The organism is Nocardioides bruguierae, assembly GCF_023554635.1.
Classification (GTDB): Bacteria; Actinomycetota; Actinomycetes; order Propionibacteriales; family Nocardioidaceae; genus Nocardioides; species Nocardioides bruguierae.
Genome location: NZ_JAMJPH010000003.1, coordinates 56466 through 113931 on the forward strand (window position 1 = coordinate 56466; position 57466 = coordinate 113931).

The 57466-nt window shown below is 74.1% G+C and carries 49 protein-coding genes and 1 riboswitch (2 of these 50 only partly in view); of the genes, 32 read left to right on the plus strand and 17 right to left on the minus strand.

The window, feature by feature from the left end; genetic code table 11:
* From def to ribH, 13 genes are all read left to right on the plus strand, one after another.
* Positions 1-257: the final stretch of a peptide deformylase gene (def, locus tag M8316_RS02635; RefSeq protein WP_250051768.1), read on the plus strand. It extends 289 nt beyond the left edge of the window; 257 of the gene's 546 nt are visible here — the last part of the coding sequence; its start codon lies beyond the left edge, outside the window; its stop codon occupies positions 255-257.
* Positions 257-1180 (plus strand): methionyl-tRNA formyltransferase, encoded by a 924-nt coding sequence (gene fmt / locus M8316_RS02640; protein WP_250051770.1) that lies wholly within the window; start codon positions 257-259, stop codon positions 1178-1180. Before def ends, fmt begins: the two co-directional genes overlap by 1 nt.
* A 1-nt stretch (position 1181) precedes the next feature.
* Positions 1182-1619, plus strand: a complete 438-nt coding sequence (locus M8316_RS02645; protein ID WP_250051772.1) for an MmcQ/YjbR family DNA-binding protein — start codon at positions 1182-1184, stop codon at positions 1617-1619.
* Positions 1612-3048: an RsmB/NOP family class I SAM-dependent RNA methyltransferase gene (locus tag M8316_RS02650; RefSeq protein ID WP_250051774.1), complete on the plus strand. Its 1437-nt coding sequence runs from the start codon at positions 1612-1614 to the stop codon at positions 3046-3048. The genes M8316_RS02645 and M8316_RS02650 overlap by 8 nt, the downstream gene beginning before the upstream one ends.
* Before the next feature lie 16 nt (positions 3049-3064).
* Entirely contained in the window at positions 3065-4021 is a 957-nt protein-coding gene (gene ligD / locus M8316_RS02655) for a non-homologous end-joining DNA ligase (protein ID WP_250051777.1), read from the plus strand.
* 341 nt (positions 4022-4362) lie between these two features.
* The gene (locus M8316_RS02660) at positions 4363-5382 is read left to right on the plus strand and encodes a YegS/Rv2252/BmrU family lipid kinase (RefSeq protein ID WP_250051779.1); all 1020 of its coding nucleotides are present in this window, start codon (positions 4363-4365) and stop codon (positions 5380-5382) included.
* A 19-nt stretch (positions 5383-5401) separates the two neighbouring features.
* On the plus strand, positions 5402-6070 hold the full coding sequence (gene rpe / locus M8316_RS02665) for a ribulose-phosphate 3-epimerase (RefSeq protein ID WP_250052348.1): 669 nt from the start codon (positions 5402-5404) through the stop codon (positions 6068-6070).
* Positions 6067-6546 carry a maleylpyruvate isomerase N-terminal domain-containing protein gene (locus M8316_RS02670; protein ID WP_250051781.1) on the plus strand — a complete coding sequence of 160 codons (480 nt, stop codon included), beginning with the start codon at positions 6067-6069 and terminating at the stop codon, positions 6544-6546. Before rpe ends, M8316_RS02670 begins: the two co-directional genes overlap by 4 nt.
* A gap of 87 nt (positions 6547-6633) precedes the next feature.
* Positions 6634-6763: riboswitch (FMN riboswitch) on the plus strand.
* A gap of 122 nt (positions 6764-6885) precedes the next feature.
* Positions 6886-7968, plus strand: a complete 1083-nt coding sequence (gene ribD / locus M8316_RS02675; RefSeq protein ID WP_250051783.1) for a bifunctional diaminohydroxyphosphoribosylaminopyrimidine deaminase/5-amino-6-(5-phosphoribosylamino)uracil reductase RibD — start codon at positions 6886-6888, stop codon at positions 7966-7968.
* A 3-nt stretch (positions 7969-7971) separates the two neighbouring features.
* Positions 7972-8595, plus strand: a complete 624-nt coding sequence (locus M8316_RS02680) for a riboflavin synthase (RefSeq protein WP_250051785.1) — start codon at positions 7972-7974, stop codon at positions 8593-8595.
* The gene (gene pnuC / locus M8316_RS02685) at positions 8592-9326 is read left to right on the plus strand and encodes a nicotinamide riboside transporter PnuC (protein ID WP_372490543.1); all 735 of its coding nucleotides are present in this window, start codon (positions 8592-8594) and stop codon (positions 9324-9326) included. The genes M8316_RS02680 and pnuC overlap by 4 nt, the downstream gene beginning before the upstream one ends.
* A complete protein-coding gene (locus M8316_RS02690; protein WP_372490544.1) occupies positions 9323-10720 on the plus strand; it encodes a bifunctional 3,4-dihydroxy-2-butanone-4-phosphate synthase/GTP cyclohydrolase II in 1398 nt (465 codons plus the stop codon). The genes pnuC and M8316_RS02690 overlap by 4 nt, the downstream gene beginning before the upstream one ends.
* Complete coding sequence (gene ribH, locus M8316_RS02695) at positions 10717-11208, plus strand: 6,7-dimethyl-8-ribityllumazine synthase (RefSeq protein WP_250051788.1); 492 nt, start codon at positions 10717-10719, stop codon at positions 11206-11208. The genes M8316_RS02690 and ribH overlap by 4 nt, the downstream gene beginning before the upstream one ends.
* Here the strand turns inward: ribH and M8316_RS02700 are convergent.
* Positions 11174-12307: an ABC-2 transporter permease gene (locus tag M8316_RS02700; protein WP_250051790.1), complete on the minus strand. Its 1134-nt coding sequence runs from the start codon at positions 12305-12307 to the stop codon at positions 11174-11176. The two genes, ribH and M8316_RS02700, sit on opposite strands and share 35 nt — an antisense overlap.
* Positions 12308-12390: 83 nt before the next feature.
* On the opposite strand from M8316_RS02700, the gene M8316_RS02705 reads away from it, so the two are divergent.
* The 3 genes from M8316_RS02705 to M8316_RS02715 all read left to right on the plus strand — a co-directional run bounded on the left by M8316_RS02705 (position 12391) and on the right by M8316_RS02715 (position 15129).
* Positions 12391-12993: a TetR/AcrR family transcriptional regulator gene (locus M8316_RS02705; protein ID WP_250051792.1), complete on the plus strand. Its 603-nt coding sequence runs from the start codon at positions 12391-12393 to the stop codon at positions 12991-12993.
* Between the two features lie 79 nt (positions 12994-13072).
* The gene (gene coaE / locus M8316_RS02710; protein WP_250051795.1) at positions 13073-13678 is read left to right on the plus strand and encodes a dephospho-CoA kinase; all 606 of its coding nucleotides are present in this window, start codon (positions 13073-13075) and stop codon (positions 13676-13678) included.
* Positions 13675-15129 carry a glycoside hydrolase family 3 N-terminal domain-containing protein gene (locus M8316_RS02715; RefSeq protein ID WP_250051797.1) on the plus strand — a complete coding sequence of 485 codons (1455 nt, stop codon included), beginning with the start codon at positions 13675-13677 and terminating at the stop codon, positions 15127-15129. Before coaE ends, M8316_RS02715 begins: the two co-directional genes overlap by 4 nt.
* Before the next feature lie 19 nt (positions 15130-15148).
* On the opposite strand, the gene M8316_RS02720 is transcribed toward M8316_RS02715, so the two are convergent.
* Together M8316_RS02720 and M8316_RS02725 are read right to left on the minus strand one after the other, a co-directional pair.
* Positions 15149-16117 (minus strand): sigma-70 family RNA polymerase sigma factor, encoded by a 969-nt coding sequence (locus M8316_RS02720; RefSeq protein WP_250051799.1) that lies wholly within the window; start codon positions 16115-16117, stop codon positions 15149-15151.
* A gap of 225 nt (positions 16118-16342) precedes the next feature.
* Complete coding sequence (locus M8316_RS02725; protein ID WP_250051801.1) at positions 16343-18553, minus strand: S9 family peptidase; 2211 nt, start codon at positions 18551-18553, stop codon at positions 16343-16345.
* Between the two features lie 57 nt (positions 18554-18610).
* On the opposite strand from M8316_RS02725, the gene M8316_RS02730 reads away from it, so the two are divergent.
* The 3 genes from M8316_RS02730 to M8316_RS02740 are packed head-to-tail and all read left to right on the plus strand — an operon-like array spanning position 18611 to position 20882.
* On the plus strand, positions 18611-19351 hold the full coding sequence (locus M8316_RS02730) for a LamB/YcsF family protein (protein WP_250051803.1): 741 nt from the start codon (positions 18611-18613) through the stop codon (positions 19349-19351).
* Complete coding sequence (locus tag M8316_RS02735) at positions 19348-20040, plus strand: 5-oxoprolinase subunit B family protein (protein ID WP_250051805.1); 693 nt, start codon at positions 19348-19350, stop codon at positions 20038-20040. Before M8316_RS02730 ends, M8316_RS02735 begins: the two co-directional genes overlap by 4 nt.
* Positions 20037-20882, plus strand: a complete 846-nt coding sequence (locus M8316_RS02740; protein ID WP_250051807.1) for a 5-oxoprolinase subunit C family protein — start codon at positions 20037-20039, stop codon at positions 20880-20882. Before M8316_RS02735 ends, M8316_RS02740 begins: the two co-directional genes overlap by 4 nt.
* 18 nt (positions 20883-20900) lie before the next feature.
* Here the strand turns inward: M8316_RS02740 and M8316_RS02745 are convergent, their stop codons facing one another.
* The gene (locus tag M8316_RS02745; RefSeq protein ID WP_250051809.1) at positions 20901-22259 is read right to left on the minus strand and encodes a DNA polymerase IV; all 1359 of its coding nucleotides are present in this window, start codon (positions 22257-22259) and stop codon (positions 20901-20903) included.
* Positions 22260-22415: 156 nt separating this feature from the next.
* Between M8316_RS02745 and M8316_RS02750 the strand changes: the two genes are divergently transcribed.
* Together M8316_RS02750 and M8316_RS02755 are read left to right on the plus strand one after the other, a co-directional pair.
* Positions 22416-23417 carry a DUF4192 domain-containing protein gene (locus tag M8316_RS02750; protein ID WP_250051811.1) on the plus strand — a complete coding sequence of 334 codons (1002 nt, stop codon included), beginning with the start codon at positions 22416-22418 and terminating at the stop codon, positions 23415-23417.
* Positions 23418-23465: 48 nt separating this feature from the next.
* Positions 23466-24935, plus strand: a complete 1470-nt coding sequence (locus M8316_RS02755) for a glutamate-cysteine ligase family protein (RefSeq protein ID WP_250051813.1) — start codon at positions 23466-23468, stop codon at positions 24933-24935.
* A gap of 26 nt (positions 24936-24961) precedes the next feature.
* Here the strand turns inward: M8316_RS02755 and M8316_RS02760 are convergent, their stop codons facing one another.
* On the minus strand, positions 24962-25438 hold the full coding sequence (locus M8316_RS02760) for a hypothetical protein (RefSeq protein ID WP_250051814.1): 477 nt from the start codon (positions 25436-25438) through the stop codon (positions 24962-24964).
* Positions 25439-25506: 68 nt separating this feature from the next.
* The gene (locus M8316_RS02765) at positions 25507-27078 is read right to left on the minus strand and encodes a cation:proton antiporter domain-containing protein (RefSeq protein WP_250051816.1); all 1572 of its coding nucleotides are present in this window, start codon (positions 27076-27078) and stop codon (positions 25507-25509) included.
* 250 nt (positions 27079-27328) lie between these two features.
* Here M8316_RS02765 and M8316_RS02770 point away from each other — a divergent pair, with 250 nt between their 5' ends.
* Positions 27329-27730, plus strand: coding sequence for a universal stress protein (locus M8316_RS02770; protein WP_250051818.1), 402 nt, complete (start codon positions 27329-27331; stop codon positions 27728-27730).
* 317 nt (positions 27731-28047) lie between these two features.
* On the opposite strand, the gene M8316_RS02775 is transcribed toward M8316_RS02770, so the two are convergent.
* Positions 28048-28881 carry a helix-turn-helix domain-containing GNAT family N-acetyltransferase gene (locus M8316_RS02775; protein WP_250051820.1) on the minus strand — a complete coding sequence of 278 codons (834 nt, stop codon included), beginning with the start codon at positions 28879-28881 and terminating at the stop codon, positions 28048-28050.
* Positions 28882-29009: 128 nt separating this feature from the next.
* On the opposite strand from M8316_RS02775, the gene M8316_RS02780 reads away from it, so the two are divergent.
* The gene (locus tag M8316_RS02780; RefSeq protein ID WP_250051822.1) at positions 29010-30359 is read left to right on the plus strand and encodes an NAD(P)-binding domain-containing protein; all 1350 of its coding nucleotides are present in this window, start codon (positions 29010-29012) and stop codon (positions 30357-30359) included.
* On the opposite strand, the gene M8316_RS02785 is transcribed toward M8316_RS02780, so the two are convergent.
* The 3 genes from M8316_RS02785 to M8316_RS02795 form a co-directional block, all read right to left on the minus strand.
* Positions 30346-31581: an AI-2E family transporter gene (locus M8316_RS02785; protein WP_250051824.1), complete on the minus strand. Its 1236-nt coding sequence runs from the start codon at positions 31579-31581 to the stop codon at positions 30346-30348. The two genes, M8316_RS02780 and M8316_RS02785, sit on opposite strands and share 14 nt — an antisense overlap.
* Before the next feature lie 128 nt (positions 31582-31709).
* Positions 31710-32765 (minus strand): helix-turn-helix domain-containing protein, encoded by a 1056-nt coding sequence (locus M8316_RS02790; RefSeq protein WP_250051825.1) that lies wholly within the window; start codon positions 32763-32765, stop codon positions 31710-31712.
* Positions 32766-32826: 61 nt separating this feature from the next.
* A complete protein-coding gene (locus tag M8316_RS02795) occupies positions 32827-33789 on the minus strand; it encodes an alpha/beta hydrolase (RefSeq protein ID WP_250051826.1) in 963 nt (320 codons plus the stop codon).
* Between the two features lie 186 nt (positions 33790-33975).
* On the opposite strand from M8316_RS02795, the gene M8316_RS02800 reads away from it, so the two are divergent.
* The 6 genes from M8316_RS02800 (at position 33976) to M8316_RS02825 (ending at position 43035) form a co-directional block, all read left to right on the plus strand.
* The gene (locus tag M8316_RS02800; protein ID WP_250051827.1) at positions 33976-35145 is read left to right on the plus strand and encodes a serine hydrolase domain-containing protein; all 1170 of its coding nucleotides are present in this window, start codon (positions 33976-33978) and stop codon (positions 35143-35145) included.
* Between the two features lie 122 nt (positions 35146-35267).
* Positions 35268-37001, plus strand: coding sequence for an AMP-binding protein (locus tag M8316_RS02805; RefSeq protein ID WP_250051828.1), 1734 nt, complete (start codon positions 35268-35270; stop codon positions 36999-37001).
* A 120-nt stretch (positions 37002-37121) separates the two neighbouring features.
* The gene (locus M8316_RS02810; RefSeq protein WP_308195945.1) at positions 37122-38678 is read left to right on the plus strand and encodes an SDR family oxidoreductase; all 1557 of its coding nucleotides are present in this window, start codon (positions 37122-37124) and stop codon (positions 38676-38678) included.
* Positions 38679-38700: 22 nt separating this feature from the next.
* Positions 38701-39291: an HhH-GPD-type base excision DNA repair protein gene (locus tag M8316_RS02815; protein ID WP_250051830.1), complete on the plus strand. Its 591-nt coding sequence runs from the start codon at positions 38701-38703 to the stop codon at positions 39289-39291.
* A gap of 69 nt (positions 39292-39360) precedes the next feature.
* A complete protein-coding gene (locus M8316_RS02820) occupies positions 39361-41379 on the plus strand; it encodes an APC family permease (RefSeq protein ID WP_250051831.1) in 2019 nt (672 codons plus the stop codon).
* A gap of 177 nt (positions 41380-41556) precedes the next feature.
* Positions 41557-43035 carry an RNA polymerase sigma factor gene (locus M8316_RS02825; RefSeq protein ID WP_372490068.1) on the plus strand — a complete coding sequence of 493 codons (1479 nt, stop codon included), beginning with the start codon at positions 41557-41559 and terminating at the stop codon, positions 43033-43035.
* A 107-nt stretch (positions 43036-43142) separates the two neighbouring features.
* Here M8316_RS02825 and M8316_RS02830 read toward each other — a convergent pair whose 3' ends face one another.
* The 3 genes from M8316_RS02830 to M8316_RS02840 form a co-directional block, all read right to left on the minus strand.
* The gene (locus M8316_RS02830; RefSeq protein WP_250051833.1) at positions 43143-43985 is read right to left on the minus strand and encodes an EamA family transporter; all 843 of its coding nucleotides are present in this window, start codon (positions 43983-43985) and stop codon (positions 43143-43145) included.
* Positions 43986-44068: 83 nt separating this feature from the next.
* A complete protein-coding gene (locus M8316_RS02835) occupies positions 44069-44380 on the minus strand; it encodes a hypothetical protein (protein WP_250051835.1) in 312 nt (103 codons plus the stop codon).
* A gap of 103 nt (positions 44381-44483) precedes the next feature.
* Positions 44484-44708: a DUF7455 domain-containing protein gene (locus tag M8316_RS02840; protein ID WP_250051837.1), complete on the minus strand. Its 225-nt coding sequence runs from the start codon at positions 44706-44708 to the stop codon at positions 44484-44486.
* A gap of 450 nt (positions 44709-45158) precedes the next feature.
* On the opposite strand from M8316_RS02840, the gene M8316_RS02845 reads away from it, so the two are divergent.
* Together M8316_RS02845 and M8316_RS02850 are read left to right on the plus strand one after the other, a co-directional pair.
* Positions 45159-47258, plus strand: coding sequence for a DNA gyrase/topoisomerase IV subunit B (locus M8316_RS02845; RefSeq protein ID WP_250051839.1), 2100 nt, complete (start codon positions 45159-45161; stop codon positions 47256-47258).
* 112 nt (positions 47259-47370) lie between these two features.
* Positions 47371-49149 (plus strand): glycoside hydrolase family 3 protein, encoded by a 1779-nt coding sequence (locus M8316_RS02850; protein ID WP_250051841.1) that lies wholly within the window; start codon positions 47371-47373, stop codon positions 49147-49149.
* Between the two features lie 27 nt (positions 49150-49176).
* Here the strand turns inward: M8316_RS02850 and M8316_RS02855 are convergent, their stop codons facing one another.
* From M8316_RS02855 to M8316_RS02870, 4 genes are read right to left on the minus strand one after another with little or no spacing between them, the layout of a single operon-like run.
* The gene (locus M8316_RS02855) at positions 49177-49689 is read right to left on the minus strand and encodes a beta-class carbonic anhydrase (RefSeq protein WP_250051843.1); all 513 of its coding nucleotides are present in this window, start codon (positions 49687-49689) and stop codon (positions 49177-49179) included.
* A 19-nt stretch (positions 49690-49708) separates the two neighbouring features.
* On the minus strand, positions 49709-51520 hold the full coding sequence (locus tag M8316_RS02860) for an MFS transporter (protein ID WP_250051845.1): 1812 nt from the start codon (positions 51518-51520) through the stop codon (positions 49709-49711).
* Positions 51517-52248 carry an LppX_LprAFG lipoprotein gene (locus M8316_RS02865; protein WP_250051846.1) on the minus strand — a complete coding sequence of 244 codons (732 nt, stop codon included), beginning with the start codon at positions 52246-52248 and terminating at the stop codon, positions 51517-51519. Before M8316_RS02865 ends, M8316_RS02860 begins: the two co-directional genes overlap by 4 nt.
* Before the next feature lie 39 nt (positions 52249-52287).
* Complete coding sequence (locus M8316_RS02870; RefSeq protein ID WP_250051848.1) at positions 52288-54825, minus strand: DNA gyrase/topoisomerase IV subunit A; 2538 nt, start codon at positions 54823-54825, stop codon at positions 52288-52290.
* A gap of 103 nt (positions 54826-54928) precedes the next feature.
* On the opposite strand from M8316_RS02870, the gene M8316_RS02875 reads away from it, so the two are divergent.
* On the plus strand, positions 54929-57466 hold the 5' portion of the coding sequence (locus M8316_RS02875; RefSeq protein ID WP_250051850.1) for a bifunctional acetate--CoA ligase family protein/GNAT family N-acetyltransferase. 240 nt of this gene lie beyond the right edge of the window; 2538 of the gene's 2778 nt are visible here — the first part of the coding sequence; its start codon is at positions 54929-54931; its stop codon lies off the right edge, out of view.

Genomic DNA, 57466 nt, shown 5'->3' on the forward strand with positions numbered 1-57466 from the left:
AGTGCCTCCGCGCGCTCTCGGTGGTCGCCCACGGCTTCGACATGCACGGCGAGCCGGTCACCATCCACGGCTCGGACTACCTGGCCCGCGCGATCCAGCACGAGACCGACCACCTCGACGGTGTCCTGTTCGTCGACCGGCTCGACACCGAGACCCGCAAGGCCGCCATGCGGGCCATCCGCGAGGCGGAGTGGTTCGGCCTGGACAAGCCCACCGTCAAGGTCTCGCCCCACCCGATGAACGGGTTCGGCATCTGATGCGGGTCGTCTTCGCCGGCACCCCCGAGGTCGCCCTGCCCGCGCTCGAGGCCGTCGCCGCGTCCGCGCACGACCTGGTCGGGGTCGTCACCCGCCCCGACGCCCCCGCCGGGCGGGGCCGCAAGCTGGTCGCCAGCCCCGTCGCGCAGCGCGCCGAGGAGCTGGGCGTGCCCGTGCTCAAGCCCGAGCACCCCCGCGACCCCGAGTTCCAGGCGCAGCTGGCCGCCCTCGAGCCGGACGCCTGCCCCGTCGTCGCCTACGGGGCGCTGCTGCCGCAGTCGGCGCTCGACGTGCCGCGCCTGGGCTGGATCAACCTCCACTTCTCCTGCCTGCCCGCGTGGCGCGGGGCCGCACCGGTGCAGCACGCCATCTGGGCCGGTGACGAGGTCACCGGCGCGACGACGTTCCGCATCGTCAAGGCGCTCGACGCCGGCCCGACCTTCGGCGTGATGACGGAGCGGGTGCGCCCCGAGGACACCGCCGGCGACCTGCTCGGTCGGCTCGCGGAGGGCGGGGCGCACCTCCTCGTCCGCACCCTCGACGGCCTGGAGTCCGGCGAGCTGGAGGCGCGGGAGCAGCCCGAGGACGGTGTCAGCCTGGCCCCGAAGATCCTCGTCGAGCACGCCGAGGTCGACTGGACGCAGCCCGCGGTGGCGATCGATCGCCAGGTCCGTGCGTGCACGCCGTTCCCCGGCGCCTGGTCGACGCACGAGGGCGAGCGGCTCAAGCTGTTCCCGGTGCAGCACACCGACCAGGTCCTCGAGCCCGGGGTGCTGGAGGTGGGCAAGAACCACGTCCTCGTCGGCACCGGCACCACCGCGGTCCGCCTCGGCGAGGTGAAGGCCTTCGGCAAGAAGCAGATGGACGCGGCCGCCTGGGCGCGCGGGGCGCGGCTCGAGGCCGGCGTCCGGCTGGGTGGCTGAGGTGGCAGCGACGAGCGGCACCGACCGCCCCGCCACGCCCGACGACGTCGACGCGATCTGCGGCGCGCTGCCCGAGGCGACCCTCGGCACCTCGTGGGGCGACGTGCCCACCTGGCTGGTGCGCGGCAAGGGCTTCGTCCTGTACCGGCACCCGCGGCACGACTGCACCGACCCGGTCACGGGGGAGGAGTGGGACGACGTCCTCGTGCTCTCCACCGCCTCCCTCGAGGACGCGGCGGCGCTGGTCGACGACCCGAGCACCCCGTTCTTCACCATCGAGCACTTCGCCCGCACCCGCTCCCGCGCGGTCCTGCTGCGCGCCTCCCGGGTCGGCGAGATGAGCCGCGACGAGCTCGCCGAGCACCTCACCGACGCCTGGCTGGCCAAGGCGCCGAAGACGCTGGCCCGCGGCTGGGTCGACGGAGGTCGACGTGCCTGAGCGTCCGTCCCGTCCCCGCCCCCGCGGCACCCGCCCCGGCCAGCGTCCCGTCGGTGGCCGACCCCCGCGCGTCGACGTCACGCGCCTGGCCGCCCACGAGGTGCTCACCACGGTGCGCACCCAGGACGCCTACACGAACCTGGTGCTGCCGGCGGTGCTGCGCAAGCACGGCCTGGCCGGCCGCGACGCCGGCTTCGTCACCGAGCTGGCCAGCGGCACCATCCGCCGCCGCTCCACCTACGACGCCGTCATCGGTGCCTGCTCCGCGCGCGGCCTGCGCGCGCTGGACCCGCCGGTGCTCGACGCGCTGCGCCTGGGCACCCACCAGCTGCTGTCGATGCGGGTGCCCGCGCACGCGGCGCTCTCGACGACGGTCGACCTCGTGCGGCACGTCGCCAACCAGGGGGCGGCCGGGTTCGCCAACGCCGTGCTGCGCAAGGTCGCCTCGCGCGACCTGGACGACTGGCTGCAGGAGCTCGCCCCGGCCCGCGAGGCCGACCCGGTCGCCCACGACGCCCTCGTGCACGCCCACCCCGCCTGGGTCGTCGCCGAGCTGCGCAAGGCGCTGCACGCCTCCCACCCCGACGACGACGTCAGCGACCTGCTGGCCGCCGACAACGTCGCCCCCGGGGTCACCCTGGTCGCCCGGCCGGGCCTGTCGACCCGGGAGGAGCTGCCCGGTGAGCCGACGCCGTACTCGCCGCACGGCGTGCACCTCGACGGCGGGGACCCGGGCGCGGTCGAGGCCGTGGCACAGCGCCGCGCCGGCGTCCAGGACGAGGGCTCGCAGCTCGTGGCCACGGCCCTGGCCGGCGCCGACCTCGACGGCCGCGACGAGCGCTGGTTGGACCTGTGCTCCGGCCCGGGCGGCAAGAGCGCGCTGCTGGCCGCCCTGGCGGCCGGGTCCGGTGCGGTGCTCACCGCGCACGAGCGCCAGCTGCACCGGGCCGGCCTGGTCCGCCGCAACCTGGCCCTGGCCGACGGCACCGCGGTGCCCGGCGCCGGTGCGGTGGTCGTCGGCGACGGCACCCGCCCGGCCTTCGCGCCCGGCTCCCTGGACCGGGTGCTCGTCGACGCGCCCTGCACCGGCCTCGGCGCGTTGCGGCGTCGTCCGGAGGCCCGCTGGCGCCGCCGCGCGGAGGACCTGCTCGAGCTGGTGATGCTCCAGCGGCGGCTGCTGGCGGCGTCGCTGGACCTCGTCCGCCCCGGTGGCCTGGTGCTCTACGCGACCTGCTCCCCGGTGCTCTCCGAGACCGCCGACGTCGTGGAGAGCGCGCTGGCGCAGCGCCGCGACGTCTCGCTGGTCGACCTGGGCCCGGCGTTCGCCCACGTGCCCGGCAGCCGGGGGCCCCTGGAGGGCACGGTCCAGCTGTGGCCGCACCGGCACGGCACGGACGCGATGTTCCTCGCCCTCCTGCGTCGGGACTGACCGCTAGCCTCGCCCCATGCCCAGCAAGCCGCCGTCGGTGGAGATCGAGGTGGACGACCGCGTCGTCCGCGTGAGCAACCCCGACCGGGTCTACTTCCCGGCCACGGGCGCCACCAAGCTGGACCTGGTCGAGTACTACCTCGCCGTCGGGCCGGGCATCGTCAACGCCCTGTGGGAGCGGCCGTGCATGCTGCACCGCTTTCCCCAGGGCCTCGACGGTCCGAAGGTGCACCAGAAGCGGCTGCCCGCGGGCGCGCCCGACTGGGTCGAGACCGTGCGGCTCCACTTCCCCCGGTGGAACCGGACGGCCGACGAGCTGTGCGTCACGGGGCTGGGCGCGGTGATCTGGGCGGTGCAGATGTCCACGGTGGAGTTCCACCCCTGGAACAGCCGCCGCCCCGACACCGAGAAGCCGGACGAGTGGCGCATCGACCTCGACCCGGGCCCGGAGTGCGACTACGCGACCGTCCAGCGCGTCGCCGGTGTCGTCCAGGAGGTGCTCGACGAGCTGGGCGCCGTCGGCTACCCGAAGACGTCCGGCAGCAAGGGCCTGCACGTCTACGTGCGGGTCCGGCCCGAGCACGGGTTCCCCGACGTCCGCCGTGCCGCCTGGGCGTTCGCCCGCGAGGTCGAGCGCCGGACCCCGGAGGCCACGACGACCTGGTGGACGAAGGACCGCGACCCCTCGGCCGTCTTCGTCGACTACAACCAGAACGCCCGCGACCACACGATCGCCGCCGCCTACTCCGTCCGCGGCCTGCCGGACGCCCGGGTCTCCACCCCGCTGCGCTGGAGCGAGGTGCCCGAGGCCGACCCGCGCGACCTCACCATCGCCACCGTGCCCGCCCGGTTCGCCGAGGTCGGCGACCTCATGGCCGACATCGACGACCACCCCTTCGACCTCGCCCCGCTGCTGGAGTGGGCGGCCCGGGACGAGGCGGAGGAACCCTCGGCCGCGGACACCGACGGCTGAGACCCGGAGCACACAGGTTCTCCTGGGGTGGGCTCTCAGGCTCCGCTCAAGCAGGGTGCCTAGGTTCGTCCACGTGATCGAGGAACCGCTCGGTCCCCGAGGTTCTCGCGGAGGAGCCCGACCACGGTCGGGGCGCGAGCCCGGCGGGCGCCGGCGGTCATGCCCGGACAGCGAGGTCCGGCCCCTCCCACGCCCGACGTCCAGCCCTTCCGGTCCCCGGCCCAGCCTCCGGGGGTCGGGAGGGCTCCGACGTTCCCGGCTCATGTCGCAGCCGACCTTCACAGTCGCCGCTCAGCCGTCGGCCAGCCGGTCTCGCGCACGGGCTGCCTAGGGTCGCAGGCATGAGCACCCAGCCGTCGTCCCCGCCCGCCGCGTCCCGCCGTCGGTTCGGCCACGTCCAGGTGCTGCTCAACGCCGGCGCCCGCCGTGCCCCGGGCGCGGCGGCGAAGATCCGGGCCCAGCTCGCCGCCGCCGGCTGGGGCCACGCGCACCTGCGCGTCCTGGCCGACGGCGCTGCCATGGCGGTCGCCCTCGACCGCGCGGTGGCCGAGCAGCCGGACCTGCTCGTCGTGGGCGGGGGAGACGGCACCGTCACCGCGGCGGCGCACCGCGTCGCCGGTACTGGCACCGTGCTCGGGGTGCTCCCGCTGGGCACCGCCAACGACTTCGCCCGCACCGTGGAGGTCCCCGTCGACCTGCGCGGCGCCGTCCGCACCCTCGTCGAGGGGCACGTGGTGGACGTGGACCTCGGCCGCACCGGCGACCACTCGTTCCTCAACGCCGCCAGCATCGGGCTGTCGGTGGCCGTCACCGAGCGGCTCACCCCGCGGCTGAAGAAGCGCCTCGGCCCGCTGGCCTACCCCGCCGCCACGCTGATGGCCTACCGCGGCACGCCCGGCTTCGCGGCCCGGCTCGAGTTCCCCGCCGGCGACCGGCCGCCCCTGGAGCTGGACGACGTCCTCCAGGTCACCGTCGGCAACGGCGTGCGTCACGGCGGCGGCAACCTCGTCGGGCCCGAGGCATCCATCGACGACCACACCCTCGACGTCTACGCGATCAGCCGCGGACGGCTGGGCGACCACGTCTCGATCGCGAGGTTCCTCAAGGACGGGCGGTTCATCGAGCACGAGCTGGTGCACCACGTCCGCACCCCGGCCGTGCGGGTGCACGCCGAGGCGCCCGACGGCAGCGCGCTGCCGGTCAACGCCGACGGCGAGCTGGTCTCGGCGGCGCCCGCCACGTTCCGGGTCGAGCGCAACGCCCTGCACGTGCTCGTGCCCACCACGAGCGCGGCGGCCCGCTGGGACGGGTCCTCCGACCCGCACGGCGAGGAGGGTGGGGGCCCCGCGCTGCGCGTCTGACAGGATCGGCGGCGTGGCCATGCAGATCACACCCAGCATCCTCAACGCCGACTTCGCCGCCCTGGGCGCGGAGGTCGCCCGCATCCCGAGCGCCGACATGGTGCACGTGGACGTGATGGACAACCACTTCGTCCCGAACCTCACCTTCGGGACGACGATGGTCGAGGCGCTCGCGCGCAGCACCGACCTCCCGCTGGACGCGCACCTGATGATCGAGGCCCCCGACCGGCACGCCCCGGCGTACGTGGAGGCAGGCGCCGCGTCGGTGACCTTCCACGTGGAGGCCGCCGCAGCCCCGGTGCGACTCGCGCGCGAGATCCGCGCCGCCGGCGGCCGCGCCTCCATGGCGCTGCGCCCGGCCACCCCGGTGGAGCCGTACGAGGACATGCTCGGCGAGCTCGACATGCTGCTGCTGATGACCGTCGAGCCCGGCTTCGGCGGCCAGAAGTTCCTGGACCTCGTGCTGCCGAAGATCGCCCGGGCCAAGGCCATGACGGACAGGCACGGCCTCGACCTCATGCTCCAGGTGGACGGCGGGGTCTCGCTGGAGACGATCGGGCGCTGCGCCGAGGCCGGCGCCGACACGTTCGTCGCAGGCTCCGCCGTCTACTCCGCCGACGACCCCGACGCCATGGTCGTCGCCCTGCGCGAGACGGCCGCCGCCGCGGTGAGCGGGGCCGACGCATGAGCCTGCCCGAGTCCGGCGAGGCCTACCGCCGCGCCGCCGACGCCTTCCGGTCCGCCACGGCCGGGCTCGCCGTGGCCGAGCTGGACGCCGCCGTCCCCACCTGCCCCGGTTGGACCGTCTCCGACCTCCTCACCCACGTGGCCGAGAACCACGAGCAGGTGTTCGCCGAGGTCGGCATCGAGCCGGTCGGCGCGGACGTCCTCGCGTCCTGGCACGAGCAGCTCTCCAGCCACCCGCGCACCTCGGCGCAGGCCGTCGACCTCGCCGTCCACGCCTGGGACGTCGGACGCGCCACGGGTCGGCACGTCCGCCTGGACGCCCCCGTGGTGCGGTTCCTCGACGCCTTCGCGACCGACGCCGGGCCGCTGCTGGCCGCGGACGAGGCGTTCGCGCCGTGCCCGCTGACGGCGGACGAGGTTGCGACCCTCGACGAGCACGACCGTGTGCTCACCCGGTACGGCCGCGACCCCCGCTGAGGCGCCCCGTGCGTCCCGTGTGACGCACCCCGCGGGAACAACCACGCCCGATCGTGGTTGACTACGGGTGACGAGCAAGCACCACGCTCGCGTGCTCTGGGGTCGGTGAAAATCCGAGCCGGCGGTGAAAGTCCGCGACCCGGCCGCAGCCAGCGGCCGGCTGACCAGGTGGAACTCCTGGACCGACGGTGAGAGTCCGGATGGGAAGCGCACGCAGCAGTGGGAGCGGTCCGTCGACCCCCGCGCACCGTCGTGCGCGCGGAGCCGGCGCGAGCGTCCCCCTGCGTCCGAACGCGACCCCGGAGTCCCGCGGGCCCGTACCGGACGAGGACGCACCACATGAACGCGCAGGCTGCCGAGATCGAGGCGATGCGCCGCGCCCTGGCGCTGGCCGCGACCCCCGGCGTGCCGCTGGGGCCGAACCCGCGCGTGGGCTGCGTGCTCCTGTCGCCCGCCGGCGAGGTGCTCGCCGAGGGTCACCACCGCGGCGCCGGCACCGCGCACGCCGAGGCCGACGCGCTGGCCCGGGCCCGCGCGGCCGGGATCGACGTCACCGGCGCCACCGCCGTGGTCACCCTCGAGCCCTGCAACCACACCGGCCGCACCGGGCCCTGCGCCCAGGCGCTGCTCGAGGCCGGTGTCGCCCGCGTCGTGCACGCCCAGGCCGACCCGAACCCGGTCGCCGCCGGGGGAGCGCAGACCCTGCGCGACGCCGGCGTCGAGGTCGAGTCCGGTCTGCTGGTCGAGGAGGCCCGGGCGCTCAACGAGGTGTGGACCTTCGCGGTCGAGCACGGTCGCCCGTTCGTCACCTGGAAGCTCGCGGCCACGATCGACGGCCGCTCGGCCGCCCCCGACGGCACCAGCCGCTGGGTCTCCAGCACCGCCAGCCGTCGCGACACCCACCGGCTGCGGGCGCTGGCCGACACGATGATGGTCGGCACCGGCACGATCCTCGACGACGACCCGCTGCTCACCGTCCGCGACGACGACGGCCACCCCCTGCCGCACCAGCCGCTGCGCGCGGTCATGGGCCTGCGCGAGGTGCCGGCGACCAAGCGCGTCCTCAACGACGACGCCGAGACGGTGCTGCTGCGCACCCGTGACCCCCACGAGGCCCTCGCGGAGCTCTACGCCCGCGACCGCCAGCACGTCTTCCTCGAGGGCGGCCCCACGCTCGCGGGCGCCTTCCTCCGCGCCGGCCTGGTGGACGAGATCGTCTGCTACACCGCGCCCTTCCTCCTCGGCGCCGGCCGCTCGGCCGTCGCCGACCTCGGCATCGGCACCATCGCCGAGGCCTACCGTCCCCGGGTCGTCGACGTCGCCGTCCTGGAACCCGTCGTCGAGGGCGAGACCCCCGACGTCCGCTTCACCCTGCGCACGGACGGCGTCGCCGCCGGTCCGCGCGCCGCAGAAGGAGAGTGAGAGATGTTCACCGGCATCGTCGAGGAGCTCGGCACCGTCGTCGACGTCACCGACGTGGGCGACGCCGCCCGCCTGACGTTCCGTGGTCCCCTCGTGCTGGAGGGCACCGGCCTGGGCGACTCCATCGCCGTCAACGGCTGCTGCCTCACCGTCGTCGAGGCGATCGCCTCCGACCCCGACGGCCCCATCGACTCCTTCACCGCCGACGTCATGGCCGAGACGCTGCACCGCACCAGCCTGGCCGGCATCGCCGCCGGGGACGCGGTCAACCTCGAGCGCGCCGTCACCGCCGAGAAGCGCCTGGGCGGACACATCGTCCAGGGCCACGTCGACGCCTACGGCGAGGTCCTCGCCCGCACCCCCAGCGAGCACTGGGAGGTCGTCGAGGTCTCCCTGCCCCGCGACCTCAACCGCTACGTGGTGGAGAAGGGCTCGATCACCGTCGACGGCGTCAGCCTCACCGTCGTGGAGGTGAAGGACGACTCCTTCACCATCAGCCTCATCCCCGAGACCCTGGCCCGCACCACGCTGGGCGCCCGCGCCGTCGGCGACCGGGTCAACCTCGAGATCGACGTCATCGCCAAGCACGTCGAGAAGCTGCTCGCCCACCGCGTCGAGGGCCAGTGATGAACCCCGTCACGTGGCTGCTGGAGGGCACCATCGAGGTCGGTGGGGGCTACCTGTCGGTCCGCGAGGTCGTCGGCAACCTCTTCGGCCTGGCCAGCGCGATCCTCGGCATGCGCCGGCTCGTGTGGGCCTGGCCGGTCGGGCTCGTCGGCAACGTCCTGCTCTTCACCGTCTTCCTCGGCGGCGAGATCGGCCAGGTCACCGAGGAGCCGCTCTGGGGCCAGGCCGGCCGGCAGATCATGTTCGCCGCCGTCGGCGCCTACGGCTGGTGGAAGTGGCGGCGCTCCGCACGGGCGGACGACGGCGGTGCCGTCGCTCCGCGCTGGGCGACGGGTCGCGAGCGGGCCCTGCTGCTCGCGCTCGCGGTCGTCGGCTACGTCGTGTGCTACCTGCTGCTCGGCGTCATCGGCTCGTACTCGCCCACCACCGAGGCGTGGATCCTCGCCGGCTCCATGCTCGCCACCTACGGCATGGCCCGCGGCTGGGTGGAGTTCTGGCTCGTCTGGATCGCGGTCGACGTCGTCGGGGTGACCACGCTCGTGGACGCCGGCTACTACCCGACGGCCTTCATGTACCTGTTCTACGCCGTGTTCGTCGTGTGGGGCTTCGTGACCTGGTGGCGCGTCAGCGCCCGCGTCGCCCCCGCCACGAGCGGCGACACCCCCCAGCCCCCCCCGCTCGAGTCCCGGCCCGACGCCGAGAACGGGCAGCACGAAGGAGTCCGCGCATGAGCGACCACGACCACCCCGACGCCCAGCACGACCAGTGGCACTCCTTCGGGGCCGACCCGAAGGACGGCCACGACGCCGACGCGCCGCACGAGAACGCCGAGCTGAAGGACGTCCGGCTCGACACCGTGGAGCGGGCGGTGGCCGACATCGCCGCCGGCAAGGCCGTCGTGGTCGTCGACGACACCGACCGCGAGAACGAGGGCGACATCATCTTCGCCGCCGCGAAGGCGACGCCCGAGCTGATGGCGTTCACCATCCGGCACTCCAGCGGCGTGATCTGCGTGCCGATGTCGGGCAAGCGCCTCGACGAGCTCGAGATCCCCCTGATGACCCCGCACAACCGGGACGCCTACCGCACCGCCTACACGATCTCCGTGGACTCCCGCGACGGCGTGACCACCGGCATCTCCGCCGCCGACCGGGCCAAGACCGCCCGCGTGCTGGCCGACTCCGCGACCGAGCCGTGGGAGCTGACCCGCCCCGGCCACGTCTTCCCGCTGCGCTACCGCGAGGGCGGGGTCCTGGCCCGTCGCGGCCACACCGAGGCCGCGGTCGACCTCTCCCGGATGGCCGGCCTCGGCGAGGTCGGCGTGCTGGTCGAGCTGACCAACGACGACGGCACCATGAAGCGGGCCCCCGAGCTGCGGGCCTTCGCCGACGAGCACGACCTCGCGCTCATCTCGATCGAGGACCTCGTGGCCTACCGTCGCCGCACCGAGGTGCTGGCCGAGCGACAGGCCGAGACCCGGCTCCCGACCCGCTACGGCGACTTCACCGCCGTCGGCTACCGGATGAACGTCGACGGCTCCGAGCACGTGGCGCTCGTCTACGGCGACCTCGACGACCTCGCCTCGGGCGAGCCGGTGCTCACCCGCGTGCACTCCGAGTGCCTGACCGGCGACGTCTTCGGCTCCGCCCGCTGCGACTGCGGCCCCCAGCTGGAGGAGTCGCTGCAGCGCGTGGCCCGCGAGGGCCGCGGCATCGTCATCTACCTGCGCGGCCACGAGGGCCGCGGCATCGGGCTGCTCGCCAAGCTCCAGGCCTACGAGCTCCAGGACGGCGGCCGCGACACCGTCGACGCGAACCTCGACCTGGGCCTGCCCGCCGACGCACGTCACTACGGTGCTGCGCGGCAGGTGCTCGGCGACCTGGGCATCGAGCGGGTGCGCCTGATGACCAACAACCCCGACAAGGTGGCGAACCTCGTCGAGTACGGCATCGACGTCGTCGAGCGGGTCTCGCTGGCCACCCACCCCAACGACCACAACCTGGCCTACCTGCTCACCAAGCGGGACCGCATGGGCCACGTCCTGCCCGACCTGGACGACGAGACCACCAGCACCACGACCCCGACCTCCACCCCGACCTCCACCCCGAACGGAGCACACGCATGAGCGGACACGGAGCCCCCTCGACCGAGCCCATGGACTGCAGCGACCTCAAGGTCGCCGTGGTCGCCGCCTCCTGGCACACCCAGGTGATGGACGGCCTCCTCGCCGGCGCCCAGCGCGCGCTGGACGCCTACCGGGTGACCGACGCCCCCGTCGTCCGGGTGCCCGGCACCTTCGAGCTGCCCGTGGTCTGCTCGGCGCTCGCCGCGCAGGGCTACGACGCGGTCGTCGCCCTCGGCGTCGTCGTCCGCGGTGGCACCCCGCACTTCGACTACGTGTGCAACGCCGCCACCGACGGCCTCACCCGGGTCGCGCTCGACCACACGACCGCGGTCGGCTTCGGCGTGCTCACCTGCGACGACGACGCGCAGGCCTTCGACCGTGCCGGGCTGGAGGGCTCCAAGGAGGACAAGGGCTGGGAGGCCACCTCCGCGGCCCTCGAGACCGCCCGCACCCTCAAGCTCGTGCAGCGGGGAGCGGTGCAGGGCTGAGGGGAGCCGCGTCCGTGGTGGGCCGGCCGACGGGCCGGCGCACCAGCAGCACGGAACCGACCGCCCCGACGACGAGCCAGCCGGCGAGCACCAGGAGGCCCCAGCCGCCTCCGGTGCCGCCGAGCGGGCCGTCGAAGTAGACCGTGTCCCGCACCAGGGTCGTCGTGGCGCCGTTGGGCAGCCAGGGCCCGAGGACGCGGAAGAACGCCGGCAGCAGCGGCTGCTGGTAGGCGCCGCCTGCGCTGGGGTTGCCCAGGATGACGAACAGGGCGATCGCGGCGCCGATGCCGAGCGTGCCCAGCAGGGCCTGGAGCGTGAGCGTCACCGCGGCCACCGCCAGCACCGTCAGGCTGCCGACCAGGCCCAGGGGCAGCAGGTGCCCCGACCACACGCCCAGCGCGTCGGTGACCACCCAGGCGCCCCCGAAGCCGCCCAGCAGCGCGTAGGGCACCAGCACGGCCAGCCGCACGAGCGCGTGCCGGCGTCCTCGGGCCCGGGAGCCGTCGGCGATGCCGACGAGGCTCGCCACCAGGTAGCCGCCCACCACCCAGCCCAGGGCCAGGTAGAAGCCGGAGAGCCCCCGTGCGTCCCCGTCCGAGACCGGGACGACGTCGCTGACCGTCACGGTGCGACCCTGGTCGGCCTCGACCGCCGTCACGACCTGCTCCACGGCGCTCGCCAACGACGTGCCGCCACCGGAGGCGACGACGAGCAGGTCGGAGTCGGCGTCGGGCCGCAGCACCAGCGCCGCGGTGACCGTGCCGTCGGTGACGTCCTCGCGGGCCTGGGCCGCCGTGTCCGCGGTCGAGGCCGCCAGCGGCTCGCCCTCCAGGCCGTCGAGCGCCTCGGCGACCTGGCTGCTGCCGGTGCCGGCGACCTCGATCGTGACCGCGTGCGGGGTCGGGTCGTGGAAGGCCCCCACGTACCCGGCCACGAAGCCGAGCTGGAGCACCAGCGCCCCCAGCACCAGCAGCACCGTGCGGCGGGAGAGCCAGGGGGAGTGGCCGGCCGGGTGCCCGGTGTCGGTGTCGGTGTCGGTGTCGGTGCTGGTGTCGGTGCTGGTGTCGGCCTGGTTGTCGGTCTCCGGGGGCGTCGTCATGCCTCCACGTTACGATGCAGAATGCATTCAATACAAAGTGTATCGAGTGTGCTGTTGGCCATGCCCGCAGGCAGGATGCCGTCATGACCGCCGCCCCGCGCCGCCGCGAGCAGACCCGTGCCCGGCTGGTGGAGGCCGCCTCGGACCTGGTCGACGAGACGGGGTCGGTCTCCTGGGGCGTGCAGGACGTCTGCCGCCGCGCCGGGTTCACCCGCGGCGCGTTCTACTCGAACTTCTCCGACCTCGAGGAGCTGCTCGTCGCCGTGTGGGGCGAGCGGGCCGAGGCGCTGGTGACCCACCTGGAGGCGGAGGTCGCCGGCCGGGTCGCCGCAGGCCCGCTCGACCTCGAGCGAGCCGTGGCCGACGTCGTCGCCGTGCTGCCGCTGCGGCCGGCCTACGCGGTGGCCCGCATGTCGCTGCTGGCCAGCGCCGCCACGTCCGACGTGGCGTGCGAGGTGGTCGCGGAGCACCAGCGGGTGCTGCGCGCCCGGCTCGGCCCCCTGCTGGTGGCCGCCGTGGAGGGTGCCGGCCGTCGACCCACCGTGGAGGCGGGCGAGCTCGCGGACCTGCTGATGGCCGCCGTCGACGGTGCCCTGCTGCAGGCCGGCGTGGACGGGCGCGAGCCCTCCGCCGCCGTCCTGGCGCCCGCGAGGGTCGTGCTGCTGGGCGCCTCCGTGCCGGTCTGACCCCCGCAGGGCGTCCGCCCACCCCTGTGGGCGCGCTGTCGGCTGGGTCGGGGCGGGTCGCCGACCTAGCATGTGCCGCATGCGGGTGGGCCTGACCGGAGGAGTGGCCTCGGGCAAGAGCACCGTCGCGGCGCTGCTGGCCGAGGCCGGTGCGGTGATCGTCGACGCCGACCGCCTGGCCCGCGAGGTCGTCGAGCCGGGCACCCCCGGGCTCGAGGCGGTCGTCGCGTCGTTCGGCGCCGGCGTCCTCGCCGAGGACGGCGGCCTCGACCGCCCCGCGCTGGGACGCCTCGTCTTCGGCGACCCCGACGCCCGCGCCCGCCTGGAGGCGATCATCCACCCGCTCGTCCGCGCCCGGGGCGCGGAGCTGGAGGAGGCGGCCCGGGCCGAGCACGGCCCCGACGCCCTGGTGGTCCACGACATCCCGCTGCTGGCCGAGACCGGCCGCGCGGGGGAGTTCGACGCCGTCCTCGTCGTCGACGCGCCTGACGACGTCCGCATCGAGCGGATGGTCTCCACCCGTGGCTGGACCCCGGAGGAGGCCGCCGCCCGCATCGCCGCGCAGGCCACGCGCGAGGCGCGTCTGGCCGTCGCCACGCACGTCGTGGAGAACACCGGCACCCGCGAGGACCTGCGCGAGCGCGTCGCCGCGGTGCTGGCCCGGCTGCGGGAGGACGCCCGGTGAACGGCCCCGAGGGGGAGCGCCCCGTGGACCGGACGCCGCACCGTCACCGCGGCCTGCGCCCGCGCCGCAGCCGCCGTGGCGTCGTGCTGGGCGGCCTGGGGCTGCTCGGCGCCGGCGCGCTGGGTTCCGCGGCTGCCTGGGCCGGCACCCGGTTGACGGGAAGTGGCGGGGACGTCGCCTCGGAGGCGACCGGGTCGCCGGTGGCCCAGCGCAGCAGCGCGGCGAGCAGCGGGCCCAGTGGGACGGACGAGCCCGAGACCAGCACCGACACCGGTACCGACACCGGCGACACCGCCGCGGACGCCGACACCCTCACGTCGTGGGGCCCCACCCTGGGCGAGGTCGAGCAGGCGCGTGCCCTGGTGGCGGAGATGTCCGCGGCGGCGTTGGCCGGGCAGGTGATCGTGGGCCGCTTCGCCTCGCCCGACCCGACGGTGCCCGCCGCGCTCGTGCGCGACCTCGGTCTGGCCGGGGTCTGCGTCACCCCCGACAGCGTCACCGACGGCGAGCAGGTGCGGGCGCTGACCGCGGCGGTGGAGGCCGCCGTCCGCGAGACCCGCCCCGACGTGCCCGCCGTCATCGGCGTGGACGAGGAGGGCGGCAGCGTCTCCCACCTCTCCGGGGTCGCCACCACCTTCCCGGCCTTCGCCACCGCCGGCGTGGCCGTCACCGCGTCGGGCGGGGCGGGTCGCCGCGCGGTGCGCGAGGCCGCCCGCTGGACCGGCACCGAGCTCCGCGGCCTGGGCTTCACCTGGGTCTTCGCCCCGGTCGCCGACGTCACCGTGGGCGCCGCGGACGTCACCATCGGCACGCGCTCGCCGTCCTCGGACCCCGAGGTGGCCGCGACCGCGGTGACCTCCGCCGTCCGCGGCTACGAGCGGGCCGGCATCGTCAGCACCCCCAAGCACTTCCCGGGGCACGGCTCGGCGACCGTCGACTCCCACGAGAGCCTGCCGGTGATCACGTCCTCGCTGGAGGACCTTCGCGCCCGCGACCTGGTGCCGTTCGAGGCCGCCGTGGCGGCCGGGGCGCCGGCCATCATGGTCGGGCACCTCGACGTCACGGCGCTCGAGACCGAGGGGCTCCCCACGAGCCTGGCGCCGGAGGCCTACGCCTACCTGCGCGAGGAGCTCGGCTTCGAGGGCGTGGCGATCACCGACTCCCTCGGGATGGGCGCGGTGATGGCGACCCCCGGGTCGGCGGTGAAGGCGCTGGCTGCCGGCGCCGACCTGCTGCTGATGCCGGCGGACACCAGCGCCACGCACGACAACCTGCGGCGGGCCATCCTCGACGGCCGGGTCCCGCGGGAGCGGGCCGAGGAGGCGGCGACGCGGGTGGTGGCGCTCCAGCTGTGGCAGGCGCGGGCGGCCGCGGCCACCCCGGTGCCCGAGGACGTGACGGTCCGGACGCAGCAGGCCGCCGCGGATCTCTCCACGGCGGCCTACGGCTGAGGCTGGTCCGGCCGGCGGCTCAGGCGGCCCCGGCAGCCAGGTCCGGGTCGGCGAAGCGGCGCAGCTTCTGCAGCGCCTCCCGCTCCAGCTGGCGCACCCGCTCGGCGGAGATGCCGTGCTTGGCGCCGATGTCGGCCAGCTTGTGCTGACGGCCGTCGGCGAGGCCGTAGCGGGCGCGGATGATGTCGGCGGCGCGCGTGTCGAGCTGCTCGACGAGCGTGTTCAGCCGGTCGCGGGACTCGATGTCGAGCACCGTCAGGTCCGGGCCGGGCGAGGTCTCCTGCGCCATCAGGTCGCCGAGGCTGGTGTCGCCGTCCTCGTCCACCGGGGTGTCGAGGGAGACGTGCTCCCGACCCCAGGAGAGCAGGTCGATGACGCGCTCCACGTCCATGTCGAGCTCGGCGGCGATCTCCTCGGGCTCCGGGTCGCGGCCGAGCTGACGCTCCAGGGTGCGGCGTGCGCCGCCGACCTGGTTGAGCTCCTCGACCACGTGGACGGGCAGCCGGACGACGCGGGCCTGCTGGGCGATGCCGCGCGTGATGGCCTGGCGGACCCACCAGGTGGCGTAGGTGGAGAACTTGTAGCCCTTGGAGTAGTCGAACTTCTCCACGGCGCGGATGAGGCCGGTGTTGCCCTCCTGGATGAGGTCGAGCATCGGCATCTGCGCCCGGCCGTACTTGCGGGCGATGGAGACCACCAGCCGCAGGTTCGCGGTGATGAACTCCTGGACGGCCCTCTCGCCCTCCTCGGCGAGCCACTCCAGCTCCTCGCGGGTGGCGCGGCCGGGGGCACCTCCCTTGGCCCGGCCGACGCGCCCGGTGTCGAGCAGGTGCTGGGCGTAGAGACCGGCCTCGATCGCCTGGGACAGCTCGACCTCTCGGGCAGCGTCGAGCAGGGGGTTGCGGGCGATCTCGTCCAGGTACAGGCCGACGCTGTCCCGGCCCTCGATCTCGCGCGTGGTGCTGCGGTTGGCGGTGCTGGTGGCCATGAACCCTCCTCTGCGCGTGGACGATCGGGGACGTCCACACTGATCCAACGACCCTGGGGTTGCCCGGATTCCCACCGGCCAACCCACCCTTGCGGTGGGCCCTTCACCTCCAGCGACGAACGGAAGGGCCCACGAGTTGCACCGCAAGACAACTCTCAGTGTCTTCTCAGCACCTCACCTGGGCAGAGGTGTCCCAGGTCACATCCCGGTTGCTGCCGGGCAGGCTCAGCGCGGGTCGATGCCGGCGAGGCCCATCCGGTCCAGCATCCACGCGAGGGCGAACGCGCGGTCCTTCCACGCCTTGTACCGGCCCGAGACGCCGCCGTGGCCACCGGACATCTCGGTGCGCAGGAGCACCTCGGGGCGCCGGTCGGGCACCGAGGCGCGCAGGCGGGCCACCCACTTCGCGGGCTCCACGTAGAGCACGCGGGTGTCGTTGACGCTGGTCTCGGCGAGGATCGGCGGGTACGGCCCCGAGGTGACGTTGTCGTAGGGCGCGTAGGAGGCGATGTAGTCGTAGACCTCGGCGTCGGCCTCGGGGTTGCCCCACTCGTCGTACTCGGTGACGGTCAGCGGCAGCGTCGCGTCCAGCATGGTCGTGAGGTTGTCGACGAACGGGACGCCGGCGACGATCCCCGCGAACATCTCCGGTGCCTGGGTCGCGACCGCACCCATCAGCAGCCCGCCGGCGCTCGCGCCCTCGGCGACCAGCGTCTCCGGGCTGGACCAGCCGGCCTCCACGAGGTGCCGCGCGCAGGCGACGAAGTCGGTGAAGGTGTTCTGCTTGTGCGCCATCTTGCCGTCGTCGTACCAGTGGCGACCCATCTCGCCGCCGCCGCGGACGTGGGCGATGGCGAAGGCCGCGCCGCGGTCGAGCAGCGAGAGCCGGGCGATGGAGAAGTAGGGGTCGATGGACGCCTCGTAGGAGCCGTAGCCGTAGAGCAGCGTCGGCACCGGGCCGTCGGCGTTCGCGCCCGTGCGCGCCACGAGCGAGATCGGCACCCGGGTGCCGTCGGGGGACGTCCCCCAGAGCCGGTGCTCCTCGTAGTCGTCCGGGTCGTAGCCGCCCAGCACCGGGGTGCGGCGCCGCAGGGTGAGCGTGCGGCTGCGCACGTCGTAGTCGTAGATGCTCGCCGGGTGCGCCATCGAGGTGTAGCCCAGGCGCAGCACCGGCTGGTCGAAGACGGGGTTGCCCGAGGCACCGACCGTGTAGACCTCGGCGTCGAAGTGGACGAGGTAGTCGTCGCTGATGCCGTGCTCGTCCAGGTCCAGGACGCGCAGCTGGGTCAGGCCGTCGCTGCGCTGGTGGACGACCAGGTGGCCGGCGAACGCGTCGACGTCCTCCAGCCGGGTGCTGGCGTCGTGCGGGACGAGGGCCGTCCAGCCCTCGCGAGGCGTGGGCGCGGCGGGCGTGCGGGCCAGCTCGTAGTCCGGGCCGGTGGCGTTGTGCAGCACCAGGAAGCAGTCCTCGCCGCCGATCACGGCGTGCTCGAGGTTGTAGTCGACGCCCTCGGTGCGCGCGCAGAACAGCTGCCACCCGGCGTCCTCGTCCTCGGCGTCGAGGAAGCGGTATTCCGAGGTGGTCTTCGAGCCCGCGGCGAGCACGAGGAAGCGGTCGGAGCGCGAGCGGCCCACCCCGACGAAGAAGCGCTCGTCGGTCTCGTGGTGCACCAGGTCGTCGGTGTCCTGGCTCGTGCCCAGAGTGTGGCGCCAGACCTTGTCGGCGCGCCAGGACTCGTCGACGGTCGTGTAGTAGAGGTGGGTGCTGGAGCGGTCCCACGTGCCGCCGCCCAGCGCCCCCTCGATGACGTCCTCGAGGATCTCGCCGGTCGCCAGGACCTTCACCCGGATCGTGTAGCGCTCGTCGCCGACGGTGTCGACGGCCCAGGCCAGGTAGGTGCCGTCCGGGCTGATCGCGGCGCCGCCCAGCGAGAAGAACTCGTGGCCCTCGGCCAGGGCGTCGAGGTCGAGCAGGACCTCCTCGCCTGGCAGCGCGGGCTGGCCGTGGGCGGCGTCCTCGGCCGGGGTCGGGGGCGTCCAGTCGTCGGGGTCCGTCACCGGCACCCGGCAGGTGGCGCCGTACTCGCGGCCCTCGAAGGAGCGCGAGTAGTACCAGTGGCCCCGGTTGCGGGTGGGCACCGACAGGTCGGTCTCGCGGGTGCGGGTGCGGATCTCCTCGAACAGGCTCTCGCGCAGGTCCGCCAGGTGTGCGGTGCTCGCCTGGGTCCACGCGTTCTCGGCGGCCAGGTAGCCGGTCACCTCGTCGCTGTCCTTGGCCCGCAGCCACTCGTACTCGTCGGTGCGCACGCGCCCGTGGATCTCGCGGGTGGTGGTGCGGGTGGCGGCCAGCGGGGGCTCGCTCGGCTGCACGGCGGGGATCTGGGCGGGGACCTGCTCGGGCTGCTGGTCGGGCAGGGGGGAGGAGTCGGTCGCCATGTCCGCGAGCCTAGGTGGTGCCACCACCGCCCCTGTGGTTGCCCTACCGTGCGGAACATGGCCGTCACCGACCTGTCCGGACCGGACCTCTCCACCGCGCGGAGCACGGTGGACCTCAACGCCGACCTGGGCGAGGAGGTCACCGACGACGAGGCGCTGCTGACGGTCGTGACCAGCGCCAACGTGGCCTGCGGGTTCCACGCCGGGTCACCGGCGATCATGCGGGCGGTCTGCGAGGGTGCGGTGGCCCGCGGGGTCTCGATCGGGGCCCAGGTCTCCTACGCCGACCGCGAGGGGTTCGGACGTCGGCCGCTCGACGTGCCGCACCGCGTGCTGCGCGCCCAGGTGGCCGAGCAGGCCGGCCTGCTGGCGGACCTCGCCCGCGCCGCCGGGGGAGCGGTGGCCTACCTCAAGCCCCACGGTGCGCTCTACCACCGCACGCGCACCGACCACGAGCAGGCGGACGCGGTGTGGGCCGGCTGGGTCGACGCGGGCCTGGGCGCCCTGCCCGTCCTCGGGATGCCCGGTGCGCTGCTCACCCTCGCCGCGACCACCGGGCGCGGGGTGCGGCACGAGGGCTTCCCGGACCGCGCCTACACCCCCGACGGCGCGCTCGTCGACCGCTCCCTGCCCGGCGCGGTGATCACCGACGGCCCCGAGATCGCCTCGCGCGCGCTCGTCCTGGCGCCGACCGTCGACTCGCTGTGCGTGCACGGCGACCACCCCGGCGCGGTCGAGCACGCCCGCGAGGTGCGCGCGGCGCTCGAGGCCGCCGGCTGGCGGCTGGCGGGCCTGTGACGGCCGGCCGCGTCCCCGGGCTCGCGCCCGCGTTCCTCCCCGCGGGCCCCTCCGCGCTGCTGGTCGACCTGCCGGGCGCGGCGGCCGGGGAGGCGGCCTCGTTGGCCGCCCACGTGCGTGCCGGGTCGGTCGCCGCCGGGCTGAGCCTGCTCGACGTCGTGCCAGGGGCCGCCACCGTGCTGCTCGACGGGCTCGACCTGCCGGCGGAGCTGGGGGCGGTCCGCGCCCTGGTCGCCTCTTGGTCGCCCGCCCGGCACGGGGACGTGGCGCCGGGCCGCCTGGTGGAGGTGCCCGTCGTGTACGACGGCGAGGACCTCGCGGACGTGGCCGGCGCGTGGGGCTGCAGCGTCGAGGAGGTCGTGGCCCGCCACACCGGGGCCGAGCTCGTCAGCGCCTTCTGCGGGTTCGCCCCCGGCTTCGCCTACCTCACCGGCCTCGGGTCCGCCGACCCGCGGCGCCCGGGGGAGACCACCTGGCCCTGGTCGGTGCCGCGCCGTGCCTCCCCGCGTCCCCGGGTGCCGGCGGGCTCGGTCGCGCTCGCGGGTGGCTGGTGCGGGGTCTACCCGACCGCGTCGCCGGGCGGCTGGCAGCTGATCGGCCGCACCGACCTGGACCTGTGGGACGTCGCGGCCGACCAGCCCGCGCTGCTGGCCCCGGGCACGCGCGTCCGGTTCGTGGCGGTGCGATGAGCGGCCTCCTGGTGGAGCGGGTCGGCGGCCCCGTCCTCGTGGTGGACGACGGGCGTCCCGGCTGGGCGCACCTGGGGGTGCCGCGCTCCGGGCCCGCCGACCCGGCCGCCGCCGACCTGGCCCGCCGCCTCGTCGGCGCACCCGGCTCGGCCCTGCTCGAGGTCGTGCTGGGCGGGCTGGCCCTGCGCCTGCGCGGCCCCGGCCGCTGGGTGGCCCTCACCGGTGCTCCCGCCCCGCTGCTCGTCGACGGACGTGCCCGACCGGTCGCCGAGCCCGTGTGGGCCGCGCCCGGGGCGCGGATCACGCTCGGGCACCCACCCACCGGACTGCGGTCGTGGCTGGCGCTGGGCGGCGGGGTGGACGTCCCCGCGGTCCTGGGGTCACGGTCCGGGGACACGCTCTCGGGCCTCGGCCCGCGGCCGCTCGAGGTCGGGCAGGAGGTCGCTCTCCTCGAGGACGCCGGCCGGCCCGCGCCCCTGGACGTGCCCCCACCGGCGGGCAGCGGGCCACTGCGGCTGCACCCGGGCCCTCGGCCCGACTGGCGTGGCCCCGACCCTCGTGCGCACCTGGCACGGTGCGCGTGGGAGGTGGCCGCCGACTCCGACCGGGTCGGGGTGCGGCTGGCCGGCCCGGCGCTCCCGCTCACGCGCACCGGCGAGCTGGCCAGCGAGGCCGTGGTGCTGGGGGCGGTGCAGGTGCCGCCGTCGGGGACGCCCGTCGTCTTCGGGCCCGACCACCCCACCACCGGTGGCTACCCGGTGGTCGCGGTCGTGGACCCCCGCGACCTCCCTCGCCTGCTGCAGGCCAGGCCGGGGGAGCAGGTCCGCTTCCGTCGGGCCTGACGCCTCACACCTGGTGCCTCAGGCCAGCGGGTCGTCGCCCTCCGGCACCTCGGGGGTCCACAGGCGCAGGTCCGGGTCCTCCAGCGAGAAGGAGCGCACCGGACCGGCGGGGGACTCGCGGGTCTCGAACCTGACGGTGACCACGCCGCGTCCGGCCCCCCACACCCAGCCGCGACCGTGCTCGACGTGCTCGACGTCCACCCCCGGGGCGAACGCGGAGCCCTGGCGGGCACGGGGTGGCTCGGGGAGGTCCTCGGCCTCGTCGTCCTCGGGCTCCTCGAGGCTGGAGAACAGGTCCTCCTGCACCCAGTCGGCCAGGCCGGAGACGCCGACGCCGAGGAGGCGCACGCCCCCGCGCAGCTGGACGCCGACGTCCGGGCCCGCGGCCAGCTCGGCGAGCAGCGCTCGGGCCAGGCGCGCGACGACGCCCGGGTCGTCGGTGGGCGAGGAGAGGGTGCTGGAGCGGGAGACGGTGGTGAAGTCGTGCAGCCGCACCTTGATGCTCACCGTGCGGCCCGAGGCTCCGGACTCCCGCAGCCGGCGGGCGACGTCGGCGGCCTGCCGGGTCAGCACCGCCTCCATCACGCGCACGTCGGAGAGGTCGCTGTCGTAGGTCGCCTCGACGCTGACGGACTTGGCCTCCCGCTCCGGCACCACCGGCCGGTCGTCACGGGCCCGGGCCAGCAGGTGCAGGCTGCCGCCGTGCGCCTTGCCGAGCAGGGAGACCAGCTCCTCCAGGGGCACCCGCTCCAGGTCGGCCACCGTGGTCACCCCGGCGCGGCGCAGCCGCTCGGCCGTGGCGGGCCCGACGCCCGGGATGACGGTGACGGCCATCGGGCGCAGCAGCTCGGTCTCGGTGCCGGGCGGCACGACCACCAGGCCGTCGGGCTTGTCGAGGTCGCTGGCGACCTTGGCGAGGAACTTGCTGCTGGCCAGGCCCACCGAGGAGGTCAGCCCGTCGGTGGCCTCGGTGACCCGCCGGCGCAGGCGCTCGGCCACGCCGGTCACGGTGTCGACCTCCAGGTCGGGCAGGTCCGCCGCGGCGAGGTCGACGAACGCCTCGTCCAGCGAGAGCGGCTCCACCAGCGGGCTCACCTCGCGCAGCGCGGCCATGACCTGACGGCTGGCCTCGCGGTAGGCCCCGAAACGCCCGGTCAGGAAGGCCGCGTGGGGGCACCGGCTGCGAGCCTCCCGCGTCGACATGGCCGAGCGGACCCCGTACCGGCGGGCCTCGTAGGAGGCGGTGGCGACGACGCCGCGGCCGCCCACGCCGCCCACGACGACGGGCTTGCCCCGCAGCGACGGCTTGTCCCGCTGCTCGACCGAGGCGAAGAACGCATCCAGGTCGAGGTGGAGGACGGAGGCGTGGGCGCGCACGGCGCGAGAACCTACTCCCAGGCGCCGACAGCCGACCCATCCTCGCCCTCGTGCACCCGGGCCACCCGGCGTCCACAGGCACCGGCCGCGACGACCTCCTCCACAGCCGCGGGAAGCAGCGCCCCACGGGCACCTGCGTGGGCCGAGGGTCGAGTCATGACACCTGCACCCCGCACCTCCGTCCCCCACCCCGGCCGACCGGCCCGCTACACCGCCCGCAGCCCCGAGGACCTCGTCGCCCTCGTGCCGGTGGTGCTCGGGTTCGAGCCCTCCGAGTCGGTCACGATGCTCACCTTCGGCGCGACCCGTCAGTTCCACGCGCGGGTCGACCTGCCACCCGTGGACGACCGCGGGGGCCACGCCCTGGCCGAGGTCGTCGACTCCCTGCTCGAGCCGTCGCTGCGCCACGGCGTGCGTCGCGTCGTCCTCGTGCTCCACGCCCGCCGACGACGTCAGGCCCGCCGCACCGCGGAGGCCCTGGAGCGGGCCTTCACCGCCGCCGGCATCGAGGTCGTGGAGGCGCTGCGGGTCGACGGCGGCGTCTGGTGGCCCGCCGCCGGGCCCGGCGCCACCGGCGACGGCACGCCGCTGCCGGACGGCCCCCACCCCTTCGCCGTGCGCAGTGTGGTGGAGGGGCGGGTCACGCACGGCTCGCGCGAGGACCTCGCGGCCACCCTCGCCCGGGACGAGGAGGCGACCGGTGCGGTGGAGCGGGCGCTCGGCCCCGCACCCGGGTCCGCGTGCGGGTCTGCGAACGGGGCGACCGCCCGCACGGCCGCGGCCGTCACCGACCTGCTGGACCGCCGGGTCCCGGGCAGCGCGGCCGCCTCCGACGCCGAGGTCGCCGGTCTCCTGCTGGCGCTCGAGGACGTCGACGCCCGGGACGCGGCCTGGATGCACATGCGTCGCGACACCGCCCCCGACCACGTCGGGTTCTGGACCGACGTGGTGCGGCGGGCGCCCGAGCCGCACGTGGCCGATGCGGCAGCGATGCTCGGGTTCGCGGCCTGGCTGGCCGGGCACGGAGCGCTGGCCTGGTGCGCGCTGGACCGGTGCCTGGAGGTCGAGCCCGACCACCCGATGGCGGTGCAGGTCTCGTTCCTCCTCGAGCACGCCGTGCCCCCGCACGACTGGGACCGGGTCAGCCGGGCCGGGTGAGTCGTCCTCCCGGGCGGGTGAGGAGCCGCACATCTAGGATCTCGGTCCATGGGCGAGGAGGTCGACGACCAGCAGTTCACCCGGGCCGACCGCACGGCGCACCGCGCCAAGGTGCGGCGCTGCCTGGACGTGCTGGCGAGGATGCTGCACGAGTCGGTCTTCGACACCGACGACCCGATGACGGGCCTGGAGCTGGAGCTCAACCTGGTCGACGCCGACGGGCGGCCGTCCCTGCACAACGAGGAGACGCTGGCCGACCTCGACGACGAGGACTTCACCACCGAGCTCGGGCGCTTCAACCTCGAGATCAACGTGCCCCCGGGCAGGCTGCGCGACGGTGGCCTGCGCGCCCTGGAGGAGGGCCTGCGCGAGCGGGTCGAGCGGGCGGACGACGCGGCCGGGCGTCGCGGGGACCGGATCGCCCTGGTCGGCATCCTGCCCACGCTCACGCCCCGGCACCTCGAGCCCGACATGATCACCGCGAACCCGCGGTACCGGCTGCTCTCGGACCAGATCCTCGACGCACGCGGCGAGGACATCACGATCGACATCGAGGGCACCGAGCGGCTGCAGACCTCGACGGACACGATCATGCCGGAGGCCGCCTGCACCTCGACCCAGTTCCACGTGCAGACCACCCCCTCACGCTTCGCCGCGGTCTGGAACGCCTCGCAGGCCATCGCCGGCGTCCAGCTGGCCGTCGGTGCCAACGCGCCCTACCTGCTGGGGCACGAGCTGTGGCGCGAGAGCCGCATCCCGCTGTTCGAGCAGGCCACCGACACCCGGTCGGCCGAGCTCAAGGCCCAGGGCGTCCGACCGCGCGTGTGGTTCGGCGAGCGGTGGATCACCTCGGTCTTCGACCTGTTCGAGGAGAACGTCCGCTACTTCCCCGCCTTGCTCCCCGTCGTCGAGGACGAGGACCCCGTGGCCGTGCTCGAGGCCGGCGGCACGCCGAGCCTGGCCGAGCTGCGGCTGCACAACGGCACCGTCTACCGGTGGAACCGCCCGGTCTACGACGTGGTGGACGACGTGCCGCACCTGCGGGTGGAGAACCGGGTGCTGGCCGCCGGCCCGACCGTCGTCGACACCGTGGCCAACGCCGCCTTCTACTTCGGCCTGGTGCGCGCACTGGCGTCCTCGCCCCGTCCGCTGTGGTCGCAGATGTCCTTCTCCGCGGCCGAGGAGAACTTCCGCATCGGTGCCCGCGACGGGATCGACGCCCAGGTCTACTGGCCGGGCGTCGGGCAGGTGGCGGCCACCGAGCTCGTGCTGCGACGGCTGCTGCCGCTGGCGCACGAGGGGCTGGCCTCGTGGGGCGTCGACCCCGCGGAGCGCGACCGGCTGCTCGGCATCATCGAGCAGCGCTGCCTGCTGGGCACCAACGGCGCCGAGTGGTTCGTGGGGAGGGTCCGTTCCCACTCCGACCTGGGGCGTGAGGAGGCGCTGCGCGTCGTGCTGGGGGAGTACCTCGAGCACCAGCGCTCGGGCGAGCCCGTCCACACCTGGGCCCAGCAGTGACCAGCAGGGGCACCCGGCACTGACGTCTAGCGTCGGCGCATCCGTTTCCACCGCCGCGTCGTGCCGCTGCGCGGGTCCCACCAGCCGCTGCGGGTGACGACCACGAACACCAGGCCTGAGCCCAGCTCGGCGGCCGCGGCGCGTGCGGCCGACAACCAGGCGGCGTCCGCGTCCTGCAGGTCCAGGGGTCCGGTGCGGGTCAGCCAGACCAGCGGCCGTGCATCGAGGTCCTGCCACGCGGCCAGGAGCAGCGTGACGAGCAGGTCGGTGCGCAGGGCGGCGTCGAGGTCGGTGCGGTCCGCCGCCAGCACGCGGACCCTGCCGCCGGGCAGCCCGACGTGCAGCCGCGCCGGCGGACGGCGGCGGCGCTCACCGGTGGCCAGGTCGTAGACGGCTCGTCGGAGCGCGGCGGTGGTGGCAGCGGACGGGCAGGACGGCAGGCCGCCGCCGTCCCCACCCAGGTCCCCCGCGACGAGGGGGACGTCAGATGGGGAGAGGGGCACGCCTGGAGTCTGCTCCGGTCGGGCCCGGGGCGCGACCGGCTCTCCACAGGGTGATGAGGAGCGGCGGCTCAGGCACCCGGAAGCGCGCGCACGGCACGGTCCGCGAGCTCCGCACCGGCTCCGTCGTAGAGTTGGAGGCCGGTGGCCGCACCGGCCCGGCGTGCGTGCTCGAGGTCGCTGTCCTGCTGGGCGACGACCGCGACGGTGCCCTCGTAGCCCGAGCCGCGCAGGTGGCTGAGCGCCTCGATGTTGTTGCCGTGGAAGGGCATGGCCAGCAGGACCACGGCCACGTCACCGGTGCGCACGCGGTCCCAGAACTCCGGGTCGGTGGCGTCTCCCTCCACGACGTCCAGGCCGTCGGCGCGCAGCTTCTCGGCCCGCTCGACCGAGTTCTCCACCCCGACCACCGAGAGCCCGTGCTCCCCGGCGAGCCGCTCGTAGGCGGAGCGGCCGACGCGCCCCATCCCGAGGACGACGGCCTGGTGGTGCCCGACGTCCACGGGCCGGTCGTCGGGGTGGAGGCGCTCGCTGGGGCGGTCGGGCATGAGCCGCGAGGTGACCCGGACGACCCACTCCGGGTGTCGCGTGACGGTGCCGAGCACGAAGCTCACCGCGATGGCGGTGGCGAGCACCCCGACCCACTCGGGCCCGAGCAGGCTCGCGGGCGCCGCGACGGCCACGATCAGCGCGAACTCCGAGTAGTTGGCCATCGCCGTCGCCGTGACCACGGAGGTGCGGCGGCGCAGCCCGGCCCACCACAGCAGCCAGGCCAGGGCGAGGCCGCGCAGGGGGATCAGCGCCACGAGGCCGAGGGCGATGAGCAGGTGGGGCAGGTCCGGGATGCCGGTGAACCCGATGGAGAGGAAGAACCCCACGAGGAAGAGGTCCTTGACCGAGAGCAGGCTCTTGGACAGGGCCTCGGATCCGGGGTGGCTGGCCAGCAGCATGCCGATCGCCAGCGCCCCCAGGTCGCCCTTGAGCCCGACGGCGTCGAACAGGGCGTACCCCGGGACCAGCGCGAGCACGACGCCGAAGAGCGGGCGCAGCTCGGCGTGGCCCAGACGGTCCAGGACCCGACGCAGGACCAGGCTCCCGGGCAGCAGGAGCAGCACCAGCAGCGCCTCCGGCCCGGGCAACGACCCGTGCGAGGCGGTGAGGAAGACGACGGCCGCCAGGTCCTGGAGGACCAGGATGCCGATGGCGGTGCGGCCGGCCAGCGAGCGCGAGCCGGACTGCTCCTCGAGCACCTTCACGACGAAGACGGTGCTGGCGAAGGACAGCGAGAACCCGACGAGGATCGCGGTGCGCCAGTCCGTGCCGCCGACGATCGCCCAGCCCGTGAGGCCGAGCGCGACGAGGACGAGGGCGACGAGCGCCGTCGTGAGCACCATGTGCAGGGCCCCGACCCCGAGCACCTCGCGCCGCACGAGGGTGCGGACGTTGACCTTGAGGCCCACCGAGAACAGCAGCAGCGTGACGCCGAGGTCGGCGGCCAGCGAGACCACCGGCACCTCCGGCACACCCAGCCCGTGGAGCACGAAGCCGGCGGCGAGGAAGCCGAGCAGCGGCGGCAGACGCAGGGCCGTGGCCGTCAGGCCGCCCGCGAGCGCGGCCAGCAGGGTGATGCTCGTCGGGTCCACGGTGCTGCTCCGTCCGTCTCCAAGGGCGTGGCGGGTGCTGGGCCGCATTCTGGCAGGCCGAGCGCCGCCGTGGGGCCGGGACAGGGTCGGCGTGACACGCCGCGCGACGTGCGGGTGGCCAAGGCCCCGAGACGGGTGGTGCGGAGTTCGGTAGCGTCGGCGCTGCCGGTGCAGGAGCCGGCGTCCGCGCTCGGGGTCGCCCGGGCGCACGCGTCCCTGGCGGAGGCCGGGGCCGAGGCGGGAGGTCGACATGAGCACGGTCGTGGTGGGTTACGTCCCCAAGCCGGAGGGCGAGGCAGCGCTTCGCGCAGCGGTGTCGGAGGCGAAGCGCCGCGAGGTCACGCTGGTCGTCGTGGACTCCCACCGCGGTGGTCGCGACTTCGACAGCGACGCGGCGGACGACGCCGAGGCCTCGCTGACCACGGTCAAGGCGCTGCTGGAGGAGTCCGGCGTCGACTACGAGATCCGCCAGCTGGTGCGTGGCTACGAGCCGTCCGAGGACCTGCTCTCCATCGCGGAGGCCAGCGACGCCGAGCTGCTGGTCATCGGGCTGCGTCGACGCTCGCCGGTCGGCAAGCTGATCCTCGGCAGCAACGCGCAGCGGGTGCTGTTGGACGCCCACTGCCCGGTCCTCGCGGTCAAGGGCAGCTGAGCACCGTCACGGTGTGGGCCGCCCGGTCCACCACCCGGCTCCGCATGCGGAACAGGTGTCAGCCGAGACGTCCTGCGTGACGCCTGTGGGCGGAGTCATGCCTGCTGAGCAAGCCACGTCCAGACCGCGCGCCCCGGAGCAGGCGTTCTCTCACAGGATTCCTGTGAATCCTCGACGAGGCGGGACTTCGGGCCCCTAGGGTCGGCTGCGGCCGGTACCCCTGGCGCTCTGCGCCCCCGGTCCACCACCGCCGTCTCGCCGCCCTGGATACTGTCCCGTCCGGGCGGCGTGACGGCGGCCCCAGCGCGCGGCGCGTCTCAGTCCTCGCGGCGCCGCTCGAGCAGCACCGTGTCGCGCCAGACCCCGTCCAGGGTGGCGATGCGCGAGCGCACCGCGAGGGTCTCGTAGCCGGCGGCGTGGTGCAGCGCGATGCTGGCTCGGTTCTCGGGAAAGATCGAGGTCTGCAGCGTCCACAGCCCGCCGGCGTCGGCCTCGGTGACCTGGCGGTGCACCAGTGCCTTGCCCACGCCCCGGCCGCGGGCCTCCTCGGCCACGTAGACGGACGTCTCGCCGACCCCGGCGTAGCAGGCCCGGGCCGAGACGGGGGAGACCGCCGTCCAGCCGACCAGGCGACGCTCACCGTCCGCGTCCGCCTCCGCCACCCACCGGTGCCCCTCGACCCACTTGTGCCGCAGCGCGTCGACCTCGGGCACCTCGGTCTCGAAGGTGGCGTTGCGCGTGGCGATGCCCTGCGCGTAGATCTCCCGGACGCGGGGGAGGTCCGCGTCGGTCATGGCCCGGGTGCTCACGTCGACCGGCAGGTCGGCCGGGCAGCAGGGACGGGTGGCGAGTGCGCCCATCACCACGTCCGCGGCGTGCGGCAGACCGGTGCAGCAGGTCTCGTCGACGGCCACCACCGTGGAGGTGCCGACCTTCTCCAGGCTCACGAAGCCGACCTCGGCGAGACGCTTGACGTGGTGGGACACCGTCGGCTGGCTGATGCCGAGCCGGGTCGCGAGGTCGCCCACGCGGGTCGCGCCGGTTGGCGCCGAGGCGACCGCGTGCAGCAGCCGCACCCGCGTCGGGTCCGCGAGCACGGCGAACCAGGACGCGTAGGTCTCGGCCGCGGCGGGCTCCAGCGTCTGGCTCATGGCGGCACGGTACGTGATCCATTGACGACTGTCGATCATTGACGGACGTCGATGAATCTGCCACGGTGGGCGCATTCATCGATCGGCATCAATCAATGATCGTTCGAGTCCCGTTCCAGGAGGACACCGTGCTCCCCACGCATCAGCTCCCGCTCGTCGTCGTCGGCGCGGGCCCCATCGGTCTGGCCGCGGCGGCGCACGCCATCGAGCGCGGTCTGCCCACCGTCGTCCTGGAGCAGGGGGAGGTGGGCGAGGCAGTGCTCGGCTGGGGCCACGTGCGGCTGTTCTCGCCCTGGTCGGAGCTGGTCGACGCGGCGGCCCGCCGCCTGCTCGAGGCCGCGGGCTGGGCTGCGCCGGACCCCGACGCCGTGCCCGACGGGCGCGGCTGGGTGCGGGAGTACCTCGCGCCGCTCGCCCGGGTGCTGGTGGACGCCGGCGTCGACCTGCGCACGGGGGCCCGGGTGGAGGGCGTCGCCCGCGAGGGGCGGGACCTGCTGGTCGCCGGTGGCCGGGAGGACGTCCCGTTCGCCGTGCACCTCGTCACCGGGGCCGGGCACGAGGAGACGCTGCGCGCGGCCGCGGTCGTGGACTGCTCCGGCACCGCCGGTCGGCCCAACCCGCTGGGCGCCGACGGCTGGCCCGTGCCCGGCGAGCGGGCGCACGCGGACGCCGTCACCTACGCCGTGCCCGACGTCGAGGACCCGGCCGTGGTCGCCCGGCTCGCCGGCGCGCACGTCGTGGTCGCGGGCGCCGGCGCCTCCGCACAGAACGCCCTCGTGGCCCTCGGCCGTCTGGCCACGGCCCACCCCGGCAGCCGGGTCACCTGGCTGCTGCGTCGGGGTGACACCGCGCGGGCCTTCGGTGGCGGGGAGGCGGACGAGCTGGAGAACCGCGGACGTCTCGGCGAGGCGGCGCGGTCGGTGGCCGGGTCCGAGGTCGTCACGACCGTCACCGGGTTCCGCACCGCCGCCCTCGAGCAGGCCGACGACGGTCGGCTGAGCCTGGTCTCCCTCGACGGCGCCCGCGTCGGCGACGTCGACCACGTCGTGGCCGTCACCGGCTTCCGGCCCGACCACTCCTGGCTGGAGCAGGTGCACCTCGACCTCGACCCCGAGCTCGGCTGCCCGCGCGGGCTGGCCGAGGAGATCCACCCCGCCCACCACTCCTGCGGCACCGTGGCCCCGCACGGCGCGGCGATGCTGCGCCAGCCCGAGGGCGCGCTGTACCTGGCCGGGATGAAGTCCTACGGCTGCGCGCCCAGCTTCCTCGCGCTGACCGGGTTCGAGCAGGTCCGGTCCATCGTCGCCGAGGTCGCGGGCGACCACGAGGCCGCCGCGTCCGTCGAGCTCGTGCTGCCCGAGACCGGCGTGTGCGGCGCGGCACCCGCGTTCGACGGTGCGCCCGCCGCGTTCTGCTGCGCGCCGTCGGTGCCGGCGGGGGAGCCCGACCTGGTGCAGCTGGGGGCTACGCGGGGCTGACCTGCTGCGTGTCCTCGGCAGTGTCGTCGGGTCCGTCGTCGCCGTCGGCCGCGTCGGTGTGCACGGTCTCCCCGGCGGCCAGCCGGGCCTGCTCGACGAGGTAGCGGGAGAGCACGCCGAGGACGGCGGCGGTCGGGACGGCGAGGAACGCCCCGGCCACGCCGAACAGGCTGCTGCCCAGCGTCACCGAGAGGAGGACGACGCCCGCGTGCAGCCGCAGGCTCCGCCCCTGGAGCCAGGGGGAGAGCAGGTTGCCCTCGACGTTCTGGACGAGCACGACGAGCCCGATCACGAGCAGCGCCGTGATCGGCCCCTGGTCGACCAGCGCGACCAGCACGGCCACGGCGCCGGCCGCCACCGCACCGACCACGGGCACGAACGCCGCCAGGAACGTGAGCAGTGCCAGCGGCAGGACCAGCGGCACCCCCAGCAGCACCAGGCCGATCGCGATGAAGACCGCGTCGAGGAAGCCGACGACCGCCTGGGCGCGGATGAACCCGCCGAGGGTGTCCCACGAGCGGCCCAGCACCTCGGTGACGTGGGGGCCGGTGCGCGGGCCCAGCAGACCGCCGAGCCAGGGCAGGAACCGCTCGCCGTCCTTGACGAAGAGGAACGCCAGCACCAACGTCAGCAGCCCGGTGACCAGGCCCGAGGTCACCGCGTTGACGCCGGTGAGGACGCCGGTGGCGATGCTGCCGGAGCTGGACCGGACGCGGGAGACCATCTCGTCGACGGCGGAGTCGATGTCGGACTGGTCGATGCCGATGCCGGCGTTGACCGCGACCTCCTGCAGCTGGCGCAGGCCCCCGGTGATGCTGCTGCCCAGCTCGCTGCCCTGCGAGACGACCGAGGGGAGCACCGCCGCCACCACACCACCGAGCGCACCCAGCCCCACCACGAGCACGGTCGCCGCGGCGAGGGCCGAGGGGAAGTGGAGCCGCTGCTGGAGGAACCGGGCCGGAGGCGCCAGCACGGTGGCGACGATCAGGCCGAGCAGGATGGGGAAGACCGCCGGCCACAGGAGACCGACGACCCACAGCGTGGCGGCGACGCCGAGGCCGATGATCAGCCACCGTAGGGTCCACGACGACGCCCACCGGATGCCCTGGCCGATGGCCGCCTCGTAGGTCGGGAGCCCGTCAGCCACGGTATCCGCGCAGGGATCAGCGGACGGCCGCTCGGGGGTGCGCTCGGGGGTGTGCTCGGGGGTCTGCTCGGGCAACGCGGGGCTCCTGGTGCGGCGGGGAGTCCCGGTCCCGGGACGCGCGTCAACCTAGTGACCGCGACCGGGGGTGTGCACCGCCCGAGCGGACGAGGCGGGGCCGGCGCCCCCCAGGGCCAGGCAGGGTCTCAGCGAGGCGCGGGCAGGTCCAGCACCGTGGAGTGACGCAGCCGGTGACCCAGGTAGGCCATGCCGAGCCGCGCGCGGCCGAAGCCGCCCAGCGGGTCGTAGCCGAGCAGGTCGCTGATGGTGGTCAGCCGAGCGCCGAGGGTGCTGTGGTGCACGCCGGCCAGCCTGGCCGCCTCACGCACCGACTGGGTCCGCACCAGGGCGTCGACCGTGGGCAGCCCCCAGGGCTGCTCGGCGACCCGCGCCATGCCCTCGAGGTCGGGCTGGTGGCTGTCCTCGCCGCTGTCGGCGAGCAGCGCGACGAGGCCGCCGTAGGTGTCGGCGTCCACGAGGGGCTCCTCGGGCGGTCGGGCCAGCCGCAGCGCGACCATCGCGACCCGGAACGAGTCGTGCAGGCGCTCGAGAGGGGCAGCGGGGCCGAGGCCGCACGGGCTGGCCTCGAAGGGCTCGTGGCTCTCGGGCAGCACGACGGCGTGGATGGGCCCGTGCCGGGTCGGGAGCACGTCCTCGGGGCCGGCCGGGTGCTGCGTCCAGACCGCGAACAGCGGAGCGGCGGCCACGCGGTAGCGCGCGTGGGTGGTCAGACCGAGCGCCTCGCCGGCGGCGACCCTGTCCTCCACGTCGGCCTGGCGATCGGTCAGCACGCCGAGGTGGCGGCGGTGGTCGAGGTCGCGGCGGTCCAGCCCGTGCCGGAGCCGCACCGCGAGCCCGAGACGCTCCAGGATCATGCTGTCGTTGGGCAGGGGGTCGCCCTCGCGCTCGAGCCACACCTCCAGGCCCGCGGCCGGGTGGGCGCTGCTCAGGTGGGGCGGCGGGTCGCCGTCCAGCAGGTTCCCGCGGGGGTCCACCCGCACGACCCGCGCGCTCCGCTCGGTGCCGGAGGCACGGACGTCCACCCGGGACCCGGCGGGGCAGCCGGCCAAGGACGCGGCCGCCGCGAGGAGCCCGCGGGTGTTGACGTTGCCGACGACGAGCTCGTCGAAGCACGCGATGACGCGCAGCCCCAGGCTGGCGCTGGCGTCCAGCCGGCTGATCCGGCCCAGCAGCTCCTGCACGTCTACCTCCGCCCACTCGTCTCGGCGCTCATCCGTCGGCCCCTCATCAGTCGGCCCGTCATCAGTCGGCCAGCACCTTCTCGACCCACCCGTTGCGGGCGCCGATCATGGCCCGGCCGACGGAGGTGTGCGGGGCGAAGATGTCGCACGCGTGGAAGGCGCCGCCCCACACGTGCAGCTCCGCGTCGCCGCCGGCCTGCCAGAGGCGGTCGGCGTAGGCGATGGCCTCGTCGCGGAAGATCTCGGCGGCTCCGACGTCGACGAAGGCGGGCGGCAGGTCGGAGAGGTCCAGGGCGCGAGCGGGGACCGCGTACGGGGAGACACCGTCGCCGCCTCGAGCGGTGCCGAGCAACGCGTCCCAGCCGGTCTCGTTGCTCACCCTGTCCCAGACCCCCACGCCGTCGAACTGGTGGGTGGAGGCGGTGTGCAGACGGTCGTCCAGCATCGGGTAGTCGAGCACCTGGCCGACCAGTCGCGGGCCACCCCGGTCTCGGGCCGCGAGCGCCAGGCCCGCCGCGATGCCGCCGCCCGCGCTGGCGCCGGCCACCAGCAGCCGGTCGAGCCGCACTCCCAGGTCGCCCGCCCGCGACGCGAGCCACTCCAGCGCGGCGTAGCAGTCCTCGCGGGGGTAGGGCTCGGGGTGCTCGGGGGCGAGGCGGTACTCGACGGTCACGAGGACGACGCCGAGCCGCTCCACCCAGTCGAGCACCAGGTCGAGGCCGCTGAAGCGGTCGCCGAACATCAGCCCGCCGGAGTGCGCGTACAGCACACCGGGCCGTGGAGTGGTGACGCCGGCGGGGCGCAGCACGGACACGACGACCTCGCCGCCGGCGTGCCCGGACAGCACGTGGTCGGCCCGCTCGATCGCCCGCCCTGCCAGCACCTGCTCCGGCGGCGCCGACGCGTAGGAGACCCGCATGAACGCGATCAGGTCGGGGGTGATGGTCGGCGGGAACATGCCGCCGACGACGGCGAGCCCGGCCCTGAGCTCGGGGTCGAAGTCGGGTCGGGCGGTTCCTGTCACCGGCGCAGGGTAAGCCCGGTCACACCCTGCTGACGAGAGATCTGCCGCCTCGGCGCCGGGCGCCGTCCCGTCACCCGCCATGTGGCGGGTGTCACATCGCCAACTGCGTCGCGGCGTCGGTTCCCGCGTGACGACGACGGCGACAGCCTGAGGCCCTCACCGTCCAGTCTTCCTCAGGAGGCATCCATGACCAGGTCCATCGACTCCCAGGCACTCGACGCGATCCTCGCCGAGGCGGTCGCCTCCGGCGCGGTGCCGCACGTGGCGGCGATCGTCGGCGACGCCGACGGCACCCTGTACGAGGGCGGGGCCGGCGCACCCGTCGCGGGGCAGGACGGCGGCACGGTCGGTGCGTCCACGCCGTTCCGGATCATGTCGATGACGAAGATGATCGCCACCACCGCCGCGCTGCAGCAGGTCGAGAAGGGTCTGCTCGACCTGGACGCCCCTGTCACCGACTACTGCCCGGAGTTCAAGGAGGTGCAGGTCCTCGAGGGCTGGGACGGCGACACCCCCGTGCTCGTCGAGCCCCGCACGCCGGCGACGGTGCGCCACCTCGTCACCCACACCAGCGGTCTCGGCTACTGGTTCTGGAGCGAGGACCTGGTGAGGTTCGAGGCCGCCACCGGCGTCCCCAACGTCGTGCCCGGCTCCGCGGAGGCGTTCAAGGCGCCGATGGTCGCCCACCCCGGCGAGACCTTCACCTACGGCATCAACACCGACTGGCTCGGCAAGGTCGTCGAGTCGGTCGCGGGCACCACCCTCGACGTCGTCATCGGCGAGAACGTCACAGGCCCGCTCGGCATGGGCGACACGACCTTCCACCTCTCCGAGGTCCGGCAGGACGACCTCGCGATGGTGCACGTGCCCGGGGAGGAGGGCTGGGTCTCGGCCGGCGGCATCCTCAACGAGCACCCGGACTGGTGGGCCGGCGGCCACGGCCTCTACTCCACTCCTCGCGACTACCTGCGCTTCCAGCGGGCCCTGCTGCGCGGAGGTGAGCTGGACGGCACCCGCATCCTCTCGGAGCAGATGGTCGACCAGGCCTTCTCGCACCAGCTGGGCGACCTCTCCTTCCCGGAGGAGATCCCCACGGCGGACCCGCCGATCACCAGCACCCTGCGCGTCGGCCCGGGCTGGACCTGGGGCTACGGCCTCCTCATCAACAACCACGACGTGCCCGGCGGCCGGCGTGCGGGCACGGGCGCCTGGGCCGGGCTGTTCAACACCCACTTCTTCATCGACCGCACCACCGGGGTCGCGGCCTCGATCTACACGAACTCCCTGCCGTTCGTGACCGAGGACGCGTGGAAGCTCTACGGCGCCGTCGAGCAGGCGGTGTACGCGGCGCTCTGAGCCCAGGAGGTTCGTCGGCTCACCGCCGGTACCGGTCGCACCCGTCCCGGTACCGGCGGTGAGCGAGGTCTAGAGTCCGCGGGCGTCCGCGGGTCCCGAGCCGCGGGCTCGAGGAGGACCCCATGACCGACGCGCTGACCCACGCGACTGACGCGACCGACGCCTTCCGCGCCGCGCGCGACCTGCTGCTCGACCTGCGCGAGGACCACGCGGCCGCGCTCGAGCGGTTCACGTTCCCGGACGTGGGGGAGCGCTGGTGCTGGGCCATCGACTGGTTCGACGCCACGGCCCGTGGCAACGACGCCGAGGCTCTGGTGGTGCTGCACGAGGACGGCTCGCGCGAGGCGTTGACCTACGACGAGCTGGCCCAGGCCTCCGACCGGACCGCCCGCTGGCTCGCCGGCCACGGGATCGGCCGCGGCGACGCGGTGATGATCATGCTCGGCAACCAGGTCGAGCTGTGGACCACGATGCTCGGCGCCATGAAGCTGGGCGCCGTCGTGGTGCCGACGGCGATGGCGGCGGGGTCGGCGGAGCTGTCCGACCGGCTCGACCGGGCCGGGGTGCGTGCCGTGGTGACCACCCCGGAGGACGCGGAGAAGGCCGACGTGCTGCCGGAGGCGGCCTCCCTGCTGCGCGTCGTGGCCGGGCAGCGTGACGGCTGGCTGTCGCTGTCCGACGCGGACGCCTGCGAGGCCGGTGCGCTCGAGCACCCCGGCACCGCCCCGTCCGACCCCCTGCTCCTCTACTTCACCTCGGGCACGACCTCGCGGCCGAAGCTGGTGCAGCACACCCAGGTCAGCTACCCGGTCGGGCACCTGACCACCATGTTCTGGCTCGGCCTGCTGCCGAGCGACCGGCACCTCAACATCTCCTCGCCCGGGTGGGCCAAGCACGCGTGGTCGTCCTTCTTCGCGCCGTTCAACGCCGGCGCCACCGCCGTGGTGCTCGCCTACGCGCGCTTCGACGCCTCCCGCCTCGTCGCCCGCCTGGAGGAGGAGCGGGTGACGACGCTGTGCGCCCCGCCCACGGTGTGGCGGATGCTCATCCACGCCGACCTCGGCGCCAAGCCCGCTGCCCTGCGTGAGGTCGTGGGCGCCGGCGAGCCGCTCAACCCCGAGGTGATCGGGCAGGTCGAGCGCATGTGGGGCGTGCGGGTGCGCGACGGCTACGGCCAGACCGAGACCACCGCCCAGATCGCCAACACCCCCGGCTCGGTGCTCAAGCCGGGCTCGATGGGCCGTCCGCTGCCCGGCGTGCCCGTGGTGCTGGTCGACGAGCGCACCGGTGCACTCGTGGAGGGCGTCGGCGAGGGCGAGCTGTGCCTGGACCTCTCAGCCTCGCCCCTGCCGCTGATGACGGGCTACCAGGGTGATGCCGAGCGGCAGGCCGAGGCCACGGCCGGCGGCTGGTACCACACCGGCGACGTGGCGACCCGCGACGAGGACGGCTACCTCACCTACGTCGGGCGCACGGACGACGTGTTCAAGGCCTCCGACTACAAGATCAGCCCCTTCGAGCTGGAGAGCGTGCTCATCGAGCACCCGGCGGTCTCCGAGGCGGCGGTCGTGCCGGCGCCGGACCCGCTGCGCCTGGCCGTCCCGAAGGCCTACGTGGCGCTGGCCCCCGGCTACGAGCCGACCGCCGAGACCGCGCGCGACGTGCTCCGGCACGCCCGCGAGAACCTCGCGCCCTACCTGCGGGTGCGGCGGCTGGAGTTCTTCGACCTGCCCAAGACGATCTCCGGCAAGATCCGCCGGGTCGAGCTGCGTGGGCGGGAGGAGCAGCTGGCGGAGGCCTCCATCAGCACCGAGTTCCGCGACTCCGACTTCCCGGAGCTGCGCGGGTCCCGCTGAGGGCCGCTGTCGCCCAGGGCTCAGGCCGGGAGCGCCCCGGGTGGTCTCACGGTGGGCGAGTCGGGGGCCGCGCGTGCCGGGGGTGGAGCGGGGGCCCGGCCGTCTCCTAATGCCGCTGCCGTGAGACGACGGGTGCTGGTGACGGACGCGAACGACTTCCTGGGGCCGGGGGTGGTCGAGCGGTTCCGGGCCGAGGGCGAGGAGGTCGTCACTCGTGCGGCGCCCTTCACCTCGCGCGCCGAGGTGGCCGCGTTCGTGGCCGAGCACGGGCCGTTCGACGTCCTCGTGGCCAACCTCGAGGTGCCGATCACCGTCGCGCCCGTGGAGGAGCACGACGACGCGACCCTCGTCGGGGTCTTCGACCGGCTGGTGCACCCGCTGTTCTGGGTCCTCGCCGCGTGCCTGCCCGGCATGCGCGCCCAGGGGGACGGGGTGGTGGTGGTCCCGACCTCGGCCGTGGTCCTGCGCTCCAGCGGGCACCCCGTGGCCGCGTACGAGGCGGCTCGGTCGGCCCAGGCCTCGGTCGTCCGCAGCGCCGCCAAGGAAGCGGCCGGGTCGGGCGTCCGGGTCAACGGCGTGGCCCCCAACTTCATCGAGAACCCGTCCTACTTCCCGCCCGAGACGGTCGAGGACCCCTCCTTCCTGGCAGCGGTGCGCGCCGAGGTTCCTGCCCAGCGCCTCGGCAGCGCCGCCGAGGCCGCCGCGGTCGTGTGGTGGCTGGCGTCGTCGGAGTCGTCCTACGTGCACGGCGCGATCGTCCCCACGGACGGGGGCTGGCGGCTGGCCCGACGAGTCCCGGCACGGTGCGGTCGTTGCACGGCCGCTGGGCGGCTCTGCAAACACGTTGTCCCTGCTGTGCTCGACTGGGACAGTCGCGCCGTGACTGCGATCTCGCTGGCCTCGCCCGAGCACCTGACGCCGGAGAGGACGAACCTCCTGGCGGAGGTCGCTGAACGCAACGACGCCACGCACGGGGACGACCTGCTCGGGCTGATCCTGTCGGGCTCGGCGGGCCGAGGGCTGGCCACCGAGCGCTCGGACCTCGACGTCTACGTGGTGCTGACGGACGACGCAGCTGCGGGCCGGCGCACGACCAAGACCGCCGCGGTCGACGAGATCCCTCTGTCCCTCTCGGAGCTGGCGGAGATCCCGCCGTTCGGCACCGATTACTGGTGGTACCGCTGGTCGTTCGCCTGGGCGCCCGTCGTGCTGGACCGCACCGGCGGCGTGCTGGACGACCTGGCCCTGCGGCAGGCCACCGTCTCTCCCGAGGAGGCACGGTCGATCCTCGTCACGCACGACCGCCTGGACGGGTGGGTCAACTACGCCTACCGCGCGCTCAAGAGTGACCGGGACGGCCGGGTACGGGAACGACGGCTGGACGCCGCAGAGTCCGTGCCGTGGCTCCTGGACACGGTGTTCTCGCTGGGCGGCCGCGTTCGCCCGTACCACAAGTACCTGCCGTGGGAGCTCGAGCAGCACCCGCTGCCGGGGTGGACGGCGGACGGCCTGCTGAGCCTGGTGGAGCGCACCCTGGACGGCGACCCCGCCGCGATCCGGGAGACCTTCGAGCGAGTCCTGGACCACTGCCGAGAGTTCGACCGCTCGCAGCCGGAGCCGGTGCTCGTGCCGATCGTCGACGGCTGGGGCAGCGAGCTGGCGCTGTTCGACTCCTGAGCCGCTCTGAGAAGATCGCACCATGGCCCTCCAGATCACCGGCGACGCCGCCGCCGACCAGCTGCTGACCGACGACCCGTTCGCCCTGCTGATCGGCATGATGCTCGACCAGCAGTACCCGATGGAGCACGCGTTCCGCGGGCCGGCGAAGGTCGCGGAGCGCATGGGCTCGCTCGACCCGAAGGCCATCGCGGAGGCCGACCCCGAGGAGTTCTCCTCGCTCTGCGCCCAGCAGCCGGCGATCCACCGGTTCCCGGGGTCGATGGCCACCCGGATGCAGGAGGTCGCCCGGATCGTCGTCGACGAGTACGACGGCCACGCCGAGCGGATCTGGACGGAGGCCGCGGACGGTCGCGACTTCCTCAAGCGCATGCAGGCGCTGCCCGGGTTCGGCAAGCAGAAGGCCCAGATCTTCGTGGCGCTCGTGGGCAAGCAGCTCGGTGCCGCCCCCGAGGGCTGGGAGAAGGTCGTGGGCGACTACTCCCAGCAGGGCTACCGGTCGGTGGCGGACGTCGTCGACGGCGCGTCCCTGCAGAAGGTGCGCGACCACAAGAAGGAGATGAAGGCGGCTGCCAAGACTGCCAAGTCCCACACGGCCACGTCCCAGGGCTGATGTGAGCCCTGCCCCGCCCACCGGTGCACAGATTGGCGGACGGGGCCGCGGGGGAGGACTCTTGCGCGCATGAGCACTGGTCCCGCCGAGCCGGGCGCGAGCCCCGCCTCGTCCGCACCCACCCTCGTGGACGGCGGCAGCGCCGAACGGCAGGGGGCCACCCTGGGACAGCGGGTCGGCGACTGGATGCTGGCCGACCTCGAGGACCGGGTGCCGCACCAGGCACCGCACGGCCGCCCGCGGCCCGAGCACACGCGGCACCCCTGGTACCGGGTCGTCTGCCTCACCGGCGTCGACTACTTCTCCACGATCGCCTACCAGCCGGGCATCGCGGTGCTGGCCGCCGGGCTGCTCTCGCCCCTGGCGACGCTGGTGCTGGTGGCGCTGACGCTGTTCGGCGCCCTGCCCGTCTACCGCCGCGTGGCCCAGGAGTCGCCGCACGGCGAGGGCTCCATCGCGATGCTGGAGCGGCTGCTGTCGTTCTGGAAGGGCAAGGCGTTCGTCCTGGTCCTGCTGGGCTTCGCGGCCACCGACTTCCTCATCACCATCACGCTCTCGGCCGCCGACGCGACGGCGCACGTGGTGGAGAACCCGCACGTGCCGGCCTCGTGGGACGAGCACCCCGTGCTCATCACGCTGGTCTTCATCGCGGCCTTGGGGGTCGTGTTCCTGCGCGGCTTCTCCGAGGCCATCGGCGTCGCGGTGGTGCTCGTGCTGGCGTTCCTCGGCATCAACGCGGTCGTGATCACCGTGGGGCTCGTGGACGTGGCCACGCACCCGGACCTGGTGCTGGAGTGGGGCAACCTGCTGACCGCACGACACGGTGACATCTGGACGATGCTCGGCATCTCCGCGCTGGTCTTCCCGCAGCTGGCGCTCGGCATGAGCGGCTTCGAGACCGGCGTCGCGGTGATGCCGCAGATCCGCGGGGACGAGGCCGACACCGAGCAGCGGCCCGACGGCCGCATCCGCGGCGCTCGCAAGCTGCTGACGACGGCCGCGCTGATCATGAGCGGCTACCTGCTGACGTCCAACGTGGTCGTCACGCTGCTGGTCCCGCACGCGGAGCTGGAGCCCGGGGGAGAGGCCAACGGTCGGGCGATCGCCTACCTGGCGCACCACTACCTCGGTGACGGCCCGGGCACCGTCTACGACATGGCGACCATCGCCATCCTCTGGTTCGCCGGCGCCTCGGCGATGGCCGGCCTGCTCAACCTGATCCCGCGCTACCTGCCGCGCTACGGGATGGCACCGGACTGGGCCCGGGCCGTCCGCCCGCTCGTCCTGGTGCTGCTGGCCATCGCCGCGATCGTCACCTGGCTCTTCGACGCGGACGTCGACGCGCAGGGCGGCGCCTACGCCACCGGCGTCCTGGTGCTGATGACCTCGGGCGCCGTCGCGGTGACCCTGGCCGCCCGGCACGCCCGCCAGTCGTGGCGCACCCTCGGCTTCGGCCTCGTGGCGGCGGTCTTCGCCTACACCACGGCCAGCAACGTCGTGGAGCGCCCCGACGGCGTGAAGATCGCCGGCGTCTTCATCGGGCTGATCATCGCGGTCTCCGCCTACTCGCGGGTGCGACGCGCGTTCGAGCTGCGCGTCACCGAGGTCGAGCTGGACGCCAAGGCCGAGAAGTTCCTGCGTGACACCGCCCGGCGCGCCATCCGGCTCGTGGCCAACGAGCCCGGCACCCGCGACGCGGTCGAGTACGAGGACAAGACCCGCCAGGTGGTGCGGGACAACGACCTGCGCGACGAGGGGGACGTCGTGTTCGTCGAGGTCACGGTCATCGACCCCTCCGACTTCGCGGGCAGCCTGCGCGTGCGCGGCGAGGTGCTGCACGGGCAGTGGCGCGTGCTGCGGGTCGAGGCGTCCTCGGTGCCCAACGCCCTGGCCGCGCTGACGCTGGCCGCGCGCGACCTGACCGGCAAGGTGCCGCACATCTACTTCGAGTGGACCGAGGGCAACCCGGTGGGTCAGTTCCTCCGCTTCGTCTTCTTCGGCGCCGGTGAGGTGGCCCCGGTGACCCGCGAGGTCCTGCGACGCGCCGAGCCCGACCGTGCTCGTCGTCCCCACGTCCACGTAGGCTGAACGGAGCCTGAACGTCCGCCAGGACAGTGCTGAGACCGAGGCCGGGCCGCCCACCTGCTGGGACACCCCCGATTTCCGGGGCTGGATGCTGGTGTGTTGGGAGGCGCGTGGCAGAATGGTCGCTGCGGTGCTTGACGAGTCCGGGCTTTGCCGCGCCCCTACGCCAGTTCACGAGAGGTGTTCGTGACTTCGAACGCACGTAAGGTCCCCGCCGAGGTGCTGGAGCACCCGGCAGTCGTGGAGCTCATCGAGCGGGGTACCCCCAGTGGGGTGGTCACCCCTGCCGACCTCCGCCAGGCCAGTGAGGACGCGGCCGTCGAGCCGCGCCACCTCAAGTCCCTGCTGGCGCACCTGTCGGGCCTGGGGATCACCGTGCAGATCGACACGGCCGGTGCCACCCGCGCCGTCGCCGCGACCTCCAAGGCCCCCGCCAAGAAGGCCGCAGCGAAGAAGACCACGGCCGCGAAGACGACCGCCGCGAAGCCCGCCGCGAAGAAGGCCGCCTCGGCGACCACCGCGGCCGAGGCCGGCAAGGGCGCCGAGCCCACCGTCGCCGAGGTCGCCCAGCAGCAGGCCGCCCAGGTCGGCCCCGACGGCAAGAAGATCCTCCCGGACGTCTCCGACGAGCAGTTCGAGAAGGACGTCGCCGCGGACCCCTCCATCAAGGAGGACGAGAAGGAGGCCTCGTTCGTCGTCTCCGCCTCGGACGACGCCGGCGAGCCCGAGCAGACCGTCACCGTCGCGGGTGCCACCGCCGACCCGGTGAAGGACTACCTCAAGCAGATCGGCAAGGTCCCGCTGCTCAACGCCGAGATGGAGGTCGAGCTCGCCAAGCGGATCGAGGCCGGCCTCTTCGCGGACGAGAAGCTCGCCAAGGGTGGCCGCATCAAGGCCGACCTGCTCGAGGAGCTCGAGTGGATCGCCGACGACGGTCGCCGGGCCAAGAACCACCTCCTCGAGGCGAACCTCCGCCTCGTGGTCTCGCTGGCCAAGCGCTACACCGGCCGCGGCATGCTCTTCCTGGACCTCATCCAGGAGGGCAACCTGGGCCTGATCCGTGCGGTCGAGAAGTTCGACTACACCAAGGGCTACAAGTTCTCGACCTACGCGACGTGGTGGATCCGTCAGGCCATCACCCGCGCGATGGCCGACCAGGCCCGCACCATCCGCATCCCGGTGCACATGGTCGAGGTCATCAACAAGCTCGCCCGCGTGCAGCGCCAGATGCTCCAGGACCTGGGTCGCGAGCCCACCCCGGAGGAGCTGGCCACCGAGCTCGACATGACCCCCGAGAAGGTCATCGAGGTCCAGAAGTACGGCCGCGAGCCCATCTCGCTGCACACGCCCCTCGGTGAGGACGGCGACTCGGAGTTCGGTGACCTCATCGAGGACTCCGAGGCGATCGTCCCGGCCGACGCCGTGTCGTTCACGTTGCTCCAGGAGCAGCTGCACGCGGTCCTCGACACGCTCTCCGAGCGCGAGGCCGGCGTGGTCTCGATGCGCTTCGGCCTGACCGACGGCCAGCCCAAGACCCTCGACGAGATCGGCAAGGTCTACGGCGTGACGCGTGAGCGCATCCGCCAGATCGAGTCCAAGACGATGTCGAAGCTGCGGCACCCCAGCCGCTCGCAGGTCCTGCGCGACTACCTGGACTGACCAGCAGCACCCGGCACGCACGACGAGGGCCGCCCACCAGCACGGTGGGCGGCCCTCGTCGTGTCAGGGGCGGCCGTCGGCCGCACGGGGTGAGCCGCCTTCAGCGGTCAGCCCGCTGCGACCATCCCCACCGCGACGGCGCAGAGCACCAGCCCGGCCCCCTGGGCCCGGTGCACCCGCTCGCGCAGGACCAGGGCCGCGAGCGCCACGGTGAAGGCCGGGTAGAGCGAGGCGATGACCGCGACGACCGTGAGGTAGCCGCCCTGCGAGGCGAGCAGGAAGGCGGTGGTGGCACCGGCGGCCAGGACGCCGGCCGCGGCCGCCGCCACCGTGCCGCGCGACTCGCGGCGCCCCGGCAGCCAGCGGGCGTGCACGACGACCGCGGCGACGACCGTGATCAGCGCGGCCACGAGGTGGTTGAGGGCGACGGGCAGCAGCCCCGCCTCGTCCGGGACCTGGGCGAGGCCGACGAACAGGACGCCGAAGCCGGCGCCGGCCAGCAGCCCGTCGCGCAGGGGGCCGGCGGTGGCGCCGCCCCCGCCCTCGGACGGCTCGCGGGCGACCAGCCAGATGCCGGGCAGCGCCGCGACGATGCCGAGCCCGACCAGCACGCCCGGGCGCTCACCGAGGCTGAGGCCGACCACGACCGGGAGCACCGCGGCGCCCACCCCGGAGACAGGGGCGACCACGCCCATCCGGCCGGTGGACAGGCCGCGGTAGAGGAACACCGCGCCGAGCCCGCCGCCCGCACCTGCCACGACGGCCCACAGCAGGTCGAGCCCGTCGGGTGCGCCGCCGCGCACCAGCGAGAGCACCCCGATGAGGACGGCGGCCGTCAGCTGCCCGACGAACGCGACCGCCCACGGGGTGGTGCGGGTGGCGGCCCGCCCGCCGATGAAGTCGGAGAGCCCGTAGGCGAAGGCGCTGACGAGAGCGAGGAGGACGGCCACCCGCCCATCCAACCTGGCGGCGGCGCCGCGGCTGGGCCCCACCCGGCATGCGGACCGCTGACAGGCGTGACGTCGAGCTCGGACTAGTCGAGCGAGCTGGTGCGCAGTGCGAGCCGCACGCCGACGCCGGCGGCGGAGACGACGACGCAGAACCAGCCGGCGACGTGCAGGAGGCCCAGGACCACGGCCGCGACGGAGAGATCGGCGCCGGCCTCCGTCGCGGAGTCGAACGAGCCGGCCATCAACCAGCGCAGGCCCAGCAGCGCGACGCCGGCCACCAACCAGGTGCGGACGTCGGCCAGGACGGGGTCCCGAGGTCGCTTCTCCTCCGGGCCGGCACCGGCGGAGGTGAGGCGCTGGAGGGCCTCGTTGCGTTCGTCGGGGGAGCTGGGCACGGCGTCAGGCTATCCCCACCGTCCGGTCCGACCCCGGGAACGACACGAGGCCCCGGGACCGTGCGGTCCGGGGGCCTCGTGTGGTGTGTCGGTACCTGCGGGCTCAGGCCTCGTCGGAGGGAGCGGGCTCGCCGGTGAGCTTGTGGGTCTCGTCCTGGACCGTGGCCGCCATGGCCTTGATCTTGTCGCCGTGCTCGCGGGCGTGGTGGGCGCAGAAGAGCAGCTCACCGCCGCTCTGGAGCTCGACGCGGAGGTAGGCCTGCGCGCCGCATCGGTCGCAGCGGTCGGCAGCGGTCAGCGAGGGGCTGGGGGCAACTGCAGTGGTCACAATCGGCCTCGTTTCTTGGTCGCTCGGTGTGGTGCACAACGTCCGGGGAGTCGCGGGTGTTCCCGTGTTCTCCGTCGCCGTGCCCGACCTCATGATCGGCACCCGGTGGTGCGTCTTGACGGGTCTCGCCTCAACCATCGTGCCAGGTCTGACAATTCCCGTCCGGACTTCGTCGTCCCGGACGACCGGCAGCCTCCGCAGGGAGCGTTCCGTCCGTCCACCCAGTCTGAACCCCCGGGGGCCACTTGGGGAGGTGACGAGGGTCTCGTCCTCGCAACTGTGTCCCGTTCGTGATCCTCGGGTGCTCGTCGATCACGCTAGACCGAGGACGAAGGGCGAGCCTCCACCCCGAACCGGCGTGTCGTACGTAGGTTCGTAACCTGTTCCCCGAGCGGATGGGATCGAACCCACCCGTCCGTACCAGGGTTTCGCACCGCCCCGACCGGGGCGGTGGCACGACGCAGGAGGCCGACGATCGCCGACAACACCTACAACGCAGCGCACCTGCTGGTCCTCGAGGGTCTCGAGGCCGTGCGCAAGCGCCCGGGCATGTACATCGGCTCGACCGACACCCGCGGCCTCATGCACTGCGTCTGGGAGATCATCGACAACGGCGTGGACGAGGCCCTGGCCGGGCACGCCACGCGCGTCGAGGTGACGCTGCACGTCGACGGGTCCGTCGAGGTCCACGACAACGGGCGCGGCATCCCCACCGACAAGGAGCCCCGCACCGGGCTGCCCGGCGTCGAGGTAGTCGCCACCAAGCTGCACGCCGGCGGCAAGTTCGGCGGCGGCTCCTACAACGCCACCGGCGGTCTGCACGGCGTCGGTCTGTCGGTCGTCAACGCGCTCTCGAGCCGGATGGACATCGACGTCGAGCGCAGCCCGGCCGTCCAGGGGATGAGCTTCCGCCGCGGCGTCCCCGGCGTCTTCGACGGTGCCGAGCCGGAGGCCGGCTTCGAGCCGCAGTCCGGCCTGACCCGCAAGGGCTCCCGCGTCGCCAAGGGCAGGTCCGGCACGCGCATCCGCTTCTGGGCCGACCGGCAGATCTTCACCAAGGACGCCGGCTTCGTCTGGGAGGACCTGGTCGGTCGCGCCCGCCAGACCTCCTTCATCGTGCCCGGTCTCGCCATCTCCCTGACCGACCTGCGGCCCACCGCCTCCGGCGAGGAGCCGGTCGTCGAGGAGTTCCAGCACGACGGCGGCATCACCGAGTTCGCCGACTTCCTCGCCCACGACGAGCAGGTCACGCCGATCCTGCGCCTCCAGGGCGAGGACTCCTTCACCGAGACCGTCCCGGTCCTGGACGCGTCCGGCCAGATGATCTCCTCCGACGTCGACCGCGACCTGGTCGTCGACATCGCCGCCCGCTGGGGCACCGGCTACGACACCACCCTGCGCTCCTTCGTGAACGTGATCGCCACGCCCAAGGGCGGCACCCACGTCACCGGCTTCGAGGGCGCGCTGGTGCGCACCTTCAACGACGCGATGCGCAACGCCAAGGTGCTCAAGGTCAACGACGACGACGTCTCCAAGGACGACGTGCTCGAGGGCCTCACCGCCGTCGTCACCGTCCGCCTCGCGGAGCCGCAGTTCGAGGGCCAGACCAAGGAGATCCTGGGGACGCCGGCAGCACGCTCGATCGTGCGCAAGGTCGTCGCCTCCGAGCTCAAGGCGTTCCTGACCTCCTCCAAGCGCGAGGAGAAGGCCGCCGCCAAGCTGGTGATGGAGAAGGTCGCCAGCGCGGCCAAGACCCGGATGGCCGCCCGTCAGCACCGTGAGAACCAGCGCCGCAAGAACGCGCTCGAGTCCTCGGCGCTGCCCTCCAAGCTGGCCGACTGCCGGTCGGGCGACAACGAGCGCACCGAGCTGTTCATCGTCGAGGGTGACTCGGCGCTGGGCACCGCGAAGCTGGCCCGCAACTCCGAGTTCCAGGCGCTGCTGCCGATCCGCGGCAAGATCCTCAACGTCCAGAAGGCGTCCGTCGGCGACATGCTGAAGAACGCCGAGTGCGCCTCGATCATCCAGGTCGTCGGCGCCGGCTCGGGCCGCACCTTCGAGCTCGACGCCGCCCGCTACGGCCGGATCATCTTCATGGCCGACGCAGACTCCGACGGCGCGCACATCCGCTGCCTGCTGGCGACGCTGTTCTTCAAGTACATGCCGGACCTGATCGCCGAGGGCCGCGTGTACTCCGCCGTGCCGCCGCTGCACCGGATCGAGGTGTCCAACCCGAAGAAGGGGATGGACAAGTACATCTACACCTACTCCGACGCCGAGCTGCAGCGAAAGCTCGCCGAGCTGCGCAAGAAGAACGTCAATTGGAAGGACCCGGTGCAGCGGTACAAGGGTCTGGGCGAGATGGACGCCGACCAGCTGGCCGAGACCACGATGGACCCGCGTCGCCGCACCCTGCGCCGCATCACCGTCGACGACGCGGAGATCGCCTCCGACGTCTTCGAGCTGCTCATGGGCTCGGAGGTGGCTCCCCGCAAGGAGTTCATCGTCCAGGGCGCCTACGACGTGGACGTCGAGGCCATCGACGCCTGAGCCCCGCCGAGTCGGCAGCAACTTTCAGTGGCCAGGCGAACGTTGCTGCCGACTCGGTGGCTGGGGTCGGCGGCTGGGGGAGACGGCCGGCGCCGGGCATGATGGTCCGGCCATGGCCAGACCCACACCCCGCAGTCTCCTCGCTCCGGCCGCTGCCGCGCTGCTGGTGGTGACGGCTGCCTGCACGGGCTCCGAGGACGCCGGCCCGGCCGACCGATCGGGGAGCAGCCGCACGCAGGAGACGGAGCCGTCTCGTCCGACGGCCTCGGAGCGCCTGGGGCTGGAGACCGGGTGGGGCCCCAGCCGGTCGCAGCTCGACGCCGCGGCCCGGGACGCACGGCGGCTCAGCGTCGACGAGCTGGCCGGGCAGGTGGTGGTCGCGCGGTGGCCGAGCGGCACCGACGCACCGGTGCGCTACCTCAACCGCCTGCACCTGGGCGGGGTGGTCGCCTTCGACGACAACATCGAGGACAGCGCCGCCGGCACCCGGGACAGCGCCGCCGGCACCCGGGTGCTGAGCACCCAGCTGCGCGTCCTCCAGCGGCAGGCGCAGGTCGACTGGCCGCTGTTCCTCGGGGTCGACCAGGAGGGCGGCACGGTCACCCGGGTCACGCAGGACGTCACCCCGCTGCCGTCCTTCATGACCACCGGGGCCGCCCACGACGTCGCGCTCACCCGCACCGCCTGGCAGGGGATCGGCTCCGAGCTGGCCGGGCTCGGCTTCACCGTGGACCTCGCCCCGGTCGCCGACGTCACCTCCGGCACCAGCGACGCGATCATCCGCTCCCGGGCCGCGGCCGGCAACCCGCCAGCGGCCTCCCGGCAGGCGCGCGCCGCCGCCCAGGGCCTCCTGGACGCCGGCGTCCTGCCCACCCTCAAGCACTTCCCGGGACACGGTGGACTGAGCACCGACAGCCACGTCGGGCTGCCCGTCCAGCGCGCGAGGCTGCGCGCCCTGCGCGAGACCGACCTCCTGCCGTTCACCGACGCGATCGACGCGGGCCTGCCCGCGATCATGGTGGGTCACATCGCGCCGCAGGCGGTCGACCCCGGCACCCCGGCCTCGGTGTCGCGCCCGGTGATCACCGGGCTCCTGCGGCAGCGGCTGGGCTTCGAGGGGCTCGTCGTCTCGGACGCCCTCGACATGGCCGGGGTCGCCGGCGTGAAGGGCCCGCCCGCCGTGGCGTTCCTGCGCGCCGGCGGCGACGTCGTCCTCATGCCGCCCGACGCCGAGGTCGCCCACGACACCCTCGTGCGGGCCGTGCGGCAGGGGACCCTCAGCCGCGGTCGGCTCGAGCAGGCGGCCGCCCGGATGATCGCCACCCTGCGCTGGTCACGGCGCCAGGCCGGCGAGGCGGGGGCGGCAGAGGGCACGGTCGGCGCCCGCCAGGCGGTGCGCGACCTCAGCCGGGCTGCCATCACGGTGGTGGCGGGGAAGTGCCGGGGTGCCCTGGTCACCGGCCGGGTCGTGCCGCTCGGCAGCAGCAGCGACGTCCGCCGGTTCGAGGCCGCCGCGCAGGAGGCGGGGCTGGCTCTGGGGAGGATTCGTCAGGTGCGCGAGCCCCGGCCCGAGCGGACGGGCAACAGGAAGCGGGACCGCCGCCGCCTCCAGCAGTGGCGCCGCACGCCGCCGCGCACGGTCGTGGGCGGCACGCCGGTGCACCTCGTGGGCAGCGACGGCGTGGTGCCCGGGCCGCAGCCCGACCGCGGGGTGGTGGTCGCCACCGACGTCCCGTACGTGCTCGGCCGCACCGGAGCCCCGGTGCGGATCGCCACCTTCGGCGACACCCCGGCGGCCATGACGGCGCTGGCGGACGTCCTCACCGGGCGCCTGCGCGCGGAGGGCAGGCTCCCGGTGGACGTGGCAGGCGTGCCGCGCAGCGCCTGCTGACGCCCGCCGGTCAGGCAGGCGGGCCGATCAGAACTTCTGGTCGAGCAGGCCCGTGTCGACGTCGTACATGAAGCCGCCGACCTGCACGGTCTCCGGGATGAGCGGGTGGCTGCGCACGCGGTGCACGTCCATGCCGAGCGACTTCACCTGGTCGGTCACCACGTTGAACGGGTGCCAGGTGACGTCGACGCCGGCGGACTCGCTGACCTTCTCGCGGATGAGCTCCTCGGAGTTCGTGCCCACGGCGCAGCGGGTGTGGGGCACGATCATGATCCGCTTGACGTTGAGCAGGTGCACGCCGAGCACGAGCGCCTCGAGGGCGTTGTCGGACATGCGGGCGCCGGGGTTGCGGAAGATCTTGGCGTCGCCGAGCTCGAGGCCCAGCATCTTCAGCGGCTCGATGCGGCTGTCCATGCAGGTCACGATGCCGATGCCGGCCTTGGCGATGCCGTCGAAGCCCCCGGAGGTGAAGGTGGAGGCGTAGTCGCGGTTGGCCTCGAGGATGTCGTCGAAGCCCTGTGGGGTGCTCGTTTCACTCACGGGCACGACGTTAGTGGAATCAGCGACCATCAGTGGGTGAGGCCGAGGGGTGGGAATCCCCACCCGGGGTGGTGCCGACCAGCACGGAGCCGACCCGCGCGCGGGTGCCGCGCAGCAGCACCAGCGCGGCCACGGCGGCCAGCAGCGCCAGCACCGCGGCCCCGGCGAAGACGGTGCGCTCCTGGCTCAGCGCCGCCTCGCGCAGCAGGTCGGTCCACGCGTCGCAGCGGGCCGTGCCGTCCGCGCACACGGTCGCCGGGTCCGGCAGGTCCGCCTGGAGCGCGTAGTAGCGGCGCAGCCCGAGCGTGGTCAGGCCCGAGGCGCCCAGCAGCATGCCGACGCTGCGCGCGACGACGGTCAACGACGCCGCCAGCCCGTGGACGGCGGCGGGCGTGGCGTCCAGCACGGCCGCCGTCACCGGGGCGACGGCGAGGCCGAAGCCCAGCCCGCCGACCAGCAGCGCGGCCGTGGACGTCCAGGACTCCAGGGCGCCCGCGTCCCAGCGGGCCATCGCCACGAACGACAGGGCGGCGAGCACCATGCCGGTCGCGGCGACCGGCCCGGGCGCCAGGCGGTGCACCAGCCAACCACCCACCACGGCGCCGACCGGCACCGTCACCAGGAACCGCACGAGCACCAGGGCGGCGCCCAGCTGGGAGTCGGGGTAGATCGTCGTGCGGGCGAAGATCGGGACGTCCACCAGCGCCGCGATGAGCGCGCCGCCGATGAGCAGGCTGACCACCAGCGACCCCCAGGCGGCCCGGTGGCGCAGGGCACCCCGCGGCACGAGGGGCGCGGGGGAGCGGCGCAGGTGGAAGACCAGCCCGGCCAGCGCGGCGGCGCCGAGCGCGAGGAACCACCAGCCCCGCGCCGACATGGCCTCGAGCTTCGGGTCGGTGGTCGAGAACGCCAGGACGACGGCGCCCAGCGCGGCTGCCAGCAGCAGCGCGCCCGAGACGTCCGCCTGCCGCAGCGAGGCAGCCCAGCCGCGCACGTCGAGCAGCGGGTCCGCGGCGGTGCGCAGCCGCACCACCAGCCCCACCGCCAGCGCGAGCACGACCAGGCCCAGCGGTGTCACCCAGTCCCCGCCACCGGGCACCAGCGGCACCCACAGCAGCCCCACCGTGAGGTCGGAGTACAGGGGGCCCGGTGGGTACCAGAGGACCACCACGCCGGCGGTCAGCAGCACCAGCAGCACCGCGGAGAGCCGGTCGGGCCGGCGTCGGTCGCGCACCGGGCCGGCCGACCAGCGCAGCAGCACCGCCAGGCCCAGGCCGACGACCAGGTTGAGCGCGAAGATGACCCGCCAGTCCGCCACGGCGAGGACGGCGGCGCCCAGGAGCGGCCCCAGCAGCGCGCCCGTCTCCTGCGCGCCGGAGACCAGGCCGAGCGGGAGCCCGCGTCGCTCGGGCGGGTACCGGTCGGCCACCAGCGCCAGGGTCGCCGGCACGAGGCCGCCGGCGCCGACGCCCTGGAGGAACCGTCCGGTCACCAGGGTCGGCATGTCGGGTGCCAGCCCCGTGACCAGCGAGCCCAGCGCGAACCCGATGAGGCAGGCGGAGAGCACCGGGAGCCGGCCACGCATGTCGGCCAGGCGCCCGATCAGGGGCAGGATCGCCACGTAGCCCAGCAGGAACCCGGAGATGATCGGCGCCGCCCGCTGCAGCTGGTCGGGGGAGAGCCCGACCCCCTGCATCATGTCGAGCAGCGCGAGCACCACCACGTAGGTGTCGGCGGCGGTGAAGCCCACCGCCACGGTCGCCAGCGCCAGGGTGCCCCGCGAGACCGGCTTGCGCGGCACGCCCACGGGGCCGGGCTGGGCCGCGCTCACTGCGGCGCGGTGATCTCGGGCGCCTCACCGTAGGAGTCGAGATCGAGGACGTAGGTGGTGGCCGCCGCGCCGTAGAACTCACCGGTCACCTCGGCCGAGCGCAGCTCGCCGTCCTCGGTGATCAGGTAGGTGACGTCCACGTCGCCCTCGGGCGCGCCCCCGCTGCCGACCACGGCGCCGACGGCCTCGCCGGCCACCGTGCCCGTGTAGGGGGTGAGCACCTCGCTGTTGTCGGTACCGCCGCGCTGGCTGCTGCCGGCGGCCAGGTCGGTCGTGGCCCGCAGCAGGGCCGGCACACCGGCGTCCGCGTCGAGCAGGAGGGAGGGGTCGGGCGCCCCGTAGTCGGCGGGGTCGATGGCCGTCCAGCCGGTGGTCAGCGGCAGCTGGGCGTAGACGGTGTCGTCGACGGCCACCACCGGCACCTGGGGCTCCAGGCCCGCGTAGGTGATCGTGATGGACCCGTCGAAGGCCGGCGCGGCCGTGAGCGTGCCCTCCGCACCGACCAGGGCGGAGACCCCCGAGGGCGGGGTGTCGGTGCTGATCGCGACGCGGACGCCGGCGGTGGCGGCGAGCGTGTCGGCGGCCGCGTCGACGGCCTCACGGGGCGAGAGCTCCTCGCTCTCGGCGCTGCTGCACCCCACGGCCGCGAGCAGGCAGGCCCCGGTGAGCGCCAGCGCGGACGCCCGGGACGCCACCGCGCGGGCGGGGCGGGTGTGGTGGGGGGCCATGGGCGTCATCCCACCACACCCGCGCCCGACGGGGCGGCCTCAGCCCTCGGTGTCGCCGGCGTCGGCAGCGCCGTCCTGGTCGCCGTCCTGCTCCTCGGCCGTGCCGGGCAGCCCCAGCGCGTCGGCGACCCGGGAGGCGACCGCGACCACGGTCTGCGCCAGCGGCACGCCGGAGCCGTCGCGCCGGCCCGTGGGGGCGGGCAGCTCCACCGGGGCGCCGGAGTCGGCGGCGGCGCGCGCCGGGCCGGGGCCGACCCAGGCGAGCTGAAGCCTGTCCTCGCCCTTGAGGAAGCGGTGGCAGCGCACGCCTCCGGTGGCACGGCCCTTGGCGGGGTACTCCCCGAACGAGGAGACCTTGACGGTGCCCGAGCCCGTGCCTGGCAGGGAGTCCCCGGAGCCGGCGATCGTGACCACGACGGCACCCTCGCCGGCGTCCGGGTCGAAGGCGCCGAACGAGACGACCTGCTGGCCGGCCGCCAGCTTCACGCCCGCGACACCGCCGCCGGCCCGGCCCTGGGGGCGCACCGCGTCGGCGGAGAAGTGCAGCAGCTGGGCGTCGCTGGTGACGAAGCAGAGCTCCTCGGAGCCGGTGGTGAGCTGCACGACGCCGACCACGCGGTCCTTGCCGTCCAGGGTCACGACCTCCCACTCGTCGCCGCGCTTGGGCACCTCGGGCTTGACCCGCTTCACCACGCCGTGGCGGGTGCCGAGCGCGAGGCCGGGGCCCTCCTCGGTGATCGGGACGAGCGCGAGCGCCTTCTCGTTCTTCTCCAGCACGAGCAGCTGCTCCAGCGGCATCCCGCCCTGCAGGTTCGGGTCGTTCGCGGACGGCGGCAGCGTCGGCAGGTCCAGCACCGAGAGCCGCACCAGACGACCGGCGTCGGTGACCACGCCGACGTCCGCGCGGGCGGTCGTGCGCACCGCCGAGACGACGACGTCGTGGCCGGCGCGGCCGTCGCCGCGACCGGGCAGGTCGCCCGCGGTGCTCCGCGCCACGAGCCCGGCGGAGGACAGGTAGGCCACGCACGGGTCGTCGGCGATCTCCAGCGGGGTGGCGCTCGCCTTGGCGGGCGCGCCGGCGGACTCCAGCAGCACCGTGCGGCGCGGCGTGCCGTGCTCGGCGGCCACGTCGGCGAGCTCGTCGGAGACGACCGAGCGCAGCAGGCCGGCGTCGTTGAGGATCGCGTCGAGCTCCTCGATCTCGCGGCGCAGCTCCTCGGACTCCTTCTCCAGCTCCAGGCGGGAGAAGCGGGTCAGGCGGCGCAGCTGCATCTCGAGGATGTAGTCGGCCTGGAGCTGGGAGAGGTCGAAGACCGTCATCAGGCGCTGGCGGGCGGCGCCGGTGTCGTCGCTGGAGCGGATGACCGCGATGACCTCGTCGATGTCCAGCAGGGCCACGAGCAGGCCCTCGACCAGGTGCAGCCGGTCGGCCTTCTTGCCGCGGCGGAACGCCGAGCGGCGGCGGACGACCTCGTAGCGGTGCTCGAGGAATACCTCCAGCATCTCCTTGAGCCCCAGCGTGCGGGGCTGGCCGTCGACGAGGGCCACGGCGTTGATGCCGAAGGAGTCCTCCAGCGGGGTGGAGCGGAAGAGCTGCTCGAGCACGGCCTCGGGCACGAACCCGTTCTTGATCTCGATGACCAGCCGCAGGCCGTTGGCGCGGTCGGTGAGGTCCTTGAGGTCGGCGATGCCCTGGAGCTTCTTGTTCTGCACGAGCGTCTTGATCCGCTCGAACAGCTTCTCGGTGCCCACGCCGTAGGGCAGCTCGGTGATGACGATCGCCTTGCGGCGTCCGACCTGCTCCACCCGGGTGGTGGCACGCATCTTGAACGAGCCGCGGCCGGACTCGTAGGCGTCGCGGATGCCGTCGAGACCGACGATCTTGCCGCCCGTCGGCAGGTCCGGGCCCGGCACGAACCGCATCAGGTCGTCCAGGCTCGCGCCCGGGTTGGTGATGAGGTGGCGCAGGGCCTGCACGACCTCGACGAGGTTGTGCGGCGCGCAGTTGGTCGCCATGCCGACCGCGATGCCGGCCGAGCCGTTGACCAGGAGGTTCGGGATGGCGGCGGGCAGCACCGCCGGCTCGAGCTCGCGGGAGTCGTAGTTGGGGCGGAAGTCGACGGTGTCCTCGTCGATCGAGGCGGTCATCGCCACGGCCGGCGAGGCCATCCGGCACTCGGTGTAACGCATCGCCGCGGGGGAGTCGTCGGGCGAGCCGAAGTTGCCGTGGCCGTCGACGTAGGGCAGCCGCATCACCCAGGGCTGCGCCATGCGCACCAGGGCGTCGTAGATCGCGCCGTCGCCGTGCGGGTGCAGGCGGCCCATGACGTCGCCGACGACGCGGGCGGACTTCACGTGCCCGCGGTCCGGCAGGAGCCGGTTGTCGTGCATCGTGTAGAGGATGCGGCGCTGCACCGGCTTGAGGCCGTCGCGCGCGTCCGGGAGGGCCCGGGAGTAGATGACCGAGTAGGCGTACTCCAGGAAGGAGCTGCGCATCTCGTCGCCGACGTCGATGTCGAGGATGTGCTCCTCGAAGTCGTCCTCGGGCGGCGGGGTGGTGGTGCTGCGTGCTGCCATGGGCGTCATTCTCACGCCTGCGCCCCTCGCACCCGGCACCTGCCCCGCCCACGGGCGCGTCCCGTCCCCTCCCGGGCGTGCCCGCGCGGGTAGATTGCTGCCCGTGAGCGACGGCCAGACCCCCACGACCGGAGCGACCCCCACCACCGGTGCCACCAGCACGGCCACGGGCCCCGAGGTGCACGTCGAGGTCGCCGACGTGCCGGTCGCGCCCAAGCACTGGGCCGCCGACGTGCTGCTGCGCGACGGGCGCACCGCCCACATCCGGCCCATCGGCCCGGACGACGCCGAGCTCCTGGTCGAGTTCTACAGCCGTGTCTCCGACCGCTCGAAGTACTACCGGTTCTTCTCCCCGATGCCGCGGCTGTCGGACAAGGACGTCTTCCGGTTCACCCACGTCGACCACCGCGACCGGGTGGCGTTCGTGCTCATGCTCCAGCAGCAGATGATCGCCGTCGGCCGCTACGACCTCATCCGGCCCGGCGAGGCCGAGGTGGCGTTCCTCGTGGAGGACCAGCACCAGGGGCGCGGCATCGCCCAGGTGCTGCTCGAGCACTTGGCCCAGGCGGGTCGCGAGCGCAAGGTCGACCGGTTCATCGCCGAGGTCCTGCCCGACAACACGCGGATGATCCAGACCTTCCGCGACGCCGGCTACAAGGTCGTCTCGGAGTACGAGGACGGCGTCATCCAGCTCGAGTTCCCGATCGACGCCACCGACACCGCCATCGGTGTCATGCAGGCCCGCGAGCACCGGGCCGAGGCCGCCAGCATCGAGCGGTTCTTCCACCCGCGCTCGGTGGCGATCATCGGTGCCTCGCGACGTCAGGACACCATCGGTCAGACGCTGGTGCGCAACCTGGTCATGGGCGACTTCACCGGGCGCGTGTACGCCGTGAACCCCACCGGCTCGGCCGTCTCGGGCCTGCCCGCCTTCTCCAACGTCGTCGACATCCCGGACGACGTCGACCTCGCCGTGGTCGCGGTGCCGGCCGACGCGGTGCAGGACGTGGTGCTCGACTGCGCCGCCAAGGGCGTGCACGGCCTCGTGGTGATCTCCTCCGGGTTCGCCGAGACCGGCGAGGAGGGCCGCGCCCGCCAGCGCCGCCTCGTCGGCCTGTCCCGCTCCTACGGCCTGCGCCTGATCGGCCCCAACTGCCTCGGCATCATCAACACGCAGTCCGAGGTGTCGATCAACGCCTCGCTCTCCCAGGTCATGCCGCCGCGCGGTCGCGCCGGCTTCTTCTGCCAGTCCGGCGCCCTGGGCTCGGCCATCCTGGAGAAGGTGCAGAACCGGGGCCTCGGTCTGTCGACGTTCGTCTCCGCGGGCAACCGCGCCGACGTCTCCGGCAACGACCTCCTCCAGTACTGGGAGGAGGACGAGGCGACCGAGGTCGTGATGATGTACCTGGAGTCCATCGGCAACCCGCGCAAGTTCTCCCGGATCGCCCGTCGGGTCTCCCAGCGCAAGCCCGTCGTGGCCGTCCGCTCCGGGCGCACCACCCAGGGCGTGCCCATGGGTCACGCGGTCCGCAAGATCGCCGCGCCCCCGGCCGCCGTGGACGCGATGTTCCGCCAGGCGGGCATCATCCAGGTCGACAACCTGGAGGAGATGTTCGACGTCGCCCAGCTGGTGGCCCACCAGCCGCTGCCCCGCGGGCGCCGCGTGGCCATCGTCGGCAACTCCGACGCGCTCGGCCTGCTCGCCGCCGACGCGGCCGCCGCGGTCGGCCTGGTGGTCAACAAGTCCGTCTCGCTCGGCGCCGAGGCCGACGCCTCCGACTTCGAGGACGCGCTGGACGCCGCCATCGACGACCCCGACGTCGACTCCGTGATCGCGGTCTACATCCCGCCGCTCAACGTCTCCGGCGACGAGGTCGCGAACGTGCTGGCGGCCATCGGCGAGCAGTCCGACAAGCCGCTGGTCTCCAGCTTCCTCGGCGTCGAGGGCGTGCCCGAGCTGCTCCGGGTGCCCGACGTGGCGGGCACCGCGGCCGGCCGCGGCTCGGTGCCGTCCTACCCGGCGGTCGAGGCCGCCGTGCGCGCCCTGGCGCGGGTGGTGGAGTACTCCGTGTGGCTGCGCACGCCCGAGGGCAGCCCCGCGGAGGACGACTCCGTCGACGTGATCGGCGCCCGCACGCTCGTGGCCGACCGGCTGCGCGGGGCCAGCGGCACCGTGGAGCTCTCCCAGGAGGACGTGGCGACGCTGCTGTCCGCCTACGGGATCGAGACCTCCCCGTCCGTGCCGGTCACCTCCGTCGGCGAGGCGATCAAGGCGGGCGTCGACCTCGGCTGGGACGTCGTGCTCAAGGCGACCGCCGAGCACCTGCGCGAGCGGCCCGACCTGGCCCACGTGTGGCGCAACATCGACGGCGCCCACATGATGCGGGACGCCTGGGCGACCCTCACGCAGGTCGTCGGCGACCCCTCGCGGGCCGGGTTCGTGGTGCAGCGCACCGCGGCCCCCGGCGTCCCGATCTCCATCCGCTCCATCGAGGACCCGCTCTTCGGTCCGGTGGTCTCCTTCGGCATCTCCGGCCCGCTCACCGAGCTGCTGGAGGACCGGTCCTACCGCATCCCGCCGCTGACCGGCCGCGACGCGTCCACGATGGTGCGCGAGGTGCGCTCGGCGCCGCTGCTGTTC

What these genes read in the sequence shown, in the direction of transcription:
- M8316_RS02730 (WP_250051803.1), top strand. Translation starts at nt 18,611, where the DNA reads ATGGCCGTCACCGACCTGTCCGGACCGGACCTCTCCACCGCGCGGAGC.
- ligD (WP_250051777.1), top strand. Translation starts at nt 3,065, where the DNA reads ATGCCCAGCAAGCCGCCGTCGGTGGAGATCGAGGTGGACGACCGCGTC.
- ribD (WP_250051783.1), top strand. Translation starts at nt 6,886, where the DNA reads ATGAACGCGCAGGCTGCCGAGATCGAGGCGATGCGCCGCGCCCTGGCG.
- M8316_RS02770 (WP_250051818.1), top strand. Translation starts at nt 27,329, where the DNA reads ATGAGCACGGTCGTGGTGGGTTACGTCCCCAAGCCGGAGGGCGAGGCA.
- M8316_RS02815 (WP_250051830.1), top strand. Translation starts at nt 38,701, where the DNA reads ATGGCCCTCCAGATCACCGGCGACGCCGCCGCCGACCAGCTGCTGACC.
- M8316_RS02750 (WP_250051811.1), top strand. Translation starts at nt 22,416, where the DNA reads ATGACACCTGCACCCCGCACCTCCGTCCCCCACCCCGGCCGACCGGCC.
- fmt (WP_250051770.1), top strand. Translation starts at nt 257, where the DNA reads ATGCGGGTCGTCTTCGCCGGCACCCCCGAGGTCGCCCTGCCCGCGCTC.
- M8316_RS02740 (WP_250051807.1), top strand. Translation starts at nt 20,037, where the DNA reads ATGAGCGGCCTCCTGGTGGAGCGGGTCGGCGGCCCCGTCCTCGTGGTG.
- M8316_RS02820 (WP_250051831.1), top strand. Translation starts at nt 39,361, where the DNA reads ATGAGCACTGGTCCCGCCGAGCCGGGCGCGAGCCCCGCCTCGTCCGCA.
- M8316_RS02870 (WP_250051848.1), bottom strand. Translation starts at nt 54,825, where the DNA reads ATGGCAGCACGCAGCACCACCACCCCGCCGCCCGAGGACGACTTCGAG.
- M8316_RS02805 (WP_250051828.1), top strand. Translation starts at nt 35,268, where the DNA reads ATGACCGACGCGCTGACCCACGCGACTGACGCGACCGACGCCTTCCGC.
- ribH (WP_250051788.1), top strand. Translation starts at nt 10,717, where the DNA reads ATGAGCGGACACGGAGCCCCCTCGACCGAGCCCATGGACTGCAGCGAC.
- M8316_RS02705 (WP_250051792.1), top strand. Translation starts at nt 12,391, where the DNA reads ATGACCGCCGCCCCGCGCCGCCGCGAGCAGACCCGTGCCCGGCTGGTG.
- M8316_RS02690 (WP_372490544.1), top strand. Translation starts at nt 9,323, where the DNA reads ATGAGCGACCACGACCACCCCGACGCCCAGCACGACCAGTGGCACTCC.
- M8316_RS02700 (WP_250051790.1), bottom strand. Translation starts at nt 12,307, where the DNA reads ATGACGACGCCCCCGGAGACCGACAACCAGGCCGACACCAGCACCGAC.
- coaE (WP_250051795.1), top strand. Translation starts at nt 13,073, where the DNA reads ATGCGGGTGGGCCTGACCGGAGGAGTGGCCTCGGGCAAGAGCACCGTC.
- M8316_RS02670 (WP_250051781.1), top strand. Translation starts at nt 6,067, where the DNA reads ATGAGCCTGCCCGAGTCCGGCGAGGCCTACCGCCGCGCCGCCGACGCC.
- M8316_RS02725 (WP_250051801.1), bottom strand. Translation starts at nt 18,553, where the DNA reads ATGGCGACCGACTCCTCCCCCCTGCCCGACCAGCAGCCCGAGCAGGTC.
- M8316_RS02865 (WP_250051846.1), bottom strand. Translation starts at nt 52,248, where the DNA reads ATGGCCCCCCACCACACCCGCCCCGCCCGCGCGGTGGCGTCCCGGGCG.
- M8316_RS02850 (WP_250051841.1), top strand. Translation starts at nt 47,371, where the DNA reads ATGGCCAGACCCACACCCCGCAGTCTCCTCGCTCCGGCCGCTGCCGCG.
- rpe (WP_250052348.1), top strand. Translation starts at nt 5,402, where the DNA reads ATGCAGATCACACCCAGCATCCTCAACGCCGACTTCGCCGCCCTGGGC.
- M8316_RS02800 (WP_250051827.1), top strand. Translation starts at nt 33,976, where the DNA reads ATGACCAGGTCCATCGACTCCCAGGCACTCGACGCGATCCTCGCCGAG.
- M8316_RS02660 (WP_250051779.1), top strand. Translation starts at nt 4,363, where the DNA reads ATGAGCACCCAGCCGTCGTCCCCGCCCGCCGCGTCCCGCCGTCGGTTC.
- M8316_RS02720 (WP_250051799.1), bottom strand. Translation starts at nt 16,117, where the DNA reads ATGGCCACCAGCACCGCCAACCGCAGCACCACGCGCGAGATCGAGGGC.
- M8316_RS02680 (WP_250051785.1), top strand. Translation starts at nt 7,972, where the DNA reads ATGTTCACCGGCATCGTCGAGGAGCTCGGCACCGTCGTCGACGTCACC.
- M8316_RS02755 (WP_250051813.1), top strand. Translation starts at nt 23,466, where the DNA reads ATGGGCGAGGAGGTCGACGACCAGCAGTTCACCCGGGCCGACCGCACG.
- M8316_RS02775 (WP_250051820.1), bottom strand. Translation starts at nt 28,881, where the DNA reads ATGAGCCAGACGCTGGAGCCCGCCGCGGCCGAGACCTACGCGTCCTGG.